The sequence below is a fragment of the Candidatus Thiothrix putei genome (assembly GCA_029972225.1).
In the GTDB taxonomy this organism is placed as follows: domain Bacteria; phylum Pseudomonadota; class Gammaproteobacteria; order Thiotrichales; family Thiotrichaceae; genus Thiothrix; species Thiothrix putei.
Window position 1 is genome coordinate 3,258,706 of sequence record CP124756.1, and the last position, 57,671, is coordinate 3,316,376.

Sequence of the window (57,671 nt, forward strand, 5' to 3'; positions counted from 1 at the left end):
GGTATCACGTTGCTTTTCACGACGCAATTCCGCAATTTCACGCGCTTTGCGTTCGTCATTCAACACGACCACTTCATCACCCGCATCAGGTGCGGCAGAAAGCCCCAACACTGCCACCGGAATCGAAGGGCCTGCTTCTTTTACGGGGCGGCCTGCTTCATCAAACATGGCACGTACCCGACCATATTCAGAACCACACAGTAACAAATCGCCACGACGCAACGTACCACTGCGTACCAACACCGTTGCTACCGCACCACGACCTTTTTCAATACTGGCTTCAATCACGTTGCCCGTCGCTGGAGCCTCTGTTGGAGCAGTCAATTCTTGGACTTCAGCGACCAACAACAAAGTTTCCAGCAATTCGTCAATACCTTGACCGGTTTTAGCAGAAATTTGTACGACCGGAACATCCCCCCCCCATGCCTCAGTCTGGACTTCGTTCTGCGATAACTCGCTCAATACTCTATCAGGGTCTGCGGCTGGCTTGTCGATCTTGTTGATCGCCACCACCATAGGCACACCGGCTGCTTTCGCATGTTTGATAGCTTCCTTGGTTTGAGGCATAACACCATCATCAGCCGCAACGATCAGGATAATAATATCCGTCACTTGCGCACCACGCTCCCGCATTTTGGTAAAGGCTGCATGACCGGGTGTATCAAGGAAAGTTACCGTGCCGTGATCAGTGTCTACATGGTAAGCGCCGATATGCTGCGTAATGCCTCCGGCTTCCCCTGCTGCAACCCGCGTTTTACGGATATAGTCGAGTAAGGAGGTTTTACCATGGTCAACGTGTCCCATAATCGTGACGACAGGTGGACGCGGCTTCACTTCGTATTCGGTCGCATCTTGTCCGATCATCGCCGCTAATAATGCAGCATCATCCATTTCTTGCATCGGTTTGGCTTTATGGCCTAACTCTTCTGTCACCAGAATTGCAGTATCTTGGTCAATAGCCTGATTAATGGTCATCATCATGCCCATTTTCATCATCGCTTTGATAATATCAGTCGCACGAATAGCCAGTTTTTGCGCCAAGTCAGAAACAACGATGGTCGTCGGGATTTCAATTTCTTTAACGACAGGGACTGTCGGTTTTTCAAAACCATGCTTAGCATTGCTCTGTTGACGTGTATCTGGCTTGAAGGCTTCACGCCGACCGCCACCCCCCTTCTTTTTACCAGGGCGGTTACCAGCCGGAACATGCAATTCTTCGCGTCCACCACGCCCAGCCACTTTATTTTTGGATGACTTTTTATCAACACGCTTATCGTCAGACGATGCCACCACTTCTGTGTACTTCTCAACCGTGGTATTCACTACAACCGCTTTTTCTGCTTCAGGCTCGCTGACATCAGCCACTTCGCGCGGTGCTAACGATGGCTTCGGCTTCAACTTGGAGGGACGCCGTTTCAGAGCAGATGCCGCTTCTTCCCTTGCCGCTGCCACGACGACTTCACGTTGCTCTCTAGCACTCAAGTTCTCAGTCAGTTCTGTACTGCTGCTAGTATCAGCACTAGTGACAACTGGCATTTCAGGTGGTGTCACAATATGGACAGGAGATACTGGTTTAGCAACGTCTATCTCAGCCGCAGTAATTGTCGCAGGAGCACTCACCGTACTAATCGGCGGCGTTATGACTTCAGACACAACAACGTCTGATACTTCAGCAACAGGTGGAATGTTCACCTCTTCAATTACTGGATTAGACACTGGTTCTACGGGTACAACAGCAGCAGGTGCTGAAGGCTCTGGTTGAGGCGGTTCAACAGCAGCGGGCTGGCGCTGCTCCATGCGTTTGGCTTCAAGCTGGCGACGTCCTTGCTCGGCCTTCTGCACCGCAGATTCTCGTGCTTGACGCTCGGCCGATAATTGCCGAGCTAACTCCTCAGTACGGCTGAGTCGTACTGCACCACCTGTAGCAGATGATGTTGATGGTTGCGAGTCAACGGTTGTTTGCTCCGTTGGCTTAACGCCTGCTGCAAATGTCTTTTTGTGTCTTACTTCAACACTAACCGTTTTGCTACGCGCACCACCTGCACCAACCGTCATTTCGCTAGTGGAACGACGTTTCAACGTGATTTTATTGCCCCCATTGCTTACTGGTGCTGCACCTTGACGAATATGCGCCAACAATTTCAGTTTCTGCGCATCGGTAATCCATGCATCTGAACCATTAACATGAATACCGGCATCCTGTAACTGCTTGAGCAGAACTTCAACGGGAGCGTTGATCATCTCGGCAAGTTTTTTGACTGCTATGTCCGACATCTATTCCTTCCTCCCGCAGAATTAAGCTTCTGCTTTATCGTCCGCAAACCAAGGTTCGCGAGCTTTCATAATCAAACTGGCGGCACGTGTTTCATCAATGTCAGCCAACTCCATGAGTTCATCCACGGATTGTTCTGCCAGATCTTCCATCGTGCAAATGCCTTGGGTTGCCAACTTAAAGGCTAAGGTATCATCCATACCATCCATGTGCAGGAGATCGGCCGCTGGCAAGTGGCTATCCTGTGAAATGGCTTGTGACAACAACGCGGTTTGGGCACGGTCACGCAATTCATTAACAAGGCTTTCATCGAAACCTTCAATTGCCATGAACTCTTCAATCGGCACATAGGCAACTTCTTCGAGGGTGGAAAAACCTTCCTCAACCAGAATGACAGCGACTTCCTCATCAACGTCAAGTTTTTCCATGAACAAATTGATGATAGCTTGTTGCTCTGCCTGAGTCTTCGCATCTGCCTCTTCAACGCTCATCACATTGAGCGTCCAGCCAGTTAACTCGCTGGCAAGACGCACATTCTGACCGCCACGTCCAATGGCTTGTGACAGCTTTTCACCATCCACACCAATGTCCATGCTTTTGCTTTCTTCATCAACAACGATAGAAAGTACTTCAGCCGGAGCCATAGCGTTCATCACATAGGTTGCAATATCTTCATTCCAGAGAACAATATCGACACGTTCTTTGCCGCCCAGTTCGTTGGTGACAGTTTGAATACGTGAACCACGCATCCCTACACAAGCACCAATGGGATCAATGTTCGGCAGGTTAGCACGAACGGCTACTTTAGCACGGGAACCTGCATCACGAGCAGCCCCCATTATATCAATCATTTCCTGACTGACTTCAGGAACTTCCAGTTTCATCAGCTCAATCAGGAAATTAACATCTGAACGACTCACAATAATTTGTGGGCCACGCATGTCCTGATGAATTTCTTTCAGATACCCTCTGACCCGTGCACCAACGTGTAGCATTTCACCCGGAATCATTTCTTCGCGCGGAATAAATGCCTCAGCGTTTTCACCCAAATCCAGCACAATACCTTTACGATCAGCACGTTTAACCACGCCCATGATCAAATGCCCGACCTTATCACGGTAAGCAGAAACAACTTTTTCACGTTCGGCTTCGCGTACCTTGGCAACAATCACTTGTTTGGCCGTTTGGGCAGCAATACGTCCAAATTCGACGGATGGAATAGATTCTTCAACATAATCGCCGATCGCCACATCAAGACCACGATCTTTGGCATAGCTTTCTAAAATTTGACGTTCGGGACTTTCAAACTCAGGATCTTCGTCATCAACGACTTTCCAACGACGATAAGTCTCATAATCACCCGTCTGGCGATTAACCGATACACGTGCATCAATACCCATGCCGTAACGCTTACGGGTAGCCATTGCCAAAGCAGTTTCTACCGCTTGGAAAATAAGTTCCTTGCTGACATTTTTTTCATTGGAGACTGCATCAACAACGTAGAGAATTTCTTTATTCATGCGTGTTTACCGCCCTTGCGCTGAGGTCGAATATCCAGAACGACTCGCCCACGATCAATAATATCGTAAGGAATCTCAAAGACTGTGCCTTCCACTTCCATGAAGATATGGCTGTCATTCACAGCCTGCAACTTGCCAACGAAGTTACGACGCTTTTCTACGGGAAGACGGGTGCGCACTTTAATGTGTTTACCCACATACCGAGCATAATGCTCAGGGATGAATAACACCCTGTCAATACCGGGGGAAGACACTTCAAGAATATAAGCTACCGGAATAAGGTCTTCCACATCGAGCGATGCACTTAGCTGATTGCTGACACGTCCACAATCATCAACCGTAATGCCTTGGTCTGAGTCGATAAAGATACGCAGTAACGCGCTTTCCGTCTGTGGGCGATACTCATACCCCCACAAATCATAACCGAGGCCGGTTACGGTGGTGTTAATCAGCGTATCTAATCTTTCTTGCATTACGTTTCGGGTACTTTACTGGGTAGCACATAATAAAAAAGGCCCTGATGGGGCCTTCTTATATTTGGTAGCGGGGGCAGGATTTGAACCTGCGACCTTCGGGTTATGAGCCCGACGAGCTGCCAGACTGCTCCACCCCGCATCAGAGGAGCGAACTATAAAGCAAAGGTTCGTACCTTGCAAGCATTATCGAAACAAAACCTGAAATTAACGTACATGGCGGTAAATGAAGCCTGGAAATGCAAACACCAGAAACAAAGCCAAGGTAACGGCATAAAATTCCCAGTCCTGAACGTGTATTGTCCCCATCGCACGCTGTTCCAACAGCAGCGCCAGACCACCCGCCACGAAATACAACACAAACCATTCCACCAAACGCAACCAAGCGGACTTGTTTTCACATTGCAGGATCAAAAAACAACGCTGGCTTAACCACGGTAGGTTAGCCAACACAAAAGCAAGGCCGAGAAAGCCCCACTGCAAAACCGATAAACTCATAAATGACTAGCGACCATTGCTGCTGAACAAACACCCATCAATGCACTAGGGAATAACCCCAATAGCACCATGAGCACGCCATTTACACTGATCAACACATTAAAATCAAGTTCAGCTTTAATAGGCGTGGTTTGTTCAGGCTTATCAAAATACATCATTTTGATGGCACGTAAATAATAATACGCACCGATGACTGACATGACCACCATAAATACCGCAGGCCACAGATAGCCTGCCTGCATAACAGATTGAATAATGGACAATTTAGCGTAAAACCCCACTGTTGGAGGAATGCCTGCCATGGAGAACAAGAATACCATCATGATAAAGGCATACCACGGATTACGCTCGTTCAAACCTTTCAAATCATCCAGCGTTTCCGCCTCAAAGCCTTCGCGCCCCAACAGAATCAGGATGGCAAACCCACCTGCTGCCATCATGGCGTAAGTAATCGTATAAAACAGTGCAGCACTGTAACCTTCGGTTGTTCCCGTCAACGCCCCTAACAAAATGAACCCCATGTGCGCAATGGTAGAATACGCCAGCATTCGCTTGAGGTTGAACTGTGCTATGGCGATCAGATTACCGAGAAATACCGAAAGCAAACCGAAAACCAATAATAGTTGCGCCCAACCCGGTTGAGCAGCCCCCATGGATTCAGCCAACACCCGCAACAACATCGCCAACGCAGCGACTTTCGGCACACTACCCAGAAACATAGTCACTGCTGTTGGAGCACCCTGATACACATCAGGAACCCACATATGGAAAGGCACTGCACCAAATTTAAACGCAATCCCCGCTACGATGAATACCAGTGCAAATAGCAGTGGGATATTCTCCAGTACATTTTGGGAACTAACATAAGTCAGTACCTCAGCAAACTCCAACTTCCCGCTTAAACCATACAGAATCGAAATCCCGTATAGCAACAAACCGGAAGCTACCGCTCCCAGCACAAAATATTTCATTGCTGCTTCAGATGAACGCCCATCATCACGATTAAACGCCACCAGTGCGTACATCGACAGCGCCAACAACTCCAGCCCCAAATAAACCACCAGCAAATGATTAGCCGATACCATCACCAACATTCCCAGCACAGCAAACAAGCCTAGCAGGAAAAATTCGCTTACCCATATATTTTTATCTTTCAGGTATTTACGGGAATACACAAACACCACAAAAGCTAGTAACAGAATGCTAATCTTCAATACACCAGCAAGATCGTCACGCACATACATGCCATTCAGACCCGTCGTTTTCTCGCCATCCATTGCGCCATAAGCCAATAAAGCCGTTGCCAGCAGTGCCACTTGCGTCAGCAAATAAGTGATCATGCGGCAATCTTCACGCAAATAAACATCTAGCAATAAAATTAAGCAGATCGTGCTCAGCAGAAAAATCTCCGGCATCGCAATCACAATATTCATTATGGGCATCCCCCTGCGAATCCACTACATACCTTGCTTTGCAAAGCCTGAGACAACAGATTTTCGATTGACACTTCCATCACATCCGTCAAGGGTTGAGGCCACAAGCCCAGTAATAACACTGCCGCCGCTAATATCGCCAACATCCAAAACTCCCGTTGACCAATATCCTGCAAGGCAGCCACCTCTGCGTTTTTCACCTCACCAAACATGACTCGCTTGACCAACCAAAGTGTATAAGCCGCCCCAACAATCAAAGTCGTTGCTGCGGCAAAAGCAATCCACGGACTTGCCCGGAAACTTGCCAGAATAACCATGAATTCACCGACAAACCCCGATGTACCCGGCAAACCCGTATTCGCCATCGCAAATAACACATATAAAGCTGCAAACGTAGGCATCCGATTCGCAACCCCTCCATAGGCATTGATGTCACGCGTATGCATCCGGTCGTACAAAACACCGATGCACAAGAACATAGCGCCAGAAATAAAGCCGTGGGACACCATTTGCACCATACCGCCCTGAATCGCCAGCACGGCACTACTCATCGCACCACTAACATTTAGCGTATTTTTCGCAATGCCATAGATCACGAAAAAGCCCAAGGTGACAAATCCCATGTGTGCAATAGAAGAATAAGCCACCAGCTTTTTCATATCCTGCTGCACCAAAGCCACAAAACCGATGTACACCACTGCTGTCAGTGACATTAGAATAACTAACCAATCTAATTGTGCTGCCGCATCCGGCACAATCGGCAAGGCAAACCGCAAGAATGCATAGCCACCGACTTTCAATGTAATCGCCGCCAAAATCACCGAACCACCGGTAGGCGCTTCCACGTGCGCATCCGGCAACCACGTATGCACAGGCCACATCGGCACTTTCACCCCGAAAGCCAGCAAGAATGACAAGAAAATCAAAGTTTGCGGAATAATATCAATTGGCAATTTATGTAAATCCGCCACCGCGAAACTGCCACCCAATTGATACAGGTAGATCAAACTGATCAGCAAAAACACCGAACCGAAAAAGGTATACAGGAAAAATTTGATCGTGGCATACACCCGACGTGCTCCACCCCAAATCCCAATGATCAAAAACAGCGGAATCAGCATCGCCTCAAACAAGATATAGAACAGCATCGCATCCAGCGCCGCAAATACCCCGTTGACAATCCCCGCCATAATCAAAAAAGCCGCCATATATTGGGAAATTCGATACGTAACCACTTCCCAACCCGCGATCACCACCATCACCGTAATAAAGGTATTCAGCAGAATCAATGGCATAGAAATGCCATCCACCCCCAGATGGTAATTAATCTTAAACGCCTCAACCCAAGGGATAAATTCCACAAACTGCATCTCAGCAGTACTAGGTACAAAGTACGTATACAACGGTAAACTGATCACAAACGTCAGTAACGCAATTCCCAGTGCAAACTGTTTAGCGCCAGAACGATCGCCCACAATTAATACACCTAAGCCACCGATAATCGGCAACCAGATCAACAAACTCAGTATTGGCAAATCAAGCATGTGCAATTCCAGTTAAAGCCAACAGAACGGGATTAGAAAAACAAAAACCAAGTAAGCATCAACAAGATGCCTGCCACCATCGAAAAGGCGTAGTGATACAAATACCCGGTCTGAAGATGACGCATCACACCAGAAAACCATCCGACTGCTTTTGCTGCGCCATTCACCACAAAACCATCAATCATCACCCGCTCGCCGAAAGACCACAGCCCATTACCCAAACTGACCGATCCTTTCGCAAACACATTCTGATTAAAATCATCCAAATAATACTTACGGTCCAACAAGGTATGCAGCCAGCGGAACTTGTCATACGCCCAACGCGCCAGTGAATCATCTTTCAAGTAAATAAACCACGCAGTAGCCAACCCAGCCATTGCCAACCAGAAAGGTGGTGCCATCAAACCATGCAGGATGAAACCCATTACACCATGATACTCAGCGCTCATATGCTCAATTGCCAAATGTGCTGATAACCAACTTTTCAACCCTAAGTCAAAACCATGTGCAGCATCATTGACAAAGATTGCATTCTTAAAAAATGAACCAACCACCATTGGATCCAACAAATATCCGGCAAACACCGACGGAATTGCCAAAGCAATCAAGGGAACTGTTACAACCCACGGTGACTCATGTGGCTTGTCACCGTGCCCATGATGACCGTGATCATCATGACCGTGCCCATGTGTGTCAAAGCGCTCTTTACCATGGAACACCAAGAAGAACATACGGAAACTATAAAAAGCCGTGACAAACACACCTAACAATACCAGCGTATAAGCGTAACCAGCCGCCCACAGATGTGATTCGTGTACCGCTTCAATAATCAGATCTTTGGAAAAGAAACCGGAAAAACCAGGGAAACCAATCAATGCCAATGAACCAATCAGGGAAGTCCAATACGTAATCGGCATATACTTTTTCAGCCCACCCATTTTGCGAATATCCTGCTCATGGTGCATCGCAATGATTACAGAACCAGCCGCCAAGAACAGTAATGCTTTAAAAAATGCGTGAGTCATCAGATGGAAAACCCCGGCCGAATAAGCTGAGGCTCCTAATGCCACAGTCATATAACCAAGCTGTGATAGCGTGGAATAAGCCACCACCCGCTTAATATCATTCTGTACAATCCCAATCAGCCCCATAAAGAAAGCCGTAGTCGCCCCAATAATCAGGATCAAATTCAATGCCGTATCTGACAGCTCAAAGATAGGGGACATCCGAGCCACCATGAAAATCCCGGCTGTTACCATCGTTGCTGCATGAATCAACGCTGAAATTGGTGTCGGGCCTTCCATCGAGTCTGGTAGCCACACATGCAAAGGTACTTGCGCCGACTTACCCATCGCTCCAATGAACAACAAAATGGCAATAACGGTTGGAATGTGCCACTTCGTATCCTCAAACACCTTAAAATCGTTAGCCCCAGACAACTGTGGTATGCGCGCAAAAACCTGTACATAATCTAAAGTTTCGCAATACAGTAATACCGCCGCGATCCCCAGCAAAAACCCGAAATCCCCCACCCGATTCACCAGAAACGCCTTCATATTGGCGTAAATCGCGGTATCTTTCTTAAACCAAAAACCAATGAGCAAATACGACACCAACCCAACCGCTTCCCAGCCAAAGAACAACTGCAAAAAGTTGTTACTCATGACCAGCATCAGCATCGAAAAGGTAAACAACGAAATATAACTGAAGAAACGCTGATAACCGGGATCTTCGTGCATATAGCCAATCGTATAAATATGCACCATCAAGGAAACAAACGTAACCACCAACATCATCATCGTACTAAGGTTATCCAGCATGAAACCGATTTCAAACCGAATATCCGCAATCACTGCCCACGTATACACCGTACCGTTATAGCTATTACCATTGCCCATCACATCATAGGCAACGTAAACCGACAGCAAAAACGCCACCGCCACGCCCAAAATCGTGACCCAATGCGCTCCTGCACGTCCAATTTTTTTCCCAAACAGCCCCGCAGCAATCGCCCCGAACAACGGTGCAAGCGGAATAGCCAGATAAATTGCTTCCATCGCTTACCCCTTCATCGCATCAAGTTGTTCAACATTGATCGTGCGCCGGTTACGGAACAAAACCACCAAAATCGCCAAGCCAATCGCCGCTTCCGCTGCCGCCACCGTGAGGATAAAGAACACGAACACCTGCCCTGCCATATCCCCCAGATAATGGGAAAACGCGATAAAATTCAGGTTCACCGCCAGCAACATCATCTCGATGCACATCAACAAAATCAGCACATTCTTACGGTTAAGGATCATGCCTGCGATGCTGATCGCAAACAGCAAGGCCGCCACAATCAGGAAATGCGACAAAGGGATCATGCTTGCTCCTTGGTTTCGGCTTTCATCTTCACCAGACGTACACGGTCTGCCCGCTTCACCTGCACCTGTTGGCTAATATCTTGTTTACGCGAATCCGGGCGACGACGTAGCGTCAAGGTAATCGCGGCAATAATCGCCACCACCAGAATCACCGCCGCAATTTCAAACGGATACACATAATCCGTATACAAAATCGCGCCCAACGCTTCGGTATTATTCGCCGGAGCCGGATTCAACGGTGTCGCAATCTGAAACGGCGCACTTTGCAGCACCAGAATCATTTCCACCGCAATCACCGCTGCCACCACAAAGCCAACAGGTGCGTGTTTCACTAGCCCCTCTTTCAATGGATCGGTGTTCAAGTCCAGCATCATAATCACGAACAAAAACAGCACCATCACCGCCCCGACGTACACCAATACCAGCACCAAGCCGAGGAATTCCGCTTCCAACAGCAACCACAATGCGGCACTGGTGAAAAAGCTCAAAATCAGGCACAACGCCGCATACACTGGGCTGCGTACCGTCACCATCCCCACTGCCGCTGCCACTAATACAGCGGAAAACAGGTAAAAGATAATCTGCTCAAATGTCATGTCATCCCCTTAACGGTACGGCGCATCAGCGGCTTTCATCTTGGCAATCTCAGCTTCGTGCTTGTCACCGATTGCCAGCAATTTGTCTTTGGTTTGAATATTTTCACCACGATTTTCAAAGTGATACTCGAAAATATTGGTTTCCACAATCGCATCCACCGGGCAGGCTTCCTCACAGAAACCGCAGTAAATGCACTTAAACATATCAATGTCATAGCGCGTGGTACGGCGTGTACCATCCGGGCGTTCTTCCAAATCAATTGTGATTGCCAGTGCGGGGCAAACCGCTTCGCACAATTTGCAGGCAATGCAACGCTCCTCGCCATTCGGGTAACGCCGCAATGCGTGATGCCCCCGAAAACGGTTAGAAATCGGCGTTTTTTCTTCCGGGTACTGAATCGTGATTTTACGCTCGAAGAAATACTTCCCCGTCACGCCCATGCCCTGCATCAATTCTTTCAGGCTGAACGTCTTGAAATAATGTTTCCAGTTGAAACTCATATCAGTCTCCTTACAGCCACGGTTTCCAGCCCAGCGCAATCGCCAGCCCTTCCGCAAAAATCCACACCAAGGTGATCGGGATCAGAATTTTCCACCCCAAGCGCATGATTTGGTCATAACGGTAACGCGGGAACGTGGCGCGAAACCAAAAGAACAGCAGCATAAAGAACGAGGCTTTCAATAGTAACCAATGGATACCATCACCAAACACCCTGCCCAATACCGGCATATCCGTCAAGAAAGTCAGCCCTTGGAACGGTGACAACCACCCACCCAAGAACATCAACGAAGTCAGTGCGGCAATCAGCCACATATTGGCGTATTCCGCGAGGAAGAAAATCGAGAACGCCATGCCGGAATATTCCACATGGAAACCCGCCACGATCTCGGATTCGCCTTCCGCCACGTCAAACGGCGCACGGTTGGTTTCTGCCACACCCGAAATAAAATACACCAAGAACAAGCCAAATAAAGGCCACACAAACCAGCTAAAAATGCTGCCCGATTGCGCCCGCACAATATCGCCAAGATTCAAACTGCCGGATGCCATCAACACCCCAACCAGTGCGAACCCCATTGCAATTTCATACGACACCATTTGCGCCCCAATACGCATCGCACTCAGTTGCGCATACTTAGAATTCGATGCCCAACCCGCAATAATGACCCCGTAAATCCCCAAGGAAGTCAGTGCCAACAGGAACAACAACCCCGCATTCACATCCGCCAACACCATGCCGTCACTGAACGGAATCACCGCCCAAGCTGCAAACGCAGGCCCCATTGCCAACAAAGGTGCGATCAAAAATAAGAAACGGTTAGACCTCGCAGGAATAACAATTTCCTTAAAAATCAGCTTGAACATATCCGCAAACGGCTGCAACAAGCCTTTGAACCCAACCCGGTTCGGTCCGACGCGCACCTGCATGAAACCGATGATCTTGCGTTCTGCGTAAGTCGCGTAAGCCACTAATAGGATCAGCGGCAACACAATTGCCACCACTTTGATCAAAATGATTAGCAGCGTCACCATCCACTCAGGGAGGAAGGCACCGAAGAAATTTGCGAGTATTTCCATCATTCCCCTAACCTGCCTTTGCTATTTGAAGCGCACCGAAAGCCGCGCCCAACACGTTGGATACTTCAATGCCCGACTGCAAACCGGCGCAACCTGCTGGAATCCCCGCGTCCAGTTGTGCTGGCAACGTGATCGTCACCGCACCTTGCGACACCTTAAGCGTATCGCCAGCCGCGACACCCATATTCGCCGCATCTTGCGGATTCAACTGCACCGCCGCCGGAGGAATCATCGCCTGCAAGGCTTTCGCACGGCGCACCAGCGGATCAACGCGATACATTTGCACATCGCCAATACGCTGAAACGCCCCATCTGCCGTTGTAGAGACGCAAGATTTTGCGTCTCTACCTACAGTGCCAGCATAACGGTTGTTACAAACCGCTACACCGTCGAGTTCAAGGTGCAACTCGGCAACAATTTCTTCGGTGGCAACCCAATCAAATTCAGGCACACCTGCCGTATTACCCAACACCCGCAGCACTTTCCAAGTAGGACGTGCTTCACCCGGTGGCACAGTCGCGCCCTTAAAGCTTTGCCACTGTCCCGCTGCATTAATGAACGTACCGGAAGTTTCCGCAAACGTCGAACTGGGCAATAACACTGTCGCGTATTTGCGCGTCGTATTATCCGCAAACGGCGCAATCACAATCACGTTTTCCGCCGCACTCAAAGCTTTCATTGCTTGTTGCGGATTCGCGAAATCTGCCAACTCGGTATTCAGCAAGACAAACGTGCGGGTATTTTCACTGAGGAACTCACCAACCGGCACACCCGCTTGTTTGAGTTCACGTCCCGCCGATAAACGGTGCGGCACAACACCTGCTACCCACGCACCCACGGTATTAGCACTTTCCGCCAAATAGCCAAAGGTTGCGCCCGTTTGTTCCGCAATCGTGTAAGCCAAGCCGCGTAACGCCGCAAAATCGGGATGCTGAACGGCAACATTGCCCAGCAATACCGCCGCGTGTTCCGCATTTTTAAGCGTTGCCATCACCGCATTATCGGGGTCATTCGCCATCGCTTGTAAAGCTTGCAGCATATCTGCCGGAGCAACCGCCTGTTGCGCCACGTCGTAGTTGAAATCGAAGGCTCGCGGATTCAACGCCATCACCGCCGCGCCTTTGAGTGCCGCTTTGCGGATGCGGTGATTCAGCAACGGCTGTTCTTGGCGCACATTAGAGCCGATCAGGAATACCGCATTTTGCTGTTCCAATTGCGCGATGGGCATACCCAACGATGGGCAAAGCGGTGCAGCACTTTGGTCGCTGAAATCAGTCTGGCGCACACGGTGGTCAATATTGCGAATGTTCAAACCGCGCATTAAACGCTGGAACAAATACAACTCTTCCACAGTGGAAGTCGCGCTTGCCAATGCACCGGTACGCGCTGGGTCAGCCGCCCGCAAAATTTCTGCGGTCGCATCTAACGCCTGTTGCCAGCTCACTTCATACCAATGCCCGTCACGCTTGAGCATCGGCTTGGTAATACGGTCAGCACTGGCAATGCCTTGATAGCTGAAACGGTCACGGTCGGAAATCCAGCATTCGTTAATCGCGTCATTTTCACGCGGTACTGCCCGCACCACTTCTTTGCGGAAAGTGTGTACCTGAAGGTGTGAACCCACCGAATCGTGCGGGGCAATCGCATCATGCGCCACTATTTCCCACGCCCGTGCTTTGTAGCGTGACGGTTTCGCGGTCAGCGCACCCACAGGGCAGAGGTCAATCACATTGCCGGAGAGTTCCGATTGGAGCGATTTCTCAATATACGTGCCGATTTCGAGCCGATCACCGCGCCCTACCCCGCCCATTTCGCGCATTCCGGCAATTTCGTCACCGAAGCGCACACAGCGGGTGCATTGAATGCAGCGGGTCATTTCGGTTTCGATTAACGGGCCAATGTCTTTGTCTTGCACCACGCGCTTGATTTCGGCGTATTGCGATTTATTGCTACCGTAACCGACTGAGACATCCTGCAATTCGCATTCGCCACCTTGGTCGCAAATCGGGCAATCCAGCGGATGGTTAATCAGCAGGAATTCCATAATGCCTTTCTGCGCGTTTTTGGCTTTGTCTGAGCGCGTCCAGAATTTCATGCCTGCATTCACGGGCGTGGCGCAAGCGGGAACCGGTTTCCACGACTTTTCCATTTCCACCAAACACATGCGGCAGTTAGCGGCAATCGAGAGCTTTTTGTGGTAGCAAAAACGTGGAATGGAAATCCCATTATTATCAGCCACTTCAATCAGCATCGCACCTTTGCGAGCCTGAACCGGCTGGTCGTTAATTTCGATGGTGACGAATTCTTCTGCCATGTGTTACCCCTGTCCCACCATGCTACGACCGTGCTTGACGTAGTACTCAAATTCCTCACGGAAGTGCTTAACGAAACTCCACACCGGCATCGCTGCCGCTTCACCCAAGGCGCAAATGGAACGACCTTCGATATTGTGGGAAATCTCTTCGAGCCGCGTAACGTCTTCCATCTTGCCCTTGCCTTCCACAATGCGGGTCAACATACGGTATAACCAACCTGTGCCTTCACGACATGGCGTGCATTGCCCGCAGGATTCGGAGAAGTAAAAGCGGGAAATACGTTGCAACACTTTGACCATATCGGTGGTGTCGTCCATCACAATGACCGCGCCCGAACCAAGGTATGAACCGGCTTTGGCAATGGTGTCATAGTCCATCGTCAAGCCCATCATGACATCACCCGGCAACACCGGAACGGACGAACCACCCGGAATCACTGCTTTCAGCTTGCGTCCGTTGCGCACCCCGCCAGCTAACGCCAGCAGTTCAGGGAACGGCATCCCCATCGGAATCTCGAAATTGCCGGGATTATTCAAATGCCCTGACATGGAAAACAGCTTTTCGCCGCCGGAGTTTTTCACACCCAGATCAGCGAACCACTTGCCGCCATTGCGCATAATCACCGGAATGGACGAGAGCGTTTCGGTATTATTAATCGTGGTCGGGCGACCGTACAAACCGAAACTCGCGGGGAATGGCGGCTTAAAACGTGGCTGACCTTTTTTGCCTTCCAGCGATTCCAGCAAAGCGGTTTCTTCGCCGCACACATACGCACCCGCACCGAGCGTACCGTACAGATCAAAATCAACGCCACTGCCTTGAATATTTTTGCCCAGCAAACCGAGTTCGTAGGCTTCTTTCACTGCCTGCTCGAAATGGATGAACGGTTCATCCATAAACTCGCCGCGCATGTAGTTATAGCCCACGGTTGCGCCAATGCTGTAACCCGCAATCGCCATGCCTTCTACCAGCGCGTGCGGGTTGAAACGCAAGATGTCGCGGTCTTTGCAGGTTCCCGGTTCGGATTCATCCGAGTTGCACACGATGTATTTTTGCCCCGGCATAGTACGCGGCATAAAGCTCCACTTCATGCCGGTGGGGAAACCCGCACCGCCGCGCCCGCGTAAACCGGAGTCTTTGATCGTATCAATGATTTCTTCAGCAGGTGTTTTTTCAGCCAGAATTTTACGCCATGCCTGATAACCGCCTACTTTGAGGTAGCTTTCCAGCGTGTGGGCTTGGTCGCCAAATTGGGTCGTGATGAAACAGACTTGATTTGCCATGTGCTTACTCCAGTCCGTCCAAAATCTCATCCACTTTTTCAGGGGTGAGATGGGTGTGGTATACGTGGTTGACCTGCATCATTGGCGCACTGCTGCAAGCGGCGAGGCACTCTTCTTCGACTTTGAGGAAGAATTTACCATCTGGCGTGGATTCGCCCAGCTTAATACCCAGCTTTTTCTCAATATGATCGAGAATCACATCCGAACCGCACAACATGCAGGAGACATTGGTGCAAACCGAAATGCTGTACTTCGCCGCCGCTTTCGCATCCATTTCATACATGGAGTAAAAGCTGGCAACTTCATACACCGCAATTTCGGGCAAGCCTAAATAATCTGCCACCGCATCCATTTTTTCGCGGGATAAATAATGGTCTTCGTGCATCACCGCGCGTAACGCTGCCAGCAATGCCGATTGCTTTTTATCCGCCGGATAACGTGCTAACCAACTATCAATGTCTTCACGCTCGTGATGGCTGAGCAAGTCGCTTTTGCGCTTGAGCATCGTAATGGGATGTTCAGTCATCAACGGTCAACCTCCCCGAAAACAATATCTTGGGTGCCGATAATCGCCACCACGTCAGCCAACATGTGGCCTTTCACCATTTCATCCAAGCCGGATAAATGTGCAAATCCCGGCGCACGTACTTTTAAGCGGTACGGTTTATTCGCACCATCCGAGACGATGTAGCAGCCAAATTCACCTTTAGGGTGTTCCACCGCTGCATACGCTTCGCCTTCTGGTAAGCAATAGCCTTCGGTCATCAGCTTGAAGTGCTGAATCAAGGCTTCCATATCCTGCTTCATTTCAGCGCGTTTCGGCGGCGCGATTTTGCTGTCTTCCAGCATTACTTCACCGGGATTCACACGCAACCAGTCAATGCATTGCTTGATAATACGATTGGATTGGCGCATCTCTTCGATTCGCACTAAATAGCGGTCATAACTGTCGCCATGCGTTCCCACCGGAATATCGAAATCCATCTTGTCGTAAGCCGCATACGGTTGCTTCTTGCGTAAATCCCATTCCACGCCCGAACCGCGTAGCATTGCCCCACTAAAACCGAGTTGCAGCGCACGCTCCGGTGACACCACGCCAATCCCGACCAGACGTTGTTTCCAGATGCGATTATCGGTCAGTAAGGTTTCGTACTCATCCACATAACCGGGGAAACGGTTGGTGAAATCTTCCAAGAAGTCGAGCAATGAACCACCACGGTTGGCGTTGAGGCGCTTAGCTTCGGCTTCGGTGCGGAAACGGTTCGGTAAAAATTGCGGCATGGAATCCGGCAGATCACGGTAAACACCACCCGGACGGTAATACGTGGCGTGCAAACGTGCGCCAGACACCGCTTCATACGCATCCATCAAATCTTCACGTTCGCGGAAAGCGTACAGGAACATGGTCATTGCACCCACGTCCAGCGCGTGTGCGCCAATCCACAGCAAGTGGTTGAGAATACGGGTAATTTCATCGAACATGGTGCGAATATAGAGCGCACGTTCTGGCGGGGTAATCCCCAACAGCTTTTCAATCGCCAGCACGTAACCGTGTTCATTGCACATCATTGACACGTAATCGAGGCGATCCATGTAACCGATGCTTTGATTATACGGTTTGCTTTCTGCCAACTTCTCGGTGCCACGGTGCAGCAAGCCAATGTGCGGGTCAGCACGGACGATGGTTTCACCGTCCATTTCCAGCACCAGACGCAACACACCGTGCGCTGCGGGGTGAGCTGGGCCAAAATTCAGCGTAAAATTGCGGATTTCAGGCATTAGTCATCACGCTCCACGGCTGGGGAAAAACGCTGGTCAGCGCGGATAGTGCGCGGAACCAACACCCGCGCTTCAATGGATACAGGTTCGTAAATGACGCGCTTTTGCTCAGCGTCGTAACGCATTTCAACCTGCCCGATGAGCGGGAAATCTTTGCGGAAGGGGTGTCCGACAAAACCGTAGTCGGTGAGGATGCGGCGTAAATCCGGGTGTCCACTGAACATAATTCCAAACAGATCAAATGCTTCACGCTCGTACCAATTCACCGAACTCCAGATGTCCACCAACGATGCCACTACCGGAAAATCGTTGTCATCACAGCGTGTTCGCACTCGAATACGCATATTGCGGCTTACCGATAGCAAGTGAATAACCACTGCGAAACGTTTACCCGCGAACTGAGCACCCTCCTCCTGCGCATCAAAATCAAACGAATCCGCTTCGGTGGCTTGTGCCGCACGGCTAAAACCGCTGCGCGAGGCAGTGGTCACATCCCACTCCACATCGCCATACGTGAGGTAATCAACCCCACACAAATCGGTTAGTTGCGCAAAATCCAACATGGAATCGTGCCGCAGGAAACGCGCCACTTCCAGCCAATGTTCAGCGGCTACTTCCAAGGTCAACTCGCCGTGCGCCAGAACGCTGGCTGACAGCTTATCGCCGAGTCCTTCCTGAACATAATCCTTAACAAATTCGAGTGATACAGCCATGAATTACCGCGCTATCGTGTTGGTTCGACGAATTTTATTCTGCAACTGAATAATGCCATACAGCAGGGCTTCAGCGGTTGGCGGGCAACCGGGTACGTAAATATCCACCGGCACAATCCGGTCACACCCGCGCACCACCGCGTAGGAATAATGGTAATAACCGCCACCATTGGCGCAAGAACCCATCGAAATTACCCAACGCGGTTCCGCCATCTGATCATAGACCTTACGCAACGCCGGAGCCATTTTGTTGGTCAGCGTTCCTGCCACGATCATCACATCCGATTGGCGCGGACTGGGGCGAAACACAATACCGAAACGGTCTAAATCGTAACGTGAAGCCCCCGCGTGCATCATTTCGACCGCGCAGCACGCCAGACCAAAGGTCATCGGCCACAACGAGCCAGTACGCGCCCAGTTGATCAGGGCATCGGCTGTCGTGGTGACAAAGCCTTTTTCCAGAACCCCTTCTACTCCCATTCCAGCGCCCCTTTTTTCCACTCGTAGATGAAACCAACAATCAGGATAGTCAGGAAAATACCCATCGCCACGATGCCGAACACCCCAATGGTGTCGAGCACAATGGCCCAAGGGAACAAAAAGGCGATTTCAAGATCGAAAATGATGAAAAGGATGGCGACGAGGTAGTAGCGCACGTCAAATTTGATGCGAGAGTCTTCAAACGCGGGGAAGCCACACTCAAATGGCGAATCTTTTTCTGCGTCTGGTCGGCGCGGGCCTGCAAGCAAACCCAAACCTAGCAATACCACTGCTAAGCCAAAACCGACTGCCAGAAAAACGAGAATGGGAAGGTATTCTCCTAGCATACTAACTCCTGGTGCAAACCGTAGCGTTCTCTCCAAATCACTCGGTTGTCTGTGATGCATGATTCCAAACACACACTGTTTGTATCACTATTTCGTTATACAGTCGAATATAACGGTGCATGAACCACAGATTAATTCCCCAAAGTGGGTATTGTCAGGTTTTAGCAAGAATTAGGTATAAAAGCAAAAAGCCCATCATCTTACGATGACAGGCTTTTCATGTATGGTACCGACGACCGGACTCGAACCGGTACAGCTTGCGCCACTACCCCCTCAAGATAGCGTGTCTACCAATTCCACCACGTCGGCAAAGCAGGCGCGAATTCTATCCTACTATTTCTTTTCTTGCACGGGTTTTTCATCGGCAACCAGGGCAATCGCTTGAAAGTTTGGTTGCAAAACATGCATAAATAAGGTTTTTCCCGAAAGGACAAAACCGATGCCGAACTTGCCGTCCAGCGCTATCAGCCGCCTACTGGAACAGTTGTCAGTTTTAGAAGACCCACGCCAGCAAGCCAAAGTTCTCTACCCCCTACCTGAAATCCTATTGCTGGGTTTGGCAGGCAGCTTAGCAGGGGCAGACGATGTGGTGGAAATGGTGCGCTGGGCAAAGCTAAACGCGGATTTCCTGCGCCGCTATTATCCCTATGCACGGGGCTTTCCCAGCCATGACACGGTGAGTGACGTGTTCAACGCGCTGAATGCTAAGCTGTTTTCGGAACTGTTTATCCGTTGGACAAACAGCCTGTCCGCAGGGGAGGCTGACCTATTGAACATTGACGGCAAAACCTCACGGCGCAGTGGTGGCAACGGGCAGAACCCTCTGCACCTGGTGTCAGCGTGGGCAAACCAGCAAAATCTAGTGCTGGGGCAGGAAGCCACCGACCAGAAATCCAATGAAATCACTGCCATCCCCGCCTTGCTACGCAAGCTCGACATTGAAGGCTGCTTGATCACCATTGATGCGATGGGGACACAAAAGGCCATCGCCAAGCAAATCGTGGAAGCAGGCGGTGATTACCTACTGGCAGTCAAAGACAATCAGAAAACGTTAGCAGAAGACATCGCCCTGTTTTTCGAAAAGCCGCCTGCCGGTTATGTGCTGGATGAAGACACCCAGGTGGAAAAAGACCACGGGCGGCTCGAAACCCGCCGTTGCCGCATTTGCACCGATGTTGCTTGGTTGGAACAACGGCAGGAATGGGCAGGACTTGCCAGCATCATCTGTATCGAGTCCTGGGTCGAAAAAGCAGGAAAATCCACCTATTCCATCCGCCACTACATCTGTTCACTGGCGATGATCGCCAAGGCCGCACAATATGCCGTCCGCTCCCACTGGGCAATCGAAAACAAGTTGCATTGGGTGCTGGATGTCCTGATGCGGGAAGATTTGGCGAGAAACCGTAGCAACCATGGCGCACATAATCTCGCCATCCTGCGCCACATGGGTACTAACCTGCTGCGCAATGACAAAACCAACAAACATAGCCTCAAAGTCCGTCGTAAACAGGCAGGGTGGTCAACTGACTATCTGGCACAACTGCTGGAGCAAGTCATGTAAGTAAGGCGATTATTCAAGCGATTGCCCTACATCGGCAACTGGTTTTTTCTCATCAACCACTGCCTTTTCTTCAACTTTGTTAGACGGCTTAGCATCAACAGCAGGCGGAACATCGCTAGAGGCTTTCTCGGCGGCAGGTGCTGGTGGTACATCACTTGACGGTGCTGCCGGGGTTTCTGTCTTGGTTTCTGGTGCAGCAGATTGCATAATGCTGACGGATTCCAGCGTGCGCCCTGATGCCAAAAATGCCAAGGCCAATGCCACCAAGAAAAAGACGGTCGCTAGAATACCGGTGGTACGACTCAAAAAGTTCGCTGAACCTTGCGAGCCAAATACCGTACCCGACGCACCGCTACCAAACGCAGCACCTGCATCAGCACCTTTGCCCTGTTGCATTAGGATTAACACAATCATAGCCACAGAAACAACGATCAAAATGATCAACAAGACATTGTATAACATAGTTTTTTGAACCTTAGTTACCGGCCTTGCAAATAGCCAAGAATTCGTTGGCATCCAGTGATGCACCACCAATTAGGCCACCGTCAATATCCGGCATTGCAAACAATTCAGCAGCATTCGCACCTTTGACGCTGCCACCGTATAAAATCTGTACTTTCGCTGCAACCGCTGCATTCAGCGTCGCCAATTTGCCCCGAATAAACGCATGAACATCCTGCGCTTGTTGCGGACTAGCGGTTTTACCCGTACCAATCGCCCACACCGGTTCGTAAGCAATCACACCGTCAGTCAATGCTTCCACACCTTCCAGTGCAATCACCGCATCCAATTGACGCGCCACGACCGCTTCGGTAATGCCTGCTTCACGCTCCTCCAGCGTTTCGCCCACACACAGAATCGGTTTGAGGCCATACTTACGTGCAGCAGCAAACTTACGTGCAGTATCAGCGTCTTGCTCACCGTAAATGGCACGGCGTTCAGAGTGACCCACAATCGCGTAGTCACAGCCAAACTCCTTGAGCATCGCCCCGGAAACTTCGCCAGTGAAAGCACCTGCGTCTTGATCAGCAATATCCTGAGAACCCAGACCGATACGACTTCCAACCACCAGTGCCTGCGTCATGGGAATGTAGACGTAAGGTGGGCAAACTGCCACCGCCACATTATCCATGCCTTCCAGTCCAGCTAGAATGCCACCCATCAAAGACTCGATACTCGCCTTTGACCCGTTTAGTTTCCAGTTACCTGCAACCAATTTTTGACGCATAACTCCACCTCTCTTTCAAGCAAGGGCGAAAGATTACCTGTATAATCTGTGGAAATCAATCTTCATTCCGGGCAGGTCAGGCGGCAGCCCGTACCGCACTGGCGATTTGCGCTGCCAATTCAGCGGTTTCGCTGGGGTCTTCACCCTCCACCATTACCCGAATCAATGGCTCAGTGCCTGATGCACGCAACAATACCCGCCCGCGATTCCCCAATTGTTGCTCAACTTGACGCACGGCATCCTGAATCTCGATGGATTCATCCAAATTGATCTTGTGCTTTGTTGGAACATTGATCAGCGTTTGTGGGTACTTAGTCATTACGCTTTTCAGATCACGTAACGATTTGCCCGTCATGCGCATGGCACGTAACACTTGCAGTGCGGCAATGATACCATCACCCGTCGTGATGAAATTGCGTACAATGATATGCCCAGAGGATTCGCCACCCAAATCACAATCGTGTTGCGTCATTTGCTCAATAACGTAGCGGTCGCCGACTTTGGCGCGGTAAAACGGTACGCCTAACGCCTGAATCGACTTTTCCAAGCCGAGATTACTCATCAACGTGCCAACCACGCCGCCGTGCAACTTGCCTTCAGCATGACGATGGTGCGCAATAATGGCGAGAATCTCATCACCATCAACTGTATCACCGTGCTGATCCACCATAATCAAACGATCACCATCACCGTCCAAGGCAATACCAAGATCAGCACGATAACGTAAGACGGCATCGCACAAACCATCCACATGAGTTGCGCCGCACGCTTCATTAATATTGATGCCATCAGGCGTGTTGCCAATCGCAATGACTTCCGCACCCAATTCCTTGAAAACATCGGGTGCAACGTGGTAAGTCGCACCGTTGGCGCAATCCACCACCATCCGCAAGCCTTTCAGGGAAACCGTATTGGGCAACGCACGTTTGCAAAATTCGATGTAACGCCCCGCCGCGTCTTTAGCACGTTCGACTTTACCCAGTTCGTCGGAAGACACGGTTTTAAAGTCCATATCCAACCAACGTTCAATTTCTTCCTCCACTTCGTCGGGTAATTTTGTGCCATCACCAGAGAAAAACTTTAAGCCGTTATCATCGTAAGGGTTGTGCGAGGCACTGATTACGATTCCAGCAGAAGCACGGAACGCACGAGTTAAATAAGCCACCGCAGGCGTAGGCATCGGCCCCAACAAACGGATATTGACCCCCGCAGCTACCAAACCTGCTTGCAACGCAGATTCGAGCATATAGCCGGAAATCCGCGTATCCTTACCGATCAGCACCAAAGGATGCCCGTTACTTGCCAACACCTTGCCAGCCGCCCAGCCCAATTTTAATACAAAGTCAGGTGTCATCGGGTAGCGCCCGATCTTGCCGCGAATCCCATCCGTGCCAAAATATTTTCTTGCCATTAGCCCATCTACCTTACTGATTATCTATTCATGACTGCGTTAACGATTTTGAGTGCATCGACCGTTGCGCCCACGTCGTGTACCCGTACAATATTTGCGCCTTGCATGGCAGCGATTACCGCGCCAGCCACACTGCCATGCAAACGTCCCTCTATCGGACGATTATCCAACAAAGTGCCGATCATGGATTTACGTGAAAGCCCCACGAGTATAGGCAAGCCCAAATCAGAAAACGCCGTCAATCCGCGCAATAAGTCCACATTATGCGACAAAGTTTTCCCAAATCCAAACCCTGGATCAAGAATTAAGCGCTGCCGTGCTATTCCAGCCGTTTCACAAGCCGCAATGCGCTCTTGAAAGAATTGTGAAACATCCGGCACCACATCGTGATAGTGAGGTGATTGCTGCATGGTGCGCGGTTGCCCCTGCATATGCATCAGGCAAACTGGCACGGTAAGCGGCGCACAGGCTATCAAGGCACCGGGTTGCTGTAAAGCACACACATCATTGATTAAATCAGCGCCTGCACCAACTGCCGCCAGCATCACCTCAGGTTTGCTGGTATCCACCGACAACGGCACGTCAAAACGTTCACGAATTGCGGCAATCACCGGAATAACCCGCTCCAACTCCTCTTCAATTGAGACAGAAGCCGCACCGGGGCGCGTGGATTCCCCACCCACATCAATAATATCCACACCCTCAGACAACATTTGCTCAACGTGTTGTAAGGCGCGGTCACGCGCATGAAATCGACCACCGTCAGAAAACGAATCCGGCGTAACATTCAGGATGCCCATTACCTGTACAGAAGATTGCGTGATTTGCCATGCCATTGCGTGATTCCACAAACAAAAGGCGCGAGTGCAATACTCGCGCCTTGATTCAATGAAGTGTGATACTAACGAAGCTTAATGCGAACTAGCCGCTCCGCCAATCACGCCACTATCGGTTTTGTTGCCGTCAATAGGACGTGATTTCGTTGGCGTGCCTTTGCCCCCAGAAGAATCATCATCAGTCCAATCGGCTGGTGGTGGTGGCGTTTCGCCACGCATCAACGCATCCACCTGCCCACGATCAATGGTCTCATACTTCATCAGTGCTTGCGCCATGGCGTGCAACACACTCATTTTGTCGGTGAGGATTTGCTTAGCACGGGTGTAGTTACGATCAATCACTTCGCGAATTTCACCGTCAATAGCATGTGCGGTTTCATCGGAAACATGTTTATGCTGCGTGACCGAGCGCCCTAAGAACACTTCGCCTTCATCTTCTGAATAAGCTAGTGGCCCCATGCGGCTGGATAAGCCCCACTTAGTGACCATGTTACGCGCAATACTGGTCGCCCGTTCGATGTCGTTAGAAGCACCCGTGGTAACACCTTCTAAACCGTAGATCAGCTCTTCAGCAATACGACCACCGTACAAGCTAGAAATCTGACTTTCCAAGCGCTGCTTACTGGCACTGTAACGGTCTTCTTCCGGCAAATACATGGTGACACCCAACGCACGACCACGTGGAATGATGCTGACTTTGTAGACCGGATCGTGTTCAGGAACACTCAACCCCACAATGGCATGACCCGCTTCGTGGTAAGCCGTTGCTAGTTTTTCATCTTCCTTCATGACCATTGACTTGCGCTCAGCACCCATCATGATCTTGTCTTTGGCTTTCTCAAACTCATTCATATCAACGGTGCGCTTGTTACCACGCGCCGCAAACAATGCAGCTTCATTTACCAAGTTAGCCAAATCAGCACCGGAGAAACCCGGCGTACCGCGTGCAATCAGGGATGGTCTAACATCATCGCCCAATGGCACTTTGCGCATGTGAACCTTAAGAATTTGCTCACGACCGCGTACATCAGGCAATGGCACGACGACTTGGCGGTCGAAACGACCGGGACGCAACAAGGCTGCATCCAATACGTCAGGGCGGTTAGTGGCAGCAATCACGATAATACCTTCACTGCCTTCAAAACCGTCCATCTCGACCAGTAATTGGTTAAGGGTTTGCTCACGTTCATCATGACCACCGCCTAAACCAGCACCACGCTGACGACCTACCGCATCAATTTCGTCGATGAAAATAATGCACGGCGCATGTTTCTTAGCTTGCTCAAACATATCACGTACACGGGAAGCTCCGACGCCGACAAACATTTCCACAAAATCGGAGCCGGAAATACTGAAAAATGGCACTTTAGCTTCACCTGCTATGGCTTTTGCCAGCAAGGTTTTACCCGTGCCCGGTGACCCCACCATCAATACGCCACGCGGAATCTTACCGCCAAGTTTTTGGAATTTACCCGGATCACGCAGAAACTCAACCAGCTCAGCAACTTCATCTTTGGCCTCTTCGCAACCAGCCACATCATTGAAATTAACTTTAACTTGGTCTTCAGTCATCATGCGAGCGCGACTTTTGCCGAAAGACATAGCCCCTCGTCCACCGCCACCACCTTGCATTTGACGCATGATATAAATCCACAAGCCAATGATCAGCAGGAAAGGTACCCAGCTAATGATAATATCCCAAAGCACAGAGCGCTCTTCTGGCGGTGATGCTTGGAACTTAACTTTATTAGCGACCAAATCATCAACTAACTTAGCGTCATTTGGCGGACTATATGTAATAAATCGGCTATTGTTACTGTCAAGTCCAATAATTTTCTGCCCTTTGATGTCAACTTCCTTGACACTCCCATTCCGAACATTCGTCAAAAAGTCCGAGTAGGGCACAGCAGCAGCAGGCTGAGCCGGAACACTGAATTTGCTGAACACTGCAATCAATACGAAAGCAATAACAGCCCAAATCAGCAAATTTTTGGTTAAATCGTTCAAGTGACTTCTCCACTATCAACTGGCGTTATCCATATGCAACACCTATTGCTAGGATATTACAACACAAAACCTTGCGCTAATACATAAACCTCCCTGCTGCGTGGTCTTGATGCAGCCGGTTTTCGCACTTTTACTGTTTTAAAACTGCTGCGGACATCACGGAGAAACGCCTCAGAGCCATCCCCTTGAAACAATTTCACCAAAAAAGTACCACCGGGCTTTAATACTTGTCGTGCCATATCCAGTGCAAGTTCACACAAATGTATAGAGCGTGGTTGGTCAACAGCATCTACACCACTCATATTGGGGGCCATATCAGAAATAACAAGATCTGCTTTATCCCCTCCTAACAAACTCAAGATTTCTGTTAAAACAGATTCCTCACGGAAATCTCCCAATACAAACTCCACAAACGGCAAAGGATCAATAGGAAGAATATCACTAGCAACAATTCTACCTTTTTGTCCCACAAACTTGGTTGCATATTGACTCCAACCACCAGGTGCTGCACCTAAATCAACCACCTTCATACCCGACTGTAAAAGGCGATCTTTATCCTGAATTTCCTGTAATTTGTAGACCGCCCGTGAACGATACCCTTCTTGTTGCGCTTTTTTGACGTATTCGTCACTAAAATGCTCACCCAACCACCGTTGACTGCTTTTGCTTCTTGCCATGCCGTGTTATCACTCATTACACTTCGTCAATTTAGGGAAGCGTATCATGGAAACGACTGGAACATTGACAGAAACTCAGAAAAAACGCCTACGGAGTCGTGCTCATACACTTAATCCTGTTGTCCTGATTGGTCAGCATGGACTTAAACCTACCGTGCTCGAAGAAATCACTGGGGCACTTGACCACCATCAACTCATTAAAATCAAACTGAGTGTCGGCGATCGGGAACTACGAGATGAGATGATTGAGCAAATTACTCAATATAGCCAGTCTCAACTGATTCAACGGGTCGGAAACGTCGCTGTACTGTATCGACGTAACGCAGACCGCCCCGATATCCTCAAAGAACAGGCTTTCTGAGTGAAACCCACCACGCGTCAAGGACAAATTGAACATATTCTCCAACAGCTCTCTCATCAAGAGCTAAAGGATTTTGTGTTAGACAAAGCGCTGCAAGATAGTGACTTTCGAGACACATTACTCATTTGTTTTGCAGATTTACTTGGCAGTGAAGAACCTGCCGAACCCAAATACCAGCAAATGCTCGCTGATATGATGCAACGCCATGTTAATGTGGATGGCTATGTTCATTCCGCCAGTGCAAATAGTTTGACGACCGCCGTTCACAATCTACTAGACGTTGCACGCAAAGCTACTACCCCAACGCGTGAAACCTTAGACTTGTGCTTAGCGGTAATCAGTAGCCTCCTCCCGAAGCTGGCAGAGAAAATGGAAGACCCCGAAGAGCACATCTATAGCTTGATGAATACCTCCTGCACAATTTTATGGGAATGCTACAGTGTGCTACCGCCTGAACGTCAACAAGCCTTATTTGATCGCATCTTACAGGAATACACCAAACCCCTTTACCTTGATCTGGATTTAGACAGCCACCTACTCGCCTTACTAAAAGATTGGGCGAAACACGACAACAAGCGTCAAAGCGTTTGCCTACATCAACTAGAAAAGTGGCTTAAGACACTCAAACAGGATCATTGGCGTAAGCATTACTTACTGGAACAAACAAATACATTGTTAACCTATTGGAAAACCTAAAGTTGCAATGTCGCTAACTGATCTTTAGGTATTTGTATTAACAATGGATTAGCTGATATACCTTACAGCGTCAAGACCTGAACATTTTTAAAGGTTTGAAAATTTGTTGTCATCAACTGGGTCAGTTCTTTCTTGTGATCGGTATCCAGCTTGTCGAGACAGTTGGTGATGGCCGCCTTGAAAGCGGGAAACTTATCATAGTATTTCGAGTACAAGCATTTTTTCTTGACGAACTTCCACAACCGTTCAATCAGATTGAGGTTGGGTGAATAGGTCGGTAAAAATAATAGTTCAATATTGAGCCTTTTCGCACAGGCAAACACGGCTTCACAGCGTTGATACTTGGCATTATCCAAGACCAAAGTGATCGGTATTTTGAGTGCTAACGCTGCAATTTTTTCCAATAATTCACACACGCTGTTAGCGTTGATATAGGAGTCGTTAGTGATCGTGATGAGTTGTAGCGTTATCGCATTGAGTGCGCCCAATACGTTGTAGCGTTGTCGACCACAGGGGGCTTTGATGAATACGCGGGAAAATGACCACAAAAACCCCAGAAACGGTGCTAACACGAAGTGGGCGGCATCGACAAAAAAGGGCGCGTTTGCCCTCCTTAGCCTCCTGAATGCGCGGTTTTAGTTCATTTTCCAGGAACTTTTCTTGTGCTTCCACATCAGCTTTGGCGGGTATCATCCCCACTTTACGGATGTCCATCCCTATTTTCTTCATAAAGACACGTACCCTGTCCTCACTGCGTTTGATGCCTGTCAGCTCCTCAATCTTAGCGGCTGCCGCCTTGCTGGTTGCGGGGGGATATTCACGAAAATAGGCTTCAATCTTGTCTTTATATGCCATCAAATCACTCTGTGGTTTATTGAATCGTATTTCTTTAAGAGCTTCTAAACCGTTAGGTTGTAGGTAGGCGTTTAGGTAGGCAAGCAGCGTGGCTTCTGTAATCCTTTCCAATCGTTTGATTTCCTTATGCGTCAACTGTTGGGATTTCAGGTACAGCACGGACATTTTCTTACGGACTCTGGGATGAGGATGGCGCTCCTTCCAGTAGAACAGCTCCGCTATCTCATCCTCAGTGAAAGTGATTTTTAATGTCATACATTACTCATGGCTGCTTTTGTTACCAGTCATCTAACCATATTTCCCTGATCAAAAAAACTATTTTATGGCACGGACTGGTATAACTGCAACCAACTCAATACATCTAGCAAATCATGAGTCGCCATTGCTGTACACCCCGCAGTCGGAGTCTCAGGACTTAGCCAAACATGCAGAAAAATAGCACTGCCACGTCCGACTAAGGTTGGGAATAGATTGTGACCAATCATCATACCATATTCATATTGATGATCATCACGGCGCATTCGCTCAAATGACCTCCAGTGCTGCTTAGGCTCGTTAGACAACGTTGGCGCAAGCGTGCGCCAACGATTGTAATCAGGAGAGTTTACATCATCAATAAAATAGTCACGTTCCCCAATGACTCGATAAGGCATTTGTATCTCAATCTGTGTTATACCAGTCCGTGCCATAAAATAGTTTTTTTGATCAGGGAAATATGGTTAGATGACTGGTAACAAAAGCAGCCATGAGTAATGTATGACATTAAAAATCACTTTCACTGAGGATGAGATAGCGGAGCTGTTCTACTGGAAGGAGCGCCATCCTCATCCCAGAGTCCGTAAGAAAATGTCCGTGCTGTACCTGAAATCCCAACAGTTGACGCATAAGGAAATCAAACGATTGGAAAGGATTACAGAAGCCACGCTGCTTGCCTACCTAAACGCCTACCTACAACCTAACGGTTTAGAAGCTCTTAAAGAAATACGATTCAATAAACCACAGAGTGATTTGATGGCATATAAAGACAAGATTGAAGCCTATTTTCGTGAATATCCCCCCGCAACCAGCAAGGCGGCAGCCGCTAAGATTGAGGAGCTGACAGGCATCAAACGCAGTGAGGACAGGGTACGTGTCTTTATGAAGAAAATAGGGATGGACATCCGTAAAGTGGGGATGATACCCGCCAAAGCTGATGTGGAAGCACAAGAAAAGTTCCTGGAAAATGAACTAAAACCGCGCATTCAGGAGGCTAAGGAGGGCAAACGCGCCCTTTTTTTGTCGATGCCGCCCACTTCGTGTTAGCACCGTTTCTGGGGTTTTTGTGGTCATTTTCCCGCGTATTCATCAAAGCCCCCTGTGGTCGACAACGCTACAACGTATTGGGCGCACTCAATGCGATAACGCTACAACTCATCACGATCACTAACGACTCCTATATCAACGCTAACAGCGTGTGTGAATTATTGGAAAAAATTGCAGCGTTAGCACTCAAAATACCGATCACTTTGGTCTTGGATAATGCCAAGTATCAACGCTGTGAAGCCGTGTTTGCCTGTGCGAAAAGGCTCAATATTGAACTATTATTTTTACCGACCTATTCACCCAACCTCAATCTGATTGAACGGTTGTGGAAGTTCGTCAAGAAAAAATGCTTGTACTCGAAATACTATGATAAGTTTCCCGCTTTCAAGGCGGCCATCACCAACTGTCTCGACAAGCTGGATACCGATCACAAGAAAGAACTGACCCAGTTGATGACAACAAATTTTCAAACCTTTAAAAATGTTCAGGTCTTGACGCTGTAAGGTATAGTTCTGCATAACCAAATGCCATCCCTAACGGAAACACACCAGCGGGTGCTTTGCCGTCTCCTTCCCATTTTTGTACCCCGACAGAACCATTAACGTGCAAGCCCCCTCCCCAGCCAAGTCCATTACGCCCCACCCTGACGGCAATGGACTCACCGACTGACCTCCAATGCGCCCCTATTTTCTCCATCCGTTGCAGAGAAGCTGTCGATGCATCCCAATCAGCCGTCGTCACCAGCAGAAGTTGAGTGGTTGCAACGGGTAGCTTCAGATGATCAAGCTGTTGCTCCGAGGCAGGAGAACAACCACTAAAACAAAGCAATAACAACAAAAAAACCGACACAAGGCCGGTTTTTTTATGAGGCGAATTCGTATCATAAGTGCATAGCCTGTTAATCAAGACGGGATGCGATTTTCCTTATCAGGTCAGAGGCAAAATGTGGTAAAAAGCATCCCGAAAAACCACTGACAGGAGAGCTTCATGGCTTACACACACCTTACCTCTGAGGAGAGGCATTATATCGAAACCCGGCACAAGATGAAGGAATCGACGGCAACAATCGCGTTAACCTTGGGGCGCAGTCAATCGACGATCAGTCGTGAACTGACCCGCAACCGAGGGCAACGCGGCTATCGGCACAAGCAAGCGCACACCAAAGCGCAACAACGCCATGCGGACAAGCCCAAAGCGGTCAAGTTGACCCCGGAACTGGCGGTCAGCATTGATACGCTGCTGGAACAACAATGGAGTCCTGAGCAGATCAGCGGTCGACTGAAAGCGGAAGGCAAAACGACTATTTGCCATGAAGCCATCTACCAGCATGTACTCAGGGACAAGCGTGCGGGCGGCAAGCTGTACCTGAACCTGCGCCGCCATACGAAGAAATACCGCCAGCGTTACGGCAGTAAAACGGGCAGCGTCAAAGGCATCCCCAACCGAGTGGACATTGACGAACGCCCAGCGGTAGCCAACCAGCGTGAACGGCTCGGTGACTGGGAAGCCGACACCATGATCGGCAAGGGACACCAAGGCGCACTGGTGACACTGGATGAACGCAAATCCAAGCTACGCCTAGCTTTTCCAGTGGCAAACAAGACCGCAGAAGCCGTAACCAGCAGCATTATCACCTTGCTGGACAGCTTCAAGGATTGGGTGCACACGCTCACCTTCGACAACGGCAAAGAGTTTGCCAAACATGAGCAAGTTGCCCAAGCCATTGGGTGCGAAACGTATTTCGCCAAGCCCTACCATTCGTGGGAGCGTGGGCAAAATGAGAACGCCAATGGGCTGTTACGCCAATACTTCCCTAAAGCAATGGGGCTATTGGACGTGACCACCCGACAGGTACTGGAGGCTGTACATAAACTCAACAACAGACCAAGGAAGTGTCTGGGGTTCAAGACACCTTACGAGGTGTTCCGAGAACTATCCGGCATAGAGGCCGAAAAGTTGGTGGGTTATGCACTTATTACTTGAATTCACCTGACTCAAAAATGAAGCCATCGTTTACTTACTATGCGGATCAGCCACCGCATCTGACAAAGAGTCCGGCAAGAACCGCAGCACTTTAATCCCGATAGTCACCATGACCAACGCGAGTGCCACACCGCCAAGACCCAACATCAATTCCCAGATAGTTGGCGCATACGCATTAATCGCACCGTCAAAGTAATCACTGGAAACCTCAGCACCGGGGAACAAGGTCAACGGGTACGCTTGTCCACCAATCAAAATCACATACAGTTGCGCAAAGCCACCCACGATAGTGAACGCTGCGGCTAACAACAACGCCACGCGGTTATTTGCCAACTTGCGGCAGAAAATCAGCGACAGTGGCAACAAACTACCCAACAGGATTTGCCCAACCCAGAACAACTGCGTGTAAACACCGCCGTCGAACAGAATAAAGTTTTCCACACCCGCTTTCTGCGCAATGTACAAACCGGTGAAATGACGCGCACCTTCCAGCAACAATACACCACCAATGAACACAGCCAGCAGGTAACGCAAGCGATTCATCACCACATCACCCAATGGACGACCTGTCCAGCTATAAGCGAAATGCAGCACCAGAATGAAAACCGCCAAACCCATTGCAAATGACATCACGATAAACAACGGAGCCATGACCGCAGAGTTGTAGAAATCACGCGCCACCAAGAAACCGAAGATTGAACCCGTACCAGTGGTCAGGATCAAACGCCATGTAAATGCCGCAACCCCCGCCAACTTGTAAAACTTCTTGACCTTACGATCCATCATTGTCCAGATATACACCGCTGATAACGCTAAGAAACCGTTATACAGAATGATGTTCCACGCGAAGATCGACTTGAAGTTATAAGTGGTCATGGCAATGATCAAACGATCAGGATGACCCAAATCCAACACCAGCACGATCAAACCACCGACCAGCAACGAAATCGCCAGCAATGCCGACAAACGCCCCATTGGTTGATAGATTTTCTTGCCGAATACTGTGCCGATTGAACCGACGTTCAATGCACCCGATGCTGCGACGATCAAACCAATCGCAAACACGTGTGGCAAACCCCAAACAACTTGATTAGTCATGCCAGTAACATGATGCCCATGATGTTCAGCGTGGAAAAATGCCAGCGCACCCAGCGCGAGGAATGCACCCAAAACCGCCAGCAGGATATAAAAACCCTTGCTGTCTTTGGTTTCGCGGAAAATGATTGCTTGACTAGCCATTGCTGTTTACGTCCTTTCCGTTAGATGCCGTGGTAACGCACGCCAGTGTTCAAACCGAGATCGGCACGGATTTGTTTACCACCGATGGTTTTCATCGCTTGGCTGACCGCGCTGTTCGGGTCATTCAAATCGCCGAAAATCACCGCATCCGGTGCAGCTTCCACACACGCGGGCAACTTGCCTTCGTCAATGCGATGAACACACATATTGCAGGATTCCACCGTACCCATGCCCCGTGGGGAATGCGGCTTTTGATCTTGCAAGGCTTCATGCACAAAACTGCGTGCTTTGTACGGGCAAGCCATCATGCAATACCGGCAACCGATACAAATGTGCTTGTTGACTTGCACAATGCCATCCGCACGCTTCATGGATGCACCTGTCGGGCAAACATCGACGCACGGTGGATTTTCGCAATGCTGGCACATCACCGGCAAGCTGAAACTGTTTTTGGTCAATTTATCCGTGACTTTCACCACCCGCGCCCAATGCGCTTTTTGGGTGTCAGCGGAATGGGTTTCATCGCCCCAACCGTGTTCTTTTTTGCACGCTGCCACCATGCCTGCCCCACCATCGGTGAGTTTGGTCACGTCAATCAACATGCCCCAACGCTTGGCATTAGTGACTGCTTGATCAACGGGTTTCGCGGCAACTTCGCCAGCGGCGTGTGCAGTTTGCAAGACAAAACTGGGGGCAACCGCAGCCACTGCCGCAACCCCACCCAAGGTTGTCATAAAATTGCGACGGTATTCATCAACACGGTTCTGATTCATTTCGCAGCTCCTTGTTGTAGTTGCGTCACCATTTGAACTTCAGCCGCTGTCGGTGCTGCTGCTGCCGTCACACCTTGCGTAAAGTGATGGCCTGCTGCACTACCAACGGTATGCTGATAATTCGGATCTTGATCAATTTGCGGACGATCAGCATGACATTGGAAGCAGTCAATTTTCTGCCCCACCGCCGCATGGCAGGTGGTACAAAAATGTTCCTTGTCACCGTAATGCAAAGGCGTACCATCTTGCTTAGTCGTTGAAACGTGGCAATTAATGCACTCTTTCAGACTGTGCTGTTTGGTACGGATACCTTCAATCATGGTCGCGTCACGCTGATGCATGAGCAGATCCATGTGTTTGGTACGGATAACATCTTCTGGTTCAACACACTGATCAGCCTTTGCTTTTGCTGTGGCAAGATTGAGGTCAGCCTCCGTAGGGGCTTTGCTACAACCTGCCAACAGCGTGGCAAAAGCCAACGTTGCTGCCAGAAATACGCTTGAAAACTTGCTAGTCATGCTGATTCCTGTCGAGCCTGCACTCATGGAAAGGACGCTTATTCGCCCAGACCCATTTCGATGTACCCAGTTGGGCAAACGTCTGCGCAGATATGGCAGCCGATACATTTGGCGTAATCGGTTGCAACATAACGACCCAGTGTCGCCTGTTTCTTAGGCACGCGGTAAACGGCAGTTTGCGGGCAGTAAATAACGCAGTTGTCACACTCAAAACACATACCGCAGCTCATGCAACGCTTAGCTTCGTTAATCGCATCGGCTTCTGCCAGTGGGTTCATGCGCTCTGCAAAGTGACCCAGTACTTCTTCAGCCGTTGGTACGTCTTCAGTACGCAGGTTACGTGCTACGGTATTGAAGTGCCCCAAGAACAGATCTTTGGAAGGCACGATCACGTTCTTGGAACGGTCGTCGTAGTTGTGAACCGCGTATTTCGCACCGTCAGTACCGCGCATGTCTTCCGAACGACTATCTTCATAACTTGCTGGATCCAAACCGGCTTCGTGCAGTTTTTCCATCAGGTCGAAGTGGTGTTTGTCGACTTTAGGACGCTTTTTCAGCTCTTCCGCACGCAAGTACTGATTGATGGTTTCAGACGCAATCGATGCTTGACCAATCGCAGTCGTCAGCAAATGCGGACGTACCGCATCACCAGCAGCGAAGTGACCAGGCTTACCCGGTACTTGATACAGCGCGTCGGCGTTGATTTGGTTGCGACCATTGTTCAGGGCTTCGATACCGTCCAGTTTACCAAACTGACCGATAGCAGAAACGATGATGTCGGCTTCGATGATGGTTTCTTTGCCGCCTTCTTTCGCGACAGGCATATTGCCTTTCATCACGCACTCGACCACTTTCAAGCCAATCGCACGACCATTTTCATCCAATACCAAGGCAGTTGGCATCACTTCCGTCAGGATAGTTACGCCTTCTTTCAGCGCGTCCTGTACTTCGTGTTCCGCAGCAGTCATTTGATCCAGCGGGAACAAGGTGGTCAGAGTAACAGCAGAAGCAGTTTTTTCACCAACTTCACCATGAACCAGTTTACCCGTCGCGGAATCTTCAGCATTTTCAGCGTAGTTAGCCAGTGTACCGATACGACGAGATACGGAAACCACGTCGATGGAGGTATCACCACCACCCACGCACACTACGCGAGGTGCGGTATATTTCATCGTGCCTTTGTTATAGGCTTCGAGGAAGTCAACCGCAGACACGCAGTTTGGCGTTTCAGCAAACTTGTCAACGAACAGGCCACGACCATTCCAGCAACCAACAGTCCACAGGATTGCATCGAAATCACTTTCCAGTGTTTCAATGGTTACGTCTTTGCCGACAGTGGTGTTGCACTTGATAGTGATGTCACCCATATCGATGATGCGTTGCATTTCTGCACCCAGCTTGTCGCGTGGTACGCGATAGCCCGGAATACCGTAGCGCATCATGCCGCCCAGTTCAGGGTGTTGTTCAAAGACAGTAGAAGCATGACCCATGCGACGCAACTGATACGCAGCCGCCATACCCGCAGGGCCGCCACCGACGATAGCCACTTTCTTGCCGCTCAATTCAGCCGGTGCTTCAAACTTGAAGCCAGCCGCAATCGCGCTGTCACCAATGTACTGCTCAACCGAGTTAATGCCGACGAAATCGTCAACGTCGTTACGGTTACAGCCAGTCTGACAAGGCGCAGGGCAAACACGACCCATCATGGATGGAAACGGGTTAGCATTGGTGGAACGGCGGAAAGCGTACTCCTGCATAGTCATACCAACAGGTGGCTTCTCAATGCCACGCACAATTTGCAACCAACCACGGATATCTTCACCTGATGGGCAACTACCTTGGCAAGGTGGTGTTTTGTGAATGTAGGTAGGGCATTTGTGACTAGTATCCGCGACAAATATTTTGTCGTGCATATTATCCCATTCGTGGTCGCCATCTTTAAAACGACGGTACGTGTGACCTTGACCTGAAAGCTTGCTGTCGTGAGCTGCGGTTGCCATGCCTATCTCCTGTTAATTTCAATCCGCTCCCGGCTATGCCGTGAGGAAATAAATGTCGTAATTTAGTCTTCGTCACCGTCTTCATCGTCGGGACGTGCCTGCACGGACACTTGCCGTTGCAGGACAAGCGCGTTACTCACCAACTGGTGAACACTAACAATTTGATCCATCGTGAAACCGTAATACGGCAACACCTTCGTAAACTGTGATTTACAAATCGCACAAATTGCCGCCATGTGCGTCACACCATTGTGCGTAGTCACGTGTTTGAGGGCTTCAGCACGCGGCTGAATGCCTTTCACGCGAATTTCCATCAAGTCATCGGTCAACAAACCGCCACCGCCACCGCAACAGAAGGTCGCGTCATGAATGGTATCGGCTGGCATGTCCACAAAGTTGTTACAGACCGCACGGATAACGTTACGTGGAATGTCGAACTGACCGCCGGGGTAATCACCCATCCGGCTGCCACGCGCGACGTTGCACGAGTCGTGGAAGGTCAATACTTTATCGTCATTCTCGGTCTTGTCGATTTGTAAGTTACCGGCTTGGATATGACTCCACGTGAATTCCAGAATGTGCTGTGGAATCGGGTAACGCTGATCCAAGAAATCAAACGGTCCTGCCAAGGTATTCAAGAAGCTGTACGCCACGCGCCATGCGTGACCACATTCGCCAAACACAATGCGCTTAACCTTATGCTTGATCGCCGCCTCGCGAACCCGCAAAGAAACCCGGCGCATGGTCTCGTAAGAGCCGATGAACATGCCAAAGTTACCCGCTTCTGACGCAATGGTACTCATCGTCCAAGTCACGCCAGTTTCGTGGAACACTTTCGCGTAACCAACCAAACCGTCGATATGCGGTTCTGCAAAGAAGTCTGCCGATGGCGTTACCAACAACACTTCCGCGCCGTCTTCATCCAGCGGAAAACGGACTTTAATGCCAGTATCTGCTTCAACGTCTTCTTCCAAACCTTCCACTGTGTCGAACAGTGCCGGGCCTGGCAAACCGAGGTTATTACCGATCTTAAAGACCTTACCGATAATCTCGTTACAATACTTTTGACCGTAACCAACGTGGTCAAGAATTTCACGTGCTGCCATTGAAATTTCAGCCGTATCAATGCCATAAGGGCAGAATACGGAACAACGACGGCACTGTGAACACTGGTGATAATAGTTATACCAGTCAGCCAATACTTCTTCAGTCAGGTCGGTTGCACCGACCAGTTTGGGGAAATATTTACCCGCAAACGTGAAGTAACGGCGATAAACTTTGCGCAACAAATCCTGACGTGCCACGGGCATATTCTTTGCGTCAGATGTACCGATGAAGTAATGGCACTTATCTGTACACGCACCACACTTAACGCAAATATCGAGAAAAACTTGTAGCGAACGGTAACGGCTTTTCAAATCAGCCATTTTACCCAGTGCGCGTTCTTTCCAGTTCGGCACTAACGCACCGATTTCAGCGAAATCATCCGGAAAATGCAGTGCTTTTTGGAAATCTGGCTTGGCGATGAAAGGGCCTTTGCTCTCCATCACCCCTTCGCGTACTGCGGGAATTTCGCAATACCCTTCGCCCGTCAACTTTGGAACTTCGTAATCAGCCACGGTGCTTACCTCTTATTTCTTCAGTTCGTCGAGGTAGTTTTTACCTTGACGTTCCAGTTCCAATGCCCAGCCGGATACATGGCGTTTTTCACGCGGGTTATCCACTTGGTTACGAGTCGGGCTGAAAAACACACCCGGTGCGTGCAGCAACTTACTGATCGGGAAGATAATCATCAGCAATGCCACCAACAACAAATGTACCAATACAATCGGGTCGGCTGGCAGACCGGCCTCACCAAAGAAACCGAAGGTCAACATGCCACCGAAAAATGCTTTAACTTGAGTGACATCCGCATGAGCAACAAAACTCATCATCAGACCGCTTACACCAATCGCAATCAGTAGTGCCAACATCAAATGGTCAGATGGCGCGGAAATATAACGCACGCGATCAACGAGGAAGCGACGCGCCCACAGACCTGCCAAACCCAATACCATTGTAAAACCTGCGTAACGACCAAATGGTTGCATAAACACCAAGAGTTCGTTCATATCCACAAAATAGCGGCTATGGCGAATCAACACTAACCATAAAGAAATGTGGAACAAGAACGCAAACAACCACAAGGTTTTGTTTGAACGAAACAAGCTCTGGAAAAACACCACTTCACGGAACATGCGCCATACAACACCGCCCTGCGTAACCGGTGCGGGTGTGGTCGGAATCTTCAATGGGGCTGGGGTGTTCCAGTATTGACGGACTTTTACAGCCACACCGCCAATCAAAATTAACGTTGCCGCCCAAAACAACAGTCCGTAAAGGATACTTACGAATGTCACTGCGTACTCCTGAAGTCATTAGTCTCTCTTCTGAAAACCTGTCAACAACAGGGCTTAAGAAGAGGCTCCGGCGCGAACCGGAGCAACTCTATATAATCACACGCAACCAGTTGGCTTAGGCAGACCGCCGTATTTACACGCTTGCTTGCCAGGGCCGTATGGGAACAGGCTGTACAGGTACTTAGAGTTACCTTTGTCAGCACCCAAACGCTTACCAACTGCTTTAGTCAGAACGCGAACCGCTGGAGCGATTTGATACTCTTCATAGTATTCACGCAGGAAATTCAGGATTTCCCAGTGTTCAGAAGTCAGCGTTACGTCTTCACCTTTAGCCAGAACTTCTGCAACTTCTGGAGTCCAGTCGTTCAGGTTTTCCAGATAGCCTTCTTCGTCCAACGGAATGTCTTTACCGCCAACGTTAATTGATGCCATTGTGTGGCCTCCTGTCAAAAAATGTTAAAACTTACAGCCAGCTTTGGGTGGTATCGTTATTTGCCGTCAGGTCTACAAAACCTGCGTAATCAACGCTCACAATCCCATCCATTACTTTGCCTTCCAAACCGCGTGCTGCCAGGTCTGCACCCAACACATACACAGTCTTATCAGACATCGCAGCCTTTACTTTACCAGAAAAGCTTGACCCGTCGACTGCACCAACCACGGCATCTTCAATCATCAGGATCGAATCACCTGCCTTGGCATGAGCCAAGCAGCTCTCAAAAGCCACACGTTCAAACGGGGACTTGTTGACAATATGTAACATAGACATGTTCAAATCCTCCGTTAGAAGCTCAAAATCACTTCTTGCTCTGCCATCATTGCAGCCATTTCCTCGCGGTTGACCAGAATAATGGAAGGCTTTTCAGCGTAATCATCATCAGCGTCTTCGTAAGTGAGTTCCATCAGGTCATCAACCGTCAGACCACGTTCTGCCAAAGACTCGGTAGAGACATACAACTTAGTAATGTCGTAGTCGCCCAATGCGCGGAAAGTCGGTGAGAAATTCTTCATACCGGTTTCTTTGCTGTTTTGGCCTTTGGTAATTTGGTAAACACCGTCGTCGATGAATGCCAAGCTAACATTTTGCTCAAACGCAGCAGAAATCAGTACGACTTCCAAGGCTTCCAGTGCGTAGACCGTACCATAAGGAGCTTTACGATTGACAAACAAAAAATTCTTTGTAGACATTTTTCAGCTCCTTAATCGCCAAACACGACTAAACGATCAGACTGGATACCGCCTTCAACCAATTGACCCAAGCCCGAAATACGGAAGCCGGGAGCAATGTTGTTAGCATCCAAACCCTGACGCTTGGCTTCATCGGCATCCATCAAACCGCGACGTTGTGCGGCTGCGATACAGATAACCAAATCCAAGCCGTGCTTCTCAGCCAGTTCTGACCAAGACTTTTGGATCAGACGGTCATCAGCCGGTGGAACACTCAGACGTGTGCCATTATTTACGCCATCGTGGTAGAAGAATACACGGAAGATTTCGTGTCCCTTCTCCAGTACAGCGCGGGCAAACTGAAGTGCGGTATCAGCAGACTGGTGCTGATACGGGCCTTCGTTAACCATAATTGTGTATTTCATTCCGTGCTATTCCTCGTACCGTTGTCGATCAGAAGCGGATGTGCGTTGAAGAGTTCAGATTCGCTCGCGCACCACGCCAGTTATCGATGTGATATTTGGTGAATGGCAAACCAGTGACTTCAAAGAAACGCGGCCAGCCGATACGCTCAACCCATTCATTGATACGCTCCCAATCTTTCGCACCTTCTTTGTAGCAAGCGAGAATCTTTTTAACAATCGCAGTCGCTTCAGGCCAGCGTGGTGGGTTGTTCGGGATACCCGCTGCAACCAAGCGTTGGAAAGTAGGCTTGCCACGCGCATTGGAGTGATTACCGCCAATCCAAACTGCCAATTGAGTAGCTTCGTGATCGTTGATCTGCATTGGAGGGCATGGTGGGTAGCAAGCGCCGCAGCAAATGCACTTCTTCTCATCAACTTCCAAGGAAGGCTTACCATCAACCATCGCAGGACGAATCGCTGCAACTGGGCAACGTGCCACAACGGAAGGACGTTCGCACACGTTACCAACCAGCGCGTGGTTAATTTTCGGTGGCTTGGTATGTTGAACGTTGATCGCGATATCACCCTGACCGCCGCAGTTGATCTGGCAACAAGACGTGGTGATATGTACGCGGTTAGGCATGTTCCATGCTTTAAACTCTGGCAGCAACTCATCCATCATCGCTTTCACAACGCCGGATGCGTCAGTACCCGGAATGTCGCAGTGCAACCAACCTTGAGTATGAGACAGTGAAGTAACAGAGTTACGTGTACCACCGACTGGGAAACCAGCATCTTCCAATGCTTTTACCAGTGGTTCGACTTTCGCGCCGTCCGCCACTTGGAATTCGATGTTAGAACGAATGGTGAAGTGAACATAACCTTCGCCATAAGTATCGCCGATGTCCATCAGCTTACGCAGGGTGAACACGTCGAGGATACGTTGAGTACCGGCACGAACTGTCCAAACTTTTTCGCCAGTTTTGGATACGTGAACCAAAACGCCTGGGCGTGGGTCTTCGTGATATGCCCACAGGCCGAAGTTACGGCGCATAACTGGGTGCATGTACTGGAAACCATCCGGGCATCCAGATTCAATAGGATCGCGCATTTCTGGTGCGGCCATGTGAAGCCTCCGTCAAACTCAAATTTATCAATAATCTGGGCAACAAGGCAGGGTTAAACACTGCCTTGTTGCGAAGTGCCGTCTTAGGCAGCAGCAGCCATTTTCTCTTCGCGCTTGCGGTTGAACCAAGCTTCAGCAGCTTCGTCCCAACCGTCAGTACGCACGTAAGAAACGTTACGTGGTTGCTTGATCATGTTTGGATCTGGGTCGATACCGATGCCTTCAAGGAAGTTCACCAGACCGATACGCTCAATCATTTCGCCGCAACGCTCGTGCTCCAGACCATTTTCAGCCCAGAAGTCGATGATGGAAGCAGCCAGTTCAACGATGCGCTCGTAATCTTCTTCGTTATCAAGCTTCATGAATGGGATAACCACTGTACCCATCAAGTCACCGATTTTCAGGGTACGCTTACCGCCGATCAAGATGGTTACGCCTTTGTCGTCGCCAACTTGCAGTGCTTTTGGCATAACGTTCAGGCAGTGCATACAACGCACACAGTTGCTGTTATCAACCGTAATGGTGTCGTCATCGTTCAGCTTGATCGCTTGCGTTGGGCAGCGGCTGATAACGTTGTCGAACATGTATTGACGACCCGCAGAACGATCACCTTCTTTGCCAATCTCTTTGGCTTTCTTCATGATCATTTCTTTAACGGCTTCTTGGTTGACTTTCATGTCATCACGCCAAGTACCGATAACGGCGAAGTCCGCACGTTCAATCGCGTTCTGGCAGTCATTCGGGCAGCCAGAAATTTTGAACTTGAACTTGTAAGGCAGAGCCGGGCGATGCACGTCATCCGTGAAGTTATTCATCAGACGGCGATGGATAGCGTGTTCGTTGCAGTTAGACATTTCGCAACGGGCAGCACCGACGCAAGACATACCTGTACGCACGCAAGGGCCTGCACCACCCAAGTCCCAACCGTATTCATTGATTTCATCAAAGAAGTGTTGGAAGTTGACGCTGTTCGCACCGATGAACATGATGTTGCCGGTTTGACCGTGGAAAGTCTGCAAACCAGAACCCCACTTTTCCCAGCTATCCGCCAATTGGCGCAGCATGTCAGTGGTGTAGTAGTTACCAGCCGGTGGCTGTACACGCAGAGTGTGGAATTCTTTGGATTCCGGGAACATGTGACCGACTTCAGAGAAGCGCGGGATAATGCCGCCGCCGTAACCGAAGACAGAAATAGTACCACCTTTCCAGTAGCCCATTTTGGTTTCGTAAGAATGCTCCAACTGACCCATCAGGCCGTTGACGACATTGCGGATGCGCTCATCTGGATGCTCATCACGCAGTTTCTTGAAACCGCTGATGAAGCTAGGCCATGGGCCTTCTTCCAGTACATCCAGCATCGGCGTTGGATAATTGTTCGTTGCCATACCTGCCTCCTCAGTAAACGATTGCAATGGCGTTTCCTCTTGACCAGCTCTACAACTCAAAAGCCAAGGGAAAGATCAAATCAAAAACGGGTCGCGTAACGGTGTTCGCTCTATTTGCGAGTGGGCTAAGTGTATGCGTCATGCCTGCATCATAGAATCTCACCCATGGGGTGTTAGCTGAATCCATGCTGTATCCCTAAGGGGATAGGTGCTTAACATAATCAAAAATAGTCCACTGGCAGCGGTACAATAGCATATTCGGATTTTTTAATATTGCAAATAGCTGGATTTAGCAACGGTCTTTATCGAGGTCTGTCAAATGCAAAGCTCACCCTTTCATATCAAAAGCTTAGATACTTATCAGACATGGCGGACAAAAAAGTTAGCCGCCTATCCGTTAGCGTTGGAACGAATGCTGATTCCCATCCAAGACCCCGAAAATCCCACCGATGCAGAGCTCACGCGGTTGCAAGCTACCTGCCAACAATACAATTTTGCGTTGTACCGCTTCCTGCAAGGCGACTTACGTAGCAAACGCCATGTACACCGTCTGGGGCAAAAAGTGGGGCTGTCGCGCTTGGATAGTAATTTGTGCGCGGATGAAGATAGCCTTACTTCTTTGCATGTTACTTCGCACGCGGGGCAGCACGATTACATTCCCTACACCAACAAACCGCTGAGCTGGCATACCGACGGTTACTACAACCTGCCCGAAGAACAAATTCACGGCATGTTGCTGCATTGCGCCCAACCCGCACTCGAAGGCGGTGAAAGCTGGTTGATGGATCATGAGATTGCTTACATTTTATTGCGCGATGCCAACCCTGATTACATCCACGCCTTGATGCACCCGAATGCGTTCACGATTCCCGCCAATGTCCTGAACGAGGAAATCATTCGCCCCGAACAATCCGGCCCGGTGTTTAGCGTCACCGCTGCGGGTCATTTGCACATGCGTTATTCCGCCCGCCAGCGCAATGTGATCTGGCGTGATGACCCCATGACACGCGAAGCCGCTGAATTCCTATTGAATTTATGGCAACAGGACTCACCTTACAAAATAAGGTACACATTACAGGCAGGCGAAGGCTTGTTGTGCAACAACGTGCTGCACAACCGCACTGCATTTAAAGACAGCGACGACCCGACACAAACCCGCCTACTGTATCGCGGACGTTATTTTGATCGGGTTAGAGAACCTAAGGAGACACTATGCTCAGTTTAAGCCAAATTTTGATGGTAGACGGCGACAAAATCAGCAATTTCGAGGAGCTAAAGCAAATCGTGCAGCAACGCGCTTTAGAAACCGGCTCAATCTTTTTCCAGATTGATATTGAGCCACCCGGCTATAAAGACCGCCCCGAAGACTGGTACGACCAGTTGGAAATCACTTTTTCGTCGGCGAGGTAAGCGACATGTTTTGGCAGGAAGACGAAGACAAGACCCTCCCCTATCAAGCATCCGATGACGTGCTGGACGTGAGTTTCGCGATTGCGTGCAAACAATTGCCGCTGGATCATGCGTGGGATTTGGCACAAGCCGTCCAGCAAGCCCTACCGTGGTTTGCCGATGAAGTCGTCGCGGGTGTACACCCGATTCACGTTGCTGAAAGTGGCAATGGCTGGGAACGCCCCGATGATGCGAGCAACCAATTCCTGCTACCGTCACGGCGCACGCGGATGTTTTTACGCATCCCCAAATCGCGCATCCCTGAAACACAAGCACTCGTCGGCACAACCTTAGATGTGAATGGCTACGCGGTCGGCTTGCGGGATATGAAGGAAAAGCCTTTCGTGCATACCTCGGTGATTTTTGCGCGTTACGTGCTCTCGGATGCGGCGGAAGACGAAAATAGCTTCTTGCAACGCATGGCAGCAGAAGTAAAACGGGTAGCGGATTTCAAAGTGAAAAAGATGCTGTGCGGCAAAAGTCACGCACTGCGTACCCCGCAAGGCGTGTTACACACCCGTCACTTGATGCTGGCGGATTTGGACAGTGATCCTTCCATTCGCTTGCAGCAATACGGCTTAGGCGATGGGCGTAAGCTGGGTTGCGGGCTGTTTATGCCGCACAAAGGCATTAAAACCCTGAAACCAACGGAATAGTCACGCACCTTTCCCCCTATCCCTTTTGAGGAATGGGAGGCGCACTGCTTTTTCGTATAATTTTGCGGTCAAGAATTTCATCGAATGGCAACATTCACTTTTGCATGAGGAATCAAACATGGCTTACGAAGTAAACGGCAAAACCATCGAAACCACCGAAGCTGGTTATTTGGTTGACCTGAATGACTGGACTGAAGAAGTTGCACAGGTTATTGCCAACGAAGAAGGCATTGGTCAACTGACTGAAAAGCACTGGGATGTTATTAATTACCTGCGTGATCAATACATCAACAACGGCGGCACGCAGCCAATGGAACGCATTATCCAGAAAGCCATGGCTGATCAGTGGGGCGACAAAAAGCTGACCAGTAAAGACATGTACACCCTGTTCCCACGCGCACCGAGCAAGCAAGGTCTGAAAGTGGCTGGTCTGCCAGCGACTAACCGCAAAGGCGGCTATTGATTTCTACCCGAAAGGGGGTATTCCCCCTTTTACGTGAATCCGTTTATCCTGTTATTAGGATTTGGTTAATTTTAGAGAGGCATCGGACATGAGCACTAAGCAAGAGCTGATCAGCGAAATGATTGAAATGCAGCGCAAATTTACTGCATATGAACAATCAGGTAATTTCAGTGCTGAAGAGTACTACGTTGGTGAGTGGAAAGCTTACCGCGAACGTTATCAGGAACTGACTAATGAAGTCCGTGAAATGGCTTCTAAAGAAGCGAATTTCTGGAAATAAGCTGTTACAGCTTCAGATACTAAAAAGCCGCTTTTCAGCGGCTTTTTTAATGCGGCGGGCGACTGCATTAGGCTATTGAGTACACGTGACACAGCCCGGCTTGCCTACCGAACGCACTTTACGTACTTGTGCCCAGACACCAAAAGTTGCTTCATAGCGCACATCCAAAATCTTGACCATATCACCTTGCTGAAAACCACCCATGGTGCGCTTGCCATAAGGCTGATCATAAATGCCGTGAATTTTTTGGGTGCGATATTGCCCGCCAATAACAGGCAGGCCACTGTCTGGTGCAATATGTAAACGCTGCCCATGCCAACCTTGCTCACGCAACTCTCCCAAATAAATCCAAGCGACTGTCCCCACCGGTAAAGGCTGACCACGTGGCACTTCATCGGGAATCGCCACAGAAACCCCCGCCTCCGCATTTTCTTGGAAATTTGCCGCAAATTGGAGGTTGGCCTCGCTTACTGGTTGTTTTATGAAAACTTCCGAACGATTGGCTTGTGCCACCCGCTCATCATCGCTGGCCTGAATGGCTTTAAACTTTTTAACCATTGACTTCGGTGTCAGCGCCGTTTTTTGCTTAACGGCAACGGAGCGGGTGACTGATACTGCCGAGAAATCTTGTCCCACGCGCATCAAGTCGATCACAGCAGGACTATTCAATGCAACGGGAATACGCACCACTTGAGTGGGCGGTGGCGGCAGCGGAACGCGGCTCGTGCGCACCACGTGCAGCGGCTTTACATCTTGTAAGGTACTGCTTAACACCGATGGGGTTGGAGACAACGCCTCATTTGCCTCCAACGCCGTAAGACGCTGGTAGAAATACCCTAAACCTGCCAACGTGCTGGCCTGCACAGCCGCTATCGGCCCCCAGATCACGAGCTGTTTGGCATGACGTTCCCACCACGACACTTTTTTGATTATCAGTTGCGCCACGCAAAACTCCTTGTAGTTGCACCTACGCCATTTCCTTTTTCTACATAAAGCAGTGTAAGATGCAAACTACATTCCAGATAAAGAATAGGAATTTTCAGCTTAGTGGTGGATTTGCGTTAGTCACTACACCTCACTCCACATCCGCAGCAAATTAATATGCACGGTGCTGACGCTGGCAGCCTCATCTGACTGGGGTAATTTTGCTATCACGCCTTCGCGGGCTTTGGCTAATTGGTAGAGCAACTCACGTTGCTGCGGATCTTTCACCAAACTTTGCGCCCACGTAACCGCAACCAAACGAAAACCTTTGGTCACTTCCGCGACCTTGTGCCAACTGCCAGAATCATATACCACTGCATCACCAGCTTCCCCGCGTATTTTTTCTTCCCCATAAGCGGTACGGATGACGATTTCTCCCCCTTCGTAGTCGTCATTCAGAAAAACAGTCGTAGACACATCGGTACGGTAACGCCCCGACATTGGCCCCATGACCGGATCGTCTACGTGGAAACCATACGTCATCCCCGGCAAATAACGGGCATAAAACGCCGTTGCCACCCGCAACGGCATCACCGCTGCCTGATATTCCGGGTGTTGCACCAAGGGCGACATTACCATCGCATTCAAACGCCGATGCAAGGGGCTGTTCGGGGAAAGCTCTTGGTTGTACTTCACCTTAGCCGCCTCCATCCCCGCCGAAAAGCGCCCATCCACGAATTCACCCGTGGCAAGCAATTCTTGCACTTCTTTCACACGCTGTGCATCAAGAACATTTTTAATCAGTAAGAGCATGGCATTTCCTTTCAAAGCCGGAATCGGGTAATCTGCCCGCAAGACAGAAGCATAGGTTAAAGAGTGATGCAATTACGGATACAAATCAACGACACCACACGCGATATTGACGTGCCAGATTTTATGCTGACAGAAGGCGAAGACTTTTTTGCCCAAATGGATCGGGACATGAGCAAAGGCTATCAAATGAGCCGGAAGTGGGTAGACAACCCCGATCAGGAACAACGTTGTCAAATTGTGGCAGACAAAATTCTGACGGCACTTTCCAATGGCAATCAAAAAAGCGGGACGCTAATGGCAGCCTACATTCTCAAGCGGATGCCGCAAGTACGCGAAATCCACATGAATACCGAAGGCGATATGCTGGGGCATGAGTTGCTCTAAAAACAATCAATACCTAATGGCAGGCGTTTCAATCTTCAACCCGTTGGAACGCGCCATAAGATACGCCCCCAACAATTTACTTTCTTCCGCATCCGGCGCAAACGGCTCGGCACGCATCAACACCAAACACTGCTTAATCCGCAAGTCGAGGTTTGCCATTTCGCCGGTATCCAAACGGTAAGCGGGGAAACCATTACCCTGCCCCTGACTGATCTTTTGCCCACGAATAAATTGCCCCGGATAACTGTCATGGCAATGGGCGCACGACATATCAATCAAGCCAAAGCGTATGTGATAAAGCTCCTCGCCTTTTTTCAGCAAATCCGCCATTTCGCCATCGGTTTGCACATTCACCGGTTCACCCACCGCCAGATGCCGCACAAACGTTTCCAAGGCAATCAATTCAGCGGAATAGGCTGGCAATGGCGTTTCGCCCGACTGCTTTTCACGGCAAATATTGATGCGATCATCTAACCGCACAATGCCGCCCAAAGCTTTATCGTAAATCGGGTAACGGGCAAGGTTTTTCACATCCAGCTTTTCACCCGTTTCACCGTGGCAACTGGCGCACGATTTGCCTGAAGCGGGTGACTGATTAAACAGCTCACGCCCCTGCTCAACCGCAATAAAGCCGGTGTTTTCAACCTCATCATCTTGCATGGCACGGGTTTCATCCTTGACGAACTCATACCCCGACTTAGCGGGCTTAGGCGCTTCTGCTAAGGCATTGCCAGCGCTTGCCAGCAACAAACCGCTCACCAATAAGCGTGATAACGTGCGTGTAATCATTTGAGTGTTACCAAGTAAGCGATGACATCTTCCACATCCTGAGCAGCGAGGAAGGTTCTGCCCTCATACCCCTTGCCGGGACGATTAATCAGACTGGGGTCACGGTAAAAACCCGGCATAATCGAATTCGGGTTCAAATGGCGCGAATCCACTACCCGCAAGCGCAATTGTGGCTCTGCCAAGCGTTTGGCAATGCCAGATAATGGCGGAGCAATCGTGCCGTAAGCTTCCACGCCCTTAATCGGCAATTCGTGACAGGCTAAACAATTCCCGCGAGCCGCATCCGCAACGACTTTCTCGCCACGTAGCGCCTCGCCTTTTAAACCGCACAACGGCGCTGGAATTGAATAATTGACCATCTCCCATTTGCAATACGCTTCAGGCGGGGGTGGAACACCCTCAGCTTCCGCCGCCAAACCGGGAGTCGTTGCAAATAGCAGGAAAATTAAGGTGTTTAGAGTTTTCATCACGTCATTCTATGCCTCTGCGCCCAAACAAACTTGATTTAAGTCAAACTAAGTTTAGGCGAAAATAATCCACGTGGTAGCAATATATTTCACCCCTGACTGCATCACACCCGCGCGGTGTTCATGCGTCCAAAACGGGGGAAATAATACCAATTTGCCTTTCTCTGGCTGCACACTGAGATTTTGAAACAAAAAATCCGTGGAACCACCCGCCTCCACTGGCACATCGTTCAAATACCACAACGCTACCAATTGACGCATCGCAAACTGATGACTGCCGCCATCAATGTGCCAGTGGTAATACTCGCCCGGCTGATAACGTTGCAAATTATAGCCCATGTCTTTAAACGGGCCTTTGAAATACGGAAACATTTCACGGAACTCCCGCAACGCCAACGCCAGCGAACGGTGCAAATTATTATCCACATCTTTCCAATGCGGCTTATCGTCGCCGCTCACAAAAATATCGGTGGTTTTCTTCACGCTTTGGTTGCTGCCCATATCCTGACCGATACGCCCCGCGTATTGATCCGCCAGATTCTGCTCGAAACGTGCCACCATGTTGTCACACAAAAATCCCGGCAACGCATCGCTCTGTTCAAAAATAAACGAATTCGGCGCTAATTCACGCATAACACAACCTATCCATCAACTTGGGAATCATACCCAAACTTTACGCGACTCTGCCCGCCCCTGCCACCGATATAACCACACACTACACCCCAACGTCAGGCTATAAACCAACAACGACCCCGCCACAATGCCCAACCAGCCATCCCATGCCCAAAAAGGCGCAAGCACAAACCCGCCGACACTTGCCCCCATGTAATAAAACACCAAATACAACGATGACGCACTCGCCCGCGCCTGCAACGCATGATGGCTCACCCAACTACTTGCCAGCGAATGCGTCAGGAAAAAGCCCAAACTGCTCACCATAAACCCCCACACAATCGCATACAGGTGCGGAATCAGCGTCAACAGCGTGCCGCCCATCAACAACACAATTCCCAAACCCATTCCCACCGGCGCGGAAAAATACTGCGTCACCCGCCCCGACAATGCCGCCGCCAACGTACCGCTTAAATACGTCAGAAACAGCAAACCCAGCGCGTGCGGCGACAAATGATACGGTGCAGCCGCCAACACAAAGGTAATGTAACTGTACTGATTCAGGAAAATCATAAAGTTACCACCCGCAATCAAAAACGCCACCAGCAATACCGGATTACGCAAATGCCCTCCCATATCCCGCGCAATGTGTACCGGATGCAAGGGTTTCGGGTGAAAATTCTGCGACTTCGGCAACAGCCACACAAACACCGCCAGCAACACCGCACTCAACACCCCCATTGCCCCAAACGCCGCCGCCCAACCCAAATATTCCCCCACAAAACCGCCCAGCATACGCCCCGTCACCCCGCCAAGACTGTTCGCACTGATGTACACCCCCACCGCCAATACCACCGCTTTGCTGGTAAATTCATCGCCCATGTACGCAATCGCAATCGCAGGCAGCCCGCCCAAAAACAAGCCCCGCAACCCACGTAATACCAACAAACTCGTGTAACTTTCCACCTGCGACAATGCCAAGGTCGTGCAAGTGATCGAAGGCGGTACATGGCAATTGCAACAAATGCTGGAAAGCGGCGAACTGGATTTGGCCGTCATCGTGCGCGATTTTGTTCCACCCGAACTCGAAGCGGTCACGATTCAACGTGAAGAAATGCGCGTGATCGTGCCCAAAGAACACCCTTTCGCCTACCAAGCCAGCGTCAGTCTGCCCGAATTTTTCGCTGAAGAACTGGTGATGTTCCGCCCCGGCTATTTCCACCGCAAAATCATCGACCGCCTGGCGCAAGAAGCCGGTGTTACCCCGAAAATCGGTTTTGAAACCAACCTGTTACCGCTGATTAAGTCGATTATCAAACAAGGGTTTGGCATTTCCACCCTGCTGACGATGGTGGTAAAAGAAGAACCCGAACTGGTCGATTTACCGTTTGAACAACCGTTGTGGCTGGATTTGTGCATCGCTTGCGACGAGAAGGCTATTTATCACGCGCCAATCGTGCCTTTGTCGATTTCCTGCTGGAGCAAAGCACTCACTGAAGCATAAACACGCTATTGTTTGCGCAAAGCAGCCAGTTTTTCACGAATCTTAATTTCTAAGCCACGTTCAACCGGCTCATAATAACGCCGCCCTTTTAACTCATCCGGGAAATAGTTTTCACCCGACGCATACGCATTCTGCTCATCGTGTGCATAGCGATAGCCTTTGCCGTAATCCAGCGCCTTCATCAGTTTGGTGGGTGCATTACGCAAATGCAGCGGCACATCCAGCGAACCGGACTGTTGCGCATCCGCCCGCGCCAATTTGTAAGCGCTGTATACGGCATTGCTTTTGGGCGCACACGCCAAATACACCACCGCTTGCGCAATCATCAACTCGCCTTCTGGGCTGCCTAAACGCTCGTAAGCATCCCAAGCATTCAGCGCCAACTGCAAACCACGCGGGTCGGCATTGCCAATATCCTCACTCGCCATGCGCACCACCCGCCGCGCAATGTACAAAGGGTCACAACCGCCATCTAACATCCGGCACAGCCAATACAACGCCGCATCGGGGTCAGTGCCGCGCACCGACTTGTGTAAGGCTGAAATCTGCTCGTAAAACAAATCGCCGCCCTTGTCGAAACGCCGCAGCGATTCCGCCACCACTTCCTTGACGGTCGTATCCGTTATCTGCAAACCATCCGGGGTTTCTTCCGCCAAATCCGCAGCCATTTCCAACCAGTTCAGCGCCCGCCGTGCATCGCCATCGGCTGCCACTGCCAACGCATCCAAAACACCAGCACTGGCCTGTAATGGCAATGCGCCCAAACTTTTCACGCTATCTTGTAACGCACGCTGTAACACTTGCTTGATGTCATCCGCTAACAGAGAACGCAACACGTAGGTACGCACCCGTGATAACAGCGCATTATTCAATTCAAAGGAAGGATTTTCAGTAGTCGCGCCAATAAACAGCAAGGTGCCGTCTTCGATATGCGGCAAAAACGCATCTTGCTGCGCCTTATTGAAACGGTGTACTTCATCCACAAACAGCACCGTTACACGTCCGAATTGCTCACGGTTTTGCCGTGCCACTTCAACAGCCGCACGAATTTCCTTCACACCTGCCAATACGGCTGACAGCGTAAGAAATTCAGCATTCCAATAATGGGTAATGAGTCGTGCCAAGGTGGTTTTGCCGGTTCCGGGTGGCCCCCAGAACAGCATGGAGTGCGGGCGGGATTCTTCGATGGCTCGCCGCAACGGTTTGCCAGCGGCAAGCAGATGAAGCTGCCCGGCGTACTCATCGAGCGTCGCCGGGCGCATACGTTCAGCTAACGGGATCAGGAAGCTTTCCCGATCACGTCAGCCCCTTTGGGTGGCGTGAAATTAAAGCGGCTCTTGTCGATGTCAATATCGGTGCGCAAGCCTTGGAATTTAATGTAGGTTTGCTGCCCGAATTTATCGCCCAGAATCATCTCTTCCACACCGGTCGCGCTAATGCCCAAATCCATCGTGGTAAAATCAGAATCCTGCTTCTTCGGCGTCAAGCGGAACCATTCCAGTGTGCTGCCTTCGGCTTCCATTTCCTGCACATTGAATTGTTTGTTGACAGGTTGTTTTTGAGTCAGCATCCCAACCGGCGCGGCGGATAAGGCTTGCGCCATCGGTTTAACCGTTACCTGATCCAGCTCCACATCGTAAACCCACACGTTTTTGCCATCCGCAACGATTTCGTGCTTGTCCGGTGCGGCGTATTCCCAACGGAATTTACCGGGGCGTGACAAGAATACGTTACCACTGGACGATTGACGCACCGCGCCTTTTTCATCAACCACTTGCTGGGTAAAAGCCGCTTGCATCGTGTTGATTTTCGTAAAGAACTCATCAAGTTTTGCCCGACCGTCAGCCCATGCACTGCTGCTCATTAAGCCCGTCGCCAACAGTACTGCCAGTGTTTTCGTAAACGTTGCTTTCATCATTAACCTCATGTTATTCAATCTTTTGGCGGGGCGGCAACCAATACATCGCGTGAGCCATTGCTCAACACCGGGCTGACCACACCTGCGCTTTCCATGTCTTCTATCATTCGCGCCGCCCGGTTATAACCCACCTTGAGGCGACGTTGCAGATAAGAAATCGACGCACGTCGGGATTCGATCACCACCGCCACTGCTTCATCATACAGCGGGTCGGATTCCCCCTCCCGTTCCGTCAGCGGCTCTAATCCCGGTACGGCATCAGACGGTGACGTGTTATCAGCTAAGACATCATCAATGTAATCCGGTTCCCCTTGCAGCTTGAGGTAATTGGCAACATCTTCCACTTCGCGGTCAGTCACCAATGCGCCGTGCACTCGTTGCGGCAATGAAGTCCCCGGTGGCATGTACAACATATCGCCGTAACCCAGCAATTGTTCCGCGCCGCCCTGATCCAAAATCGTGCGTGAGTCGATCTTCGTCGAAACCTGGAACGCAATTCGCGTCGGGATATTCGCCTTAATCAAACCCGTAATGACATCAACAGACGGGCGTTGCGTCGCCAAAATTAAGTGGATACCGGATGCCCGCGCCTTCTGTGCCAGCCGCGCAATCAGCTCTTCCACTTTTTTGCCCACCACCATCATCATGTCGGCGAATTCGTCCACGATGACCACGATGTAAGGCAAAGTTTCTAAGGGCTGCGGGTGTCCATCCACCGATTTCAGCGGATCAAATAGAGGGTCGAGAATAACATCGCCTTTTTCACGCGCTTCAATAATTTTTTCATTGAAACCGGCAATATTGCGCACCTTGAGTTTCGACATGAGCAAATAACGGCGCTCCATTTCCGCCACACACCAACGCAAGGCATTAGCGGCGTGCTTCATGTCCGTCACCACCGGCGCGAGCAAATGCGGAATGTCTTCGTAGCTGCTCAATTCCAGCATTTTGGGGTCAATCATAATCATGCGCACTTCAGCGGGTGTGGCTTTGTAGAGCAAACTCATGAGCACTGCGTTGATGAATACCGATTTGCCTGAGCCTGTTGTCCCCGCTACCAGCAAATGCGGCATCCGCCCCAGATCAGCCACAATCGGGTGTCCGGCAATGTCTTTCCCCAGTGCCAAGGTCAACGGTGAAGGATTTTTCTTGTAAACCGCTGACGCCAGCATTTCGCTCATCGTCACCACGTCACGGCGATCATTGGGGATTTCGATCCCAATCGTCGGTCGCCCCGGAATAACCTCCACCACACGTACACTGGATACGCACATATTCCGTGCTAAGTCAGACGCTAAACCGGATATTTTGGAAGCTTTCGTACCGTCGGGCAATTCCAGCTCGAAACGGGTAATCACGGGGCCGGGGTCACGGGCTACGACTTTGACATCCGGCACACCGTAATGCCCTAAAGCTTCCACCAGCTTATCCGCTAACTCGTTCAAGCGTTCTTTGGGTTGTGTCACACGCTCACGGGGTGGAGGATTCAACAGGGTTAAACGCGGCAAAACCAAACCACGGCCTTTACCCGGTTTTAGCGGTGGTAATTTGTCTGCAATATCACGCACAACCGTTTCATCAGCCTTTGGTGGGGATTTTTTAATATCGCTGCCTGGCTCTTCAACACTCGCTTCAGGGGTATCTTGCTTCGCACGAGCGAAACTCGAAAAATCTGGCACATCCAAACGCGATTCATCCCGAACCGGTGCATGAAGATCCGTTAAGTCCACGCCATCCCCCAAATTAGGCTCAGCACGCTTACCCACTAACGATCCCCCGACCGTGCGATTCATCCAATCGCTGGCTTTATCCAACGCCCCTGAACCACCTTGCAAATAGTCCTTACTGCGATTCAACACCTCAGAAAATCGGCTCAACACGCCACCTTTGGCAGCTACAGCACTCATATCACCTTCTGCTTCAGCCTGTTCCAGACCTTGCAACTTATTAAAGAGTTGCAACATCCAGTCACCCACTTTTTCGGTCACTTCCGCCCATGAAATATCTGCAACAACCGTAATACTGCCCAGAAATAATGACAGTAAAAACAAGATAGAACCAAAAAAACCCAAAAACGTGCCGGTAAACACTTTGGCGACCGCCTGCCCTAGCATCCCGCCACCAATCCCCTCAGGGAATGGCACAAACAATAAATGCGCTAAACCAGCCCCCGACAGCAGCGTGAACAAAGCCCCCACACTGGTAATAATATCGTTAATTCCGCCCACCGGATTGTTAGGATTTTTCATGTGAGGGCCGATACGAAACGCCGTCAACCCCATCACCACCAGCACCAACGGCAAGGCATAAGCCAAATAACCCAGCAGTCCCAACAAGAAATCCGCAAGCCATGCACCTTTGCACCCTGCTAAATTGTCACAGGGGCCAATACGGGTGTTATGATGAAACGGCCCTGGATCCAGCGGGCTGTACGACAGCAATGCCAATAAAATCACCGCCGCAATGCCCATGAAAATAATGACGCTCGCTTGCTGCAAGCCCAAACGCTTTTTTTGATTGAGAATAACCTTAGCCAAACCAATATCCCTGTTTGTTTGATACCCTGATTATAGGGGGTGTTTTTCCGATTACTACTTTACCCGGCACGGCATGTCACATAGGATTAGCCGATTCGGAAGGAGAATTATACATGAACACAACCAAACATTGCCGTTTACTCATCCTCGGTTCGGGGCCAGCGGGCTATACCGCTGCTGTTTACGCCGCACGCGCCAACCTAAACCCCGTATTGATCACTGGCATGGCGCAAGGCGGGCAATTGATGACCACCACCGAAGTGGATAACTGGCCGGGCGATGATGCTGGCGTCATGGGGCCACAATTAATGGAACGGATGCAAAAACATGCCGAACGCTTCGATACCGAGATCATTTTCGACCACATTAATAGTGTTGATCTGCAAAATCGTCCTTTTACGCTGAATGGTGACAACGGGCAATACACCTGTGACGCTTTGATTATAGCGACTGGTGCGTCAGCGATGTACTTAGGTCTGGAATCTGAGCAAAAATTCAGTGGCAAAGGGGTATCTGCCTGCGCCACGTGTGACGGCTTTTTCTACCGCAATCAAAAAGTTGCCGTGATTGGCGGCGGCAATACGGCGGTGGAAGAAGCGCTTTACCTTGCGAATATCGCCTCTGAAGTCACGTTAGTACACCGCCGTGACGAATTGCGTTCTGAAAAAATCTTGCAAAAACACCTGTTTGAAAAAGTCGAACAAGGCAAGGTCAAAATCCTGTGGAACACCACCCTCGATGAAGTGCTGGGCGACAAAACCGGCGTCACCGGAATGCGCGTCAAAGACGTGAACAGCGGCACAACTCAAGACATCGCCGTACACGGCATTTTTATTGCCATTGGTCACAAACCCAATACTGCCATTTTTGATGGGCAATTGGACATGAGTGGCGGCTACCTCAAAGTGAAAAGCGGCTCGAAAGGCAATGCCACCCAAACCAGTGTCGAAGGGGTATTTGCAGCCGGTGACGTCATGGATCATATTTACCGTCAAGCTATTACTTCCGCAGGTACAGGTTGCATGGCAGCACTGGATGCTGAAAAATACTTAGATCAATTAGCGAAAACTCACTAAAGGAACGGCGTGCTACCACGATCCCTTAGCCTCACTTTACTCAATCCCACCTGGTCGGAAGAACCCTTCCCTCCCGTGGAAATGGCGTGGGAAGAACCCAACGGCTTATTAGCCGTCGGCGGGGATTTAAGCGTGACTCGCCTGAAAAATGCGTATCGTGCAGGTATTTTCCCGTGGTTTGGGCCACGGGAACCCATTTACTGGTGGTCACCGAATCCACGCACGGTACTCTTTCCACACAACATTCGCATGACCCGTAGTTTGCGTAAATCACTGCGCAACAAAGGCTATCGCATCACCTTTGATACTTGCTTTGCCGATGTCGTTGACGCGTGTGCTGCCCCTCGCGCTTATACTGCCGAAACATGGATTACGCACGAAATGCACACCGCATACTGCATGTTACACGCCCACGACATTGCCCATTCGCTAGAGGTATGGAATCCGGCGGGTGAGCTGGTCGGCGGCTTATACGGTGTAGCAACCGGCGGCGTATTCAGTGGCGAATCCATGTTCAGCCGTGAACCGGATACCTCCAAAATTGCCATGGTAGCCTTAGCCTGGCACTTACAATGTTGGGGCTTTGCCGTGATCGACTGCCAAATTGAGAACCCGCACCTGATGAGCATGGGCGCGGAAAACATTTCCCGCAGCGCCTATCTGAAGATTTTGC

At 50.0% G+C, this 57,671-nt stretch carries 59 protein-coding genes, 2 tRNA genes and 2 pseudogenes (2 of these 63 only partly in view); 14 read left to right on the forward strand and 49 right to left on the reverse strand.

Features of this window, described 5'->3' with window-relative positions; all coding sequences use genetic code 11:
* From infB to QJT81_16780, 20 genes are all read right to left on the reverse strand, one after another.
* Positions 1-2,274 carry the 5' portion of a translation initiation factor IF-2 gene (gene infB / locus QJT81_16685; protein WGZ93425.1) on the reverse strand. The gene continues 678 nt to the left of window position 1, outside the view, so only the first 2,274 of its 2,952 coding nucleotides appear in the window; it begins with the start codon at positions 2,272-2,274; its stop codon lies beyond the left edge, outside the window.
* Between the two features lie 21 nt (positions 2,275-2,295).
* Positions 2,296-3,792 (reverse strand): transcription termination factor NusA, encoded by a 1,497-nt coding sequence (nusA, locus tag QJT81_16690; protein ID WGZ93426.1) that lies wholly within the window; start codon positions 3,790-3,792, stop codon positions 2,296-2,298.
* Positions 3,789-4,265: a ribosome maturation factor RimP gene (gene rimP / locus QJT81_16695; GenBank protein WGZ93427.1), complete on the reverse strand. Its 477-nt coding sequence runs from the start codon at positions 4,263-4,265 to the stop codon at positions 3,789-3,791. The genes nusA and rimP overlap by 4 nt, the downstream gene beginning before the upstream one ends.
* A 65-nt stretch (positions 4,266-4,330) precedes the next feature.
* A tRNA-Met gene (locus QJT81_16700) sits at positions 4,331-4,407 on the reverse strand.
* 65 nt (positions 4,408-4,472) lie between these two features.
* Positions 4,473-4,763, reverse strand: a complete 291-nt coding sequence (locus tag QJT81_16705; protein WGZ93428.1) for a DUF2818 family protein — start codon at positions 4,761-4,763, stop codon at positions 4,473-4,475.
* Entirely contained in the window at positions 4,760-6,196 is a 1,437-nt protein-coding gene (nuoN, locus tag QJT81_16710) for an NADH-quinone oxidoreductase subunit NuoN (GenBank protein ID WGZ93429.1), read from the reverse strand. Before nuoN ends, QJT81_16705 begins: the two co-directional genes overlap by 4 nt.
* Entirely contained in the window at positions 6,196-7,740 is a 1,545-nt protein-coding gene (locus tag QJT81_16715; protein ID WGZ93430.1) for an NADH-quinone oxidoreductase subunit M, read from the reverse strand. The genes nuoN and QJT81_16715 overlap by 1 nt, the downstream gene beginning before the upstream one ends.
* A 32-nt stretch (positions 7,741-7,772) precedes the next feature.
* Positions 7,773-9,797, reverse strand: a complete 2,025-nt coding sequence (gene nuoL / locus QJT81_16720; GenBank protein WGZ93431.1) for an NADH-quinone oxidoreductase subunit L — start codon at positions 9,795-9,797, stop codon at positions 7,773-7,775.
* A 3-nt stretch (positions 9,798-9,800) separates the two neighbouring features.
* Positions 9,801-10,106, reverse strand: a complete 306-nt coding sequence (gene nuoK / locus QJT81_16725) for an NADH-quinone oxidoreductase subunit NuoK (protein ID WGZ93432.1) — start codon at positions 10,104-10,106, stop codon at positions 9,801-9,803.
* Entirely contained in the window at positions 10,103-10,702 is a 600-nt protein-coding gene (locus QJT81_16730) for an NADH-quinone oxidoreductase subunit J (protein WGZ93433.1), read from the reverse strand. The genes nuoK and QJT81_16730 overlap by 4 nt, the downstream gene beginning before the upstream one ends.
* Positions 10,703-10,711: 9 nt before the next feature.
* On the reverse strand, positions 10,712-11,203 hold the full coding sequence (nuoI, locus tag QJT81_16735; protein ID WGZ93434.1) for an NADH-quinone oxidoreductase subunit NuoI: 492 nt from the start codon (positions 11,201-11,203) through the stop codon (positions 10,712-10,714).
* 10 nt (positions 11,204-11,213) lie between these two features.
* Complete coding sequence (gene nuoH / locus QJT81_16740; GenBank protein WGZ93435.1) at positions 11,214-12,284, reverse strand: NADH-quinone oxidoreductase subunit NuoH; 1,071 nt, start codon at positions 12,282-12,284, stop codon at positions 11,214-11,216.
* Between the two features lie 4 nt (positions 12,285-12,288).
* Positions 12,289-14,595, reverse strand: a complete 2,307-nt coding sequence (gene nuoG / locus QJT81_16745; GenBank protein WGZ93436.1) for an NADH-quinone oxidoreductase subunit NuoG — start codon at positions 14,593-14,595, stop codon at positions 12,289-12,291.
* A 3-nt stretch (positions 14,596-14,598) separates the two neighbouring features.
* Positions 14,599-15,879, reverse strand: a complete 1,281-nt coding sequence (gene nuoF / locus QJT81_16750) for an NADH-quinone oxidoreductase subunit NuoF (protein ID WGZ93437.1) — start codon at positions 15,877-15,879, stop codon at positions 14,599-14,601.
* Between the two features lie 4 nt (positions 15,880-15,883).
* Positions 15,884-16,405, reverse strand: coding sequence for an NADH-quinone oxidoreductase subunit NuoE (gene nuoE, locus QJT81_16755; protein ID WGZ93438.1), 522 nt, complete (start codon positions 16,403-16,405; stop codon positions 15,884-15,886).
* Positions 16,405-17,658, reverse strand: coding sequence for an NADH-quinone oxidoreductase subunit D (locus tag QJT81_16760; protein WGZ93439.1), 1,254 nt, complete (start codon positions 17,656-17,658; stop codon positions 16,405-16,407). The genes nuoE and QJT81_16760 overlap by 1 nt, the downstream gene beginning before the upstream one ends.
* A complete protein-coding gene (locus QJT81_16765) occupies positions 17,658-18,371 on the reverse strand; it encodes an NADH-quinone oxidoreductase subunit C (GenBank protein ID WGZ93440.1) in 714 nt (237 codons plus the stop codon). Before QJT81_16765 ends, QJT81_16760 begins: the two co-directional genes overlap by 1 nt.
* 3 nt (positions 18,372-18,374) lie before the next feature.
* Positions 18,375-18,851, reverse strand: coding sequence for an NADH-quinone oxidoreductase subunit B family protein (locus tag QJT81_16770; GenBank protein ID WGZ93441.1), 477 nt, complete (start codon positions 18,849-18,851; stop codon positions 18,375-18,377).
* A complete protein-coding gene (gene ndhC, locus QJT81_16775) occupies positions 18,842-19,198 on the reverse strand; it encodes an NADH-quinone oxidoreductase subunit A (GenBank protein ID WGZ93442.1) in 357 nt (118 codons plus the stop codon). Before ndhC ends, QJT81_16770 begins: the two co-directional genes overlap by 10 nt.
* Before the next feature lie 224 nt (positions 19,199-19,422).
* Positions 19,423-19,507: transfer RNA gene (locus tag QJT81_16780), tRNA-Leu, on the reverse strand.
* Positions 19,508-19,637: 130 nt separating this feature from the next.
* Here QJT81_16780 and QJT81_16785 point away from each other — a divergent pair.
* Complete coding sequence (locus tag QJT81_16785) at positions 19,638-20,759, forward strand: ISAs1 family transposase (protein WGZ93443.1); 1,122 nt, start codon at positions 19,638-19,640, stop codon at positions 20,757-20,759.
* A gap of 9 nt (positions 20,760-20,768) precedes the next feature.
* Here QJT81_16785 and secG read toward each other — a convergent pair whose 3' ends face one another.
* The 6 genes from secG to rlmE form a co-directional block, all read right to left on the reverse strand.
* Positions 20,769-21,173 (reverse strand): preprotein translocase subunit SecG, encoded by a 405-nt coding sequence (gene secG, locus QJT81_16790; protein WGZ93444.1) that lies wholly within the window; start codon positions 21,171-21,173, stop codon positions 20,769-20,771.
* 61 nt (positions 21,174-21,234) lie between these two features.
* Positions 21,235-21,987: a triose-phosphate isomerase gene (gene tpiA, locus QJT81_16795; protein ID WGZ93445.1), complete on the reverse strand. Its 753-nt coding sequence runs from the start codon at positions 21,985-21,987 to the stop codon at positions 21,235-21,237.
* 76 nt (positions 21,988-22,063) lie between these two features.
* Positions 22,064-23,398 (reverse strand): phosphoglucosamine mutase, encoded by a 1,335-nt coding sequence (gene glmM / locus QJT81_16800; protein ID WGZ93446.1) that lies wholly within the window; start codon positions 23,396-23,398, stop codon positions 22,064-22,066.
* Between the two features lie 20 nt (positions 23,399-23,418).
* Complete coding sequence (folP, locus tag QJT81_16805) at positions 23,419-24,234, reverse strand: dihydropteroate synthase (protein WGZ93447.1); 816 nt, start codon at positions 24,232-24,234, stop codon at positions 23,419-23,421.
* A 75-nt stretch (positions 24,235-24,309) separates the two neighbouring features.
* Entirely contained in the window at positions 24,310-26,241 is a 1,932-nt protein-coding gene (ftsH, locus tag QJT81_16810; protein WGZ93448.1) for an ATP-dependent zinc metalloprotease FtsH, read from the reverse strand.
* Between the two features lie 56 nt (positions 26,242-26,297).
* Complete coding sequence (gene rlmE, locus QJT81_16815; protein ID WGZ93449.1) at positions 26,298-26,918, reverse strand: 23S rRNA (uridine(2552)-2'-O)-methyltransferase RlmE; 621 nt, start codon at positions 26,916-26,918, stop codon at positions 26,298-26,300.
* Between the two features lie 46 nt (positions 26,919-26,964).
* Here rlmE and yhbY point away from each other — a divergent pair, with 46 nt between their 5' ends.
* The gene (gene yhbY, locus QJT81_16820) at positions 26,965-27,279 is read left to right on the forward strand and encodes a ribosome assembly RNA-binding protein YhbY (protein WGZ93450.1); all 315 of its coding nucleotides are present in this window, start codon (positions 26,965-26,967) and stop codon (positions 27,277-27,279) included.
* On the forward strand, positions 27,280-27,975 hold the full coding sequence (locus QJT81_16825; protein ID WGZ93451.1) for a hypothetical protein: 696 nt from the start codon (positions 27,280-27,282) through the stop codon (positions 27,973-27,975).
* Between the two features lie 62 nt (positions 27,976-28,037).
* Here the strand turns inward: QJT81_16825 and QJT81_16830 are convergent.
* Both QJT81_16830 and QJT81_16835 read right to left on the reverse strand, forming a co-directional pair.
* Positions 28,038-29,085 (reverse strand): annotated as a pseudogene (locus QJT81_16830) (IS630 family transposase).
* Positions 29,086-29,150: 65 nt separating this feature from the next.
* Positions 29,151-29,483, reverse strand: coding sequence for a hypothetical protein (locus QJT81_16835; GenBank protein ID WGZ93452.1), 333 nt, complete (start codon positions 29,481-29,483; stop codon positions 29,151-29,153).
* Positions 29,484-29,586: 103 nt separating this feature from the next.
* Between QJT81_16835 and QJT81_16840 the strand changes: the two are divergent.
* A pseudogene (locus QJT81_16840) lies at positions 29,587-30,635 on the forward strand (IS630 family transposase).
* Positions 30,636-31,119: 484 nt separating this feature from the next.
* Complete coding sequence (locus QJT81_16845; protein WGZ93453.1) at positions 31,120-32,115, forward strand: IS30 family transposase; 996 nt, start codon at positions 31,120-31,122, stop codon at positions 32,113-32,115.
* Positions 32,116-32,145: 30 nt separating this feature from the next.
* Here QJT81_16845 and nrfD read toward each other — a convergent pair whose 3' ends face one another.
* From nrfD to dsrA, 12 genes are all read right to left on the reverse strand, one after another.
* On the reverse strand, positions 32,146-33,354 hold the full coding sequence (gene nrfD / locus QJT81_16850; GenBank protein WGZ93454.1) for a polysulfide reductase NrfD: 1,209 nt from the start codon (positions 33,352-33,354) through the stop codon (positions 32,146-32,148).
* 20 nt (positions 33,355-33,374) lie between these two features.
* The gene (locus tag QJT81_16855; protein WGZ93455.1) at positions 33,375-34,127 is read right to left on the reverse strand and encodes a 4Fe-4S dicluster domain-containing protein; all 753 of its coding nucleotides are present in this window, start codon (positions 34,125-34,127) and stop codon (positions 33,375-33,377) included.
* Complete coding sequence (locus tag QJT81_16860; protein ID WGZ93456.1) at positions 34,124-34,645, reverse strand: hypothetical protein; 522 nt, start codon at positions 34,643-34,645, stop codon at positions 34,124-34,126. Before QJT81_16860 ends, QJT81_16855 begins: the two co-directional genes overlap by 4 nt.
* A gap of 38 nt (positions 34,646-34,683) precedes the next feature.
* Positions 34,684-36,645 carry an NAD(P)-binding protein gene (locus tag QJT81_16865; protein WGZ93457.1) on the reverse strand — a complete coding sequence of 654 codons (1,962 nt, stop codon included), beginning with the start codon at positions 36,643-36,645 and terminating at the stop codon, positions 34,684-34,686.
* Positions 36,646-36,707: 62 nt separating this feature from the next.
* Positions 36,708-38,264 (reverse strand): (Fe-S)-binding protein, encoded by a 1,557-nt coding sequence (locus QJT81_16870; protein ID WGZ93458.1) that lies wholly within the window; start codon positions 38,262-38,264, stop codon positions 36,708-36,710.
* A gap of 12 nt (positions 38,265-38,276) precedes the next feature.
* A complete protein-coding gene (locus tag QJT81_16875) occupies positions 38,277-39,044 on the reverse strand; it encodes a respiratory nitrate reductase subunit gamma (GenBank protein ID WGZ93459.1) in 768 nt (255 codons plus the stop codon).
* A gap of 96 nt (positions 39,045-39,140) precedes the next feature.
* Positions 39,141-39,476: a TusE/DsrC/DsvC family sulfur relay protein gene (locus QJT81_16880; protein WGZ93460.1), complete on the reverse strand. Its 336-nt coding sequence runs from the start codon at positions 39,474-39,476 to the stop codon at positions 39,141-39,143.
* A 31-nt stretch (positions 39,477-39,507) separates the two neighbouring features.
* On the reverse strand, positions 39,508-39,813 hold the full coding sequence (tusB, locus tag QJT81_16885) for a sulfurtransferase complex subunit TusB (GenBank protein ID WGZ93461.1): 306 nt from the start codon (positions 39,811-39,813) through the stop codon (positions 39,508-39,510).
* A 14-nt stretch (positions 39,814-39,827) separates the two neighbouring features.
* Positions 39,828-40,232, reverse strand: coding sequence for a sulfurtransferase complex subunit TusC (gene tusC / locus QJT81_16890; GenBank protein ID WGZ93462.1), 405 nt, complete (start codon positions 40,230-40,232; stop codon positions 39,828-39,830).
* A gap of 11 nt (positions 40,233-40,243) precedes the next feature.
* The gene (tusD, locus tag QJT81_16895; protein WGZ93463.1) at positions 40,244-40,636 is read right to left on the reverse strand and encodes a sulfurtransferase complex subunit TusD; all 393 of its coding nucleotides are present in this window, start codon (positions 40,634-40,636) and stop codon (positions 40,244-40,246) included.
* Positions 40,637-40,664: 28 nt separating this feature from the next.
* Positions 40,665-41,741, reverse strand: a complete 1,077-nt coding sequence (dsrB, locus tag QJT81_16900; protein ID WGZ93464.1) for a dissimilatory-type sulfite reductase subunit beta — start codon at positions 41,739-41,741, stop codon at positions 40,665-40,667.
* Between the two features lie 83 nt (positions 41,742-41,824).
* The gene (gene dsrA, locus QJT81_16905) at positions 41,825-43,126 is read right to left on the reverse strand and encodes a dissimilatory-type sulfite reductase subunit alpha (GenBank protein WGZ93465.1); all 1,302 of its coding nucleotides are present in this window, start codon (positions 43,124-43,126) and stop codon (positions 41,825-41,827) included.
* Between the two features lie 319 nt (positions 43,127-43,445).
* On the opposite strand from dsrA, the gene QJT81_16910 reads away from it, so the two are divergent.
* From QJT81_16910 to QJT81_16930, 5 genes are all read left to right on the forward strand, one after another.
* Positions 43,446-44,351, forward strand: a complete 906-nt coding sequence (locus QJT81_16910) for a TauD/TfdA family dioxygenase (protein ID WGZ93466.1) — start codon at positions 43,446-43,448, stop codon at positions 44,349-44,351.
* A complete protein-coding gene (locus tag QJT81_16915) occupies positions 44,339-44,536 on the forward strand; it encodes a hypothetical protein (protein ID WGZ93467.1) in 198 nt (65 codons plus the stop codon). The genes QJT81_16910 and QJT81_16915 overlap by 13 nt, the downstream gene beginning before the upstream one ends.
* A gap of 5 nt (positions 44,537-44,541) precedes the next feature.
* Positions 44,542-45,231: a type I-MYXAN CRISPR-associated protein Cas6/Cmx6 gene (gene cas6 / locus QJT81_16920; GenBank protein WGZ93468.1), complete on the forward strand. Its 690-nt coding sequence runs from the start codon at positions 44,542-44,544 to the stop codon at positions 45,229-45,231.
* A 118-nt stretch (positions 45,232-45,349) separates the two neighbouring features.
* Positions 45,350-45,694 (forward strand): TusE/DsrC/DsvC family sulfur relay protein, encoded by a 345-nt coding sequence (locus QJT81_16925; protein WGZ93469.1) that lies wholly within the window; start codon positions 45,350-45,352, stop codon positions 45,692-45,694.
* Positions 45,695-45,782: 88 nt separating this feature from the next.
* On the forward strand, positions 45,783-45,974 hold the full coding sequence (locus QJT81_16930; GenBank protein ID WGZ93470.1) for a hypothetical protein: 192 nt from the start codon (positions 45,783-45,785) through the stop codon (positions 45,972-45,974).
* 72 nt (positions 45,975-46,046) lie between these two features.
* Here the strand turns inward: QJT81_16930 and QJT81_16935 are convergent, their stop codons facing one another.
* Both QJT81_16935 and QJT81_16940 read right to left on the reverse strand, forming a co-directional pair.
* Complete coding sequence (locus tag QJT81_16935) at positions 46,047-46,919, reverse strand: hypothetical protein (GenBank protein ID WGZ93471.1); 873 nt, start codon at positions 46,917-46,919, stop codon at positions 46,047-46,049.
* A gap of 123 nt (positions 46,920-47,042) precedes the next feature.
* Positions 47,043-47,711 (reverse strand): Fe2+-dependent dioxygenase, encoded by a 669-nt coding sequence (locus tag QJT81_16940; GenBank protein ID WGZ93472.1) that lies wholly within the window; start codon positions 47,709-47,711, stop codon positions 47,043-47,045.
* Between the two features lie 66 nt (positions 47,712-47,777).
* On the opposite strand from QJT81_16940, the gene QJT81_16945 reads away from it, so the two are divergent.
* Positions 47,778-48,095, forward strand: a complete 318-nt coding sequence (locus tag QJT81_16945) for a hypothetical protein (GenBank protein WGZ93473.1) — start codon at positions 47,778-47,780, stop codon at positions 48,093-48,095.
* Positions 48,096-48,101: 6 nt separating this feature from the next.
* Here the strand turns inward: QJT81_16945 and soxA are convergent, their stop codons facing one another.
* The 4 genes from soxA to QJT81_16965 are packed head-to-tail and all read right to left on the reverse strand — an operon-like array spanning position 48,102 to position 50,929.
* Positions 48,102-48,884 carry a sulfur oxidation c-type cytochrome SoxA gene (gene soxA / locus QJT81_16950; GenBank protein ID WGZ93474.1) on the reverse strand — a complete coding sequence of 261 codons (783 nt, stop codon included), beginning with the start codon at positions 48,882-48,884 and terminating at the stop codon, positions 48,102-48,104.
* Positions 48,881-49,351 carry a sulfur oxidation c-type cytochrome SoxX gene (gene soxX, locus QJT81_16955; protein ID WGZ96508.1) on the reverse strand — a complete coding sequence of 157 codons (471 nt, stop codon included), beginning with the start codon at positions 49,349-49,351 and terminating at the stop codon, positions 48,881-48,883. The genes soxA and soxX overlap by 4 nt, the downstream gene beginning before the upstream one ends.
* Positions 49,352-49,405: 54 nt before the next feature.
* Complete coding sequence (locus QJT81_16960) at positions 49,406-49,984, reverse strand: 2OG-Fe(II) oxygenase (GenBank protein ID WGZ93475.1); 579 nt, start codon at positions 49,982-49,984, stop codon at positions 49,406-49,408.
* A gap of 27 nt (positions 49,985-50,011) precedes the next feature.
* Positions 50,012-50,929 (reverse strand): MFS transporter, encoded by a 918-nt coding sequence (locus QJT81_16965; GenBank protein WGZ93476.1) that lies wholly within the window; start codon positions 50,927-50,929, stop codon positions 50,012-50,014.
* A gap of 19 nt (positions 50,930-50,948) precedes the next feature.
* On the opposite strand from QJT81_16965, the gene QJT81_16970 reads away from it, so the two are divergent.
* Complete coding sequence (locus QJT81_16970) at positions 50,949-51,467, forward strand: LysR family transcriptional regulator substrate-binding protein (protein ID WGZ93477.1); 519 nt, start codon at positions 50,949-50,951, stop codon at positions 51,465-51,467.
* Positions 51,468-51,472: 5 nt separating this feature from the next.
* On the opposite strand, the gene QJT81_16975 is transcribed toward QJT81_16970, so the two are convergent.
* From QJT81_16975 to QJT81_16985, 3 genes are read right to left on the reverse strand one after another with little or no spacing between them, the layout of a single operon-like run.
* Positions 51,473-52,729, reverse strand: coding sequence for a replication-associated recombination protein A (locus tag QJT81_16975; protein WGZ93478.1), 1,257 nt, complete (start codon positions 52,727-52,729; stop codon positions 51,473-51,475).
* 17 nt (positions 52,730-52,746) lie between these two features.
* Positions 52,747-53,382: an outer membrane lipoprotein chaperone LolA gene (gene lolA, locus QJT81_16980; GenBank protein WGZ93479.1), complete on the reverse strand. Its 636-nt coding sequence runs from the start codon at positions 53,380-53,382 to the stop codon at positions 52,747-52,749.
* Positions 53,383-53,399: 17 nt separating this feature from the next.
* Positions 53,400-55,922 (reverse strand): DNA translocase FtsK 4TM domain-containing protein, encoded by a 2,523-nt coding sequence (locus QJT81_16985; protein ID WGZ93480.1) that lies wholly within the window; start codon positions 55,920-55,922, stop codon positions 53,400-53,402.
* A 113-nt stretch (positions 55,923-56,035) separates the two neighbouring features.
* On the opposite strand from QJT81_16985, the gene trxB reads away from it, so the two are divergent.
* Positions 56,036-56,998 carry a thioredoxin-disulfide reductase gene (gene trxB / locus QJT81_16990; GenBank protein ID WGZ93481.1) on the forward strand — a complete coding sequence of 321 codons (963 nt, stop codon included), beginning with the start codon at positions 56,036-56,038 and terminating at the stop codon, positions 56,996-56,998.
* Positions 56,999-57,007: 9 nt separating this feature from the next.
* Positions 57,008-57,671: the 5' portion of a leucyl/phenylalanyl-tRNA--protein transferase gene (gene aat / locus QJT81_16995; GenBank protein ID WGZ93482.1), read on the forward strand. The gene runs 86 nt beyond the window's last position; 664 of the gene's 750 nt are visible here — the first part of the coding sequence; it begins with the start codon at positions 57,008-57,010; the stop codon falls past the right edge of the window.

Coding starts and splice junctions, on each gene's coding strand:
- nuoN (WGZ93429.1), bottom strand. CDS start 6,196: ATGAATATTGTGATTGCGATGCCGGAGATTTTTCTGCTGAGCACGATC.
- folP (WGZ93447.1), bottom strand. CDS start 24,234: ATGGCATGGCAAATCACGCAATCTTCTGTACAGGTAATGGGCATCCTG.
- soxA (WGZ93474.1), bottom strand. CDS start 48,884: ATGATTACACGCACGTTATCACGCTTATTGGTGAGCGGTTTGTTGCTG.
- QJT81_16940 (WGZ93472.1), bottom strand. CDS start 47,711: ATGCTCTTACTGATTAAAAATGTTCTTGATGCACAGCGTGTGAAAGAA.
- nuoG (WGZ93436.1), bottom strand. CDS start 14,595: ATGGCAGAAGAATTCGTCACCATCGAAATTAACGACCAGCCGGTTCAG.
- QJT81_16765 (WGZ93440.1), bottom strand. CDS start 18,371: ATGGCTGTATCACTCGAATTTGTTAAGGATTATGTTCAGGAAGGACTC.
- tusB (WGZ93461.1), bottom strand. CDS start 39,813: ATGTCTATGTTACATATTGTCAACAAGTCCCCGTTTGAACGTGTGGCT.
- QJT81_16945 (WGZ93473.1), top strand. CDS start 47,778: ATGCAATTACGGATACAAATCAACGACACCACACGCGATATTGACGTG.
- nuoE (WGZ93438.1), bottom strand. CDS start 16,405: ATGACTGAACATCCCATTACGATGCTCAAGCGCAAAAGCGACTTGCTC.
- nuoK (WGZ93432.1), bottom strand. CDS start 10,106: ATGATCCCTTTGTCGCATTTCCTGATTGTGGCGGCCTTGCTGTTTGCG.
- cas6 (WGZ93468.1), top strand. CDS start 44,542: ATGTTTTGGCAGGAAGACGAAGACAAGACCCTCCCCTATCAAGCATCC.
- QJT81_16845 (WGZ93453.1), top strand. CDS start 31,120: ATGGCTTACACACACCTTACCTCTGAGGAGAGGCATTATATCGAAACC.
- trxB (WGZ93481.1), top strand. CDS start 56,036: ATGAACACAACCAAACATTGCCGTTTACTCATCCTCGGTTCGGGGCCA.
- QJT81_16910 (WGZ93466.1), top strand. CDS start 43,446: ATGCAAAGCTCACCCTTTCATATCAAAAGCTTAGATACTTATCAGACA.
- rlmE (WGZ93449.1), bottom strand. CDS start 26,918: ATGGCAAGAAGCAAAAGCAGTCAACGGTGGTTGGGTGAGCATTTTAGT.
- dsrA (WGZ93465.1), bottom strand. CDS start 43,126: ATGGCAACGAACAATTATCCAACGCCGATGCTGGATGTACTGGAAGAA.
- QJT81_16730 (WGZ93433.1), bottom strand. CDS start 10,702: ATGACATTTGAGCAGATTATCTTTTACCTGTTTTCCGCTGTATTAGTG.
- secG (WGZ93444.1), bottom strand. CDS start 21,173: ATGATTGTGTTAATCCTAATGCAACAGGGCAAAGGTGCTGATGCAGGT.
- QJT81_16855 (WGZ93455.1), bottom strand. CDS start 34,127: ATGAATCAGAACCGTGTTGATGAATACCGTCGCAATTTTATGACAACC.
- nuoH (WGZ93435.1), bottom strand. CDS start 12,284: ATGATGGAAATACTCGCAAATTTCTTCGGTGCCTTCCTCCCTGAGTGG.
- lolA (WGZ93479.1), bottom strand. CDS start 53,382: ATGAAAGCAACGTTTACGAAAACACTGGCAGTACTGTTGGCGACGGGC.
- QJT81_16925 (WGZ93469.1), top strand. CDS start 45,350: ATGGCTTACGAAGTAAACGGCAAAACCATCGAAACCACCGAAGCTGGT.
- yhbY (WGZ93450.1), top strand. CDS start 26,965: ATGGAAACGACTGGAACATTGACAGAAACTCAGAAAAAACGCCTACGG.
- rimP (WGZ93427.1), bottom strand. CDS start 4,265: ATGCAAGAAAGATTAGATACGCTGATTAACACCACCGTAACCGGCCTC.
- nusA (WGZ93426.1), bottom strand. CDS start 3,792: ATGAATAAAGAAATTCTCTACGTTGTTGATGCAGTCTCCAATGAAAAA.
- nrfD (WGZ93454.1), bottom strand. CDS start 33,354: ATGGCTAGTCAAGCAATCATTTTCCGCGAAACCAAAGACAGCAAGGGT.
- ndhC (WGZ93442.1), bottom strand. CDS start 19,198: ATGCTAGGAGAATACCTTCCCATTCTCGTTTTTCTGGCAGTCGGTTTT.
- QJT81_16705 (WGZ93428.1), bottom strand. CDS start 4,763: ATGAGTTTATCGGTTTTGCAGTGGGGCTTTCTCGGCCTTGCTTTTGTG.
- glmM (WGZ93446.1), bottom strand. CDS start 23,398: ATGGCAAGAAAATATTTTGGCACGGATGGGATTCGCGGCAAGATCGGG.
- QJT81_16865 (WGZ93457.1), bottom strand. CDS start 36,645: ATGGCAACCGCAGCTCACGACAGCAAGCTTTCAGGTCAAGGTCACACG.
- nuoI (WGZ93434.1), bottom strand. CDS start 11,203: ATGAGTTTCAACTGGAAACATTATTTCAAGACGTTCAGCCTGAAAGAA.
- tpiA (WGZ93445.1), bottom strand. CDS start 21,987: ATGCGTCAAAAATTGGTTGCAGGTAACTGGAAACTAAACGGGTCAAAG.
- tusD (WGZ93463.1), bottom strand. CDS start 40,636: ATGAAATACACAATTATGGTTAACGAAGGCCCGTATCAGCACCAGTCT.
- QJT81_16835 (WGZ93452.1), bottom strand. CDS start 29,483: ATGCCTTATCGAGTCATTGGGGAACGTGACTATTTTATTGATGATGTA.
- QJT81_16770 (WGZ93441.1), bottom strand. CDS start 18,851: ATGGGAGTAGAAGGGGTTCTGGAAAAAGGCTTTGTCACCACGACAGCC.
- QJT81_16880 (WGZ93460.1), bottom strand. CDS start 39,476: ATGGCATCAATTAACGTTGGCGGTAAAGACATTCCGTTGGACGAAGAA.
- soxX (WGZ96508.1), bottom strand. CDS start 49,351: ATGAAAACTCTAAACACCTTAATTTTCCTGCTATTTGCAACGACTCCC.
- QJT81_16930 (WGZ93470.1), top strand. CDS start 45,783: ATGAGCACTAAGCAAGAGCTGATCAGCGAAATGATTGAAATGCAGCGC.
- QJT81_16760 (WGZ93439.1), bottom strand. CDS start 17,658: ATGCCTGAAATCCGCAATTTTACGCTGAATTTTGGCCCAGCTCACCCC.
- QJT81_16860 (WGZ93456.1), bottom strand. CDS start 34,645: ATGACTAGCAAGTTTTCAAGCGTATTTCTGGCAGCAACGTTGGCTTTT.
- QJT81_16715 (WGZ93430.1), bottom strand. CDS start 7,740: ATGCTTGATTTGCCAATACTGAGTTTGTTGATCTGGTTGCCGATTATC.
- QJT81_16975 (WGZ93478.1), bottom strand. CDS start 52,729: ATGCGCCCGGCGACGCTCGATGAGTACGCCGGGCAGCTTCATCTGCTT.
- nuoL (WGZ93431.1), bottom strand. CDS start 9,797: ATGGAAGCAATTTATCTGGCTATTCCGCTTGCACCGTTGTTCGGGGCG.
- QJT81_16915 (WGZ93467.1), top strand. CDS start 44,339: ATGCTCAGTTTAAGCCAAATTTTGATGGTAGACGGCGACAAAATCAGC.
- dsrB (WGZ93464.1), bottom strand. CDS start 41,741: ATGGCCGCACCAGAAATGCGCGATCCTATTGAATCTGGATGCCCGGAT.
- QJT81_16785 (WGZ93443.1), top strand. CDS start 19,638: ATGCCGAACTTGCCGTCCAGCGCTATCAGCCGCCTACTGGAACAGTTG.
- tusC (WGZ93462.1), bottom strand. CDS start 40,232: ATGTCTACAAAGAATTTTTTGTTTGTCAATCGTAAAGCTCCTTATGGT.
- QJT81_16960 (WGZ93475.1), bottom strand. CDS start 49,984: ATGCGTGAATTAGCGCCGAATTCGTTTATTTTTGAACAGAGCGATGCG.
- nuoF (WGZ93437.1), bottom strand. CDS start 15,879: ATGGCAAATCAAGTCTGTTTCATCACGACCCAATTTGGCGACCAAGCC.